The following is a 54,111-nucleotide window of genomic DNA, read 5'->3' as shown; positions in this document are numbered from 1 at the left end:
CTCTCTGCGCGGTCTGGCTTCTCCTCTTGGGCGTCGTCGGCCGGCTCGCCCTCCTCGGCCGGCTCGGTGCCGGTGTGTTGGCGGGGGTCGCCGGCCGGGTCGGCGGCGAGGGTGTCCTCCGGGGTGCCGCTGTGCCGCCCTGCAGGGCGCACGGAGAGCTGCTCGATGATGCGGGGGTCGAAGGAGTGCAGGGCGCGCAGTACGGCCACCAGGGGCTCGTATGCGGCCGTTGCGGCCATGTCCCGGCCCTCGTCCTCCGGTGCGAGGAGCACCGGTACCACCAGGCGGGCCACCTTCCCCTGGTGGGGTTTCTGTCGCAGGGCGCGGCCGACGGCTTGGACGATGTCGACGGGTGAGCGGCGTACGTCGGCGAACAGGACGCCGTCGAGGCCGCGGGGGCCGGTGATGTCGGTCCCCTCGCCCAGCAGGCGGCAGGTGGACAGGATGCGGAACTCCGTCTTGCGGCCCTCCGCGTCGACGCCATACGCGAGCTGGTCCAGGACCGTCCGCTGGTGTGAGGCCGGGTGCAGGCCGCACAGCCACTCCCCCCACACCTGCCCGGGGAACCGGCCGGCCGCCCGCAGCTCGTCGGCGGCGTCGGGCAGACCGCGGGCGAAGGAGAGGGCTTCCTGGGTGCGGGCGTGGAAGGAGAGGAGGCTGACGGTGCCGGAGGTTTCCATGTGGGCGAGGGTGGCGGCGCGGATCGCGCCCAGCCGCATCCCTCGGCGCTCCTCGAGGGCAGCGTCGTCGCCAGGGGGTGCGGGGTCGCGGATCTCCAGCACATCGATCTCAAAGGACGCGAGCACGTCCTCCTCGATCGCCTGCCCGAGCGGATAGACGAAGCAGGGGGCGCCGTAGAGGGTCTCGTCGTCCATCGACGCGACCAGCACCTCCCCGTCTTCCCCCTCTCCGTCGTCCGCTGTTGGGCCGTCTTCGGGGCTGCGGGCTTCCCAGATGCGGGGCGTGGCGGTCATGTAGAGGCGGCGGGCGGCCGGGATGCGGGCGTTGTCGTGAATGACCGCCCACGGCTTCGACGCCAGACCGGCCGTGCGGTGCGCTTCGTCCACCACCGCCAGGTCGAACCCGTCCAACTGCTGACCGAACGCACCGGACAGAGCCCGCTCCAGCACACCGGCCGCGGCTTGCTCCCCGTCCTCCTGGTCGTCGTGCCGATCGGTGTCGGTGTCGGTGTCGGTGTCGGTGCGGGAGGTGCCCGCCAGGGAGGCATAGGTCGCGAACACCGTGACAGGACCGGCGCCGGCCCACAGCGACAGGCGCAGCGGATTCGTCGTGCAGCGCACCTGAAGCTCGTCGGCCAGATGGGCGCGGATCTCGGAGTCGCGGTCCAGGGAGCAGACCGCCACCGCCGGGCCGCTCATCCCGTACGCGCGCCACTTGGCCACCGTCTGCGTCAGCAGGTTGAGCGTGGGCACCAGCACCAAGACCCGGCCGCGGGGCGCCAGACGGCGGGCCACCTCATGCGCGATCAGCGTCTTCCCCGACCCCGGAGCGGCCACCACCTGAGTCCGCAGACCCTGTTCGGGGATGCCGGCGGGCGGGATCTCCAACGCGAACACCGCCGCCTCCACCGCCTCCCTCTGCCGGCGCCGCAACTCCACCGGCCCGCTGTCGTGATGCCGTGTCGCGTGTGTGGTGCCGCTCATCGGCTCTCCTCGTGCGGCTCGTCGGGTACGGCTTCGGCCCAGGCGGTGCGGCGCTGTTCGTCCTCGCGGATGATCCGGCCGATCTGCACCTCCGAGCGGCGGAGTCGGCGGGCGGCGCGGGCCTTGCCGCCGCGGTCGGTGCCGACCAGGCCCCGGACCAGTTCGGCGTGCGTCCAGCCCCATCGGGCGTCCCGGCGTGCGAGGCGCCGGCGCTCGTGGCGGATTTCGCGGGCGGCCTCGGCCGGGTCCTCGGGGAGGGTGAGACGCAGAACGGCCGCGTATTCGTCCATGGCGTCCATGTCCTCGTCAGCCTCACTGGCGCGGGTGTAGAGGGAAGGGTCCTCCCGGCGGCCCTCGATGAAGATCACATAGGTCTCCAGCATGTCGGTGGCGGCTTCCGGCGTCAGTTGCTCGACCGTCCATCCCTCCATGTCGAGAGGGCTTCCGTCCCAGGCCCACCAGACCGTGCGGCTGTCCGGGTCCAGGGCCAGCTCGTGGTGCTCGCTGCCCATCTGCGCGGCCAGAGCAGCCAGCCGGTAGGCGCTGAGGCTGGTGTGCTGGGCCAGGAATGCCTCAGCGGCCGGCCAGTCGGCGACGGTGGTCGTGCTCAGCGGTGAACCCGGGTCTGCGGGCGCGGGCATGCGTTCCTCCCCTGAGGATGCGGTCTCTCCGACCCACGAATCTAACGGCCCCCGTAAGAAAAAGGCAACGGGGGGCGTTAGTTTCACCTCTTCCCCCCTGCAGGAGCCCCGCCCCCACTGGGCGTGCGGGGCCTGGCGGTGGCCGTCGGCACCAGGCGACGGGGCACTAGTAGACGGAGGCCGACGACCCGGCGGCGGGCACTTGAGCGGCAAAGCACGGTGGCACGCAACCAGTTGCACCTTCCACATTTGGAAGCTACCGTGGTTGTCATGAGGTCAGGGGAACAGCCCCAGACCCCGCCGGAAGGAACCGGACATGAACCGTCAGGACATCGCCCACCAGGTCTCCACCACCCTCGGCGACCACACCGAGGACTTCGACATCAACGCCATCGTGGACGACCTGGTCGCCGGCCACGACGGTGACCTGAACAGCGTCGATGACGTCGACTCGCAGTCCTACTGGGCCATCGTCGAGAGCCACGACACCAGCGCCTGACCCCCCGTCCGCAACCAGCAGCCCCCGGCACCGAGCCGGGGGCTTCGCTCTTGGAGGCACCGTGCCCGACTACACCGATCCGCCCGGCATGCCGGAGGACGAGCGTATGACCCCGGCCGAGTTGCGGGTCGTCCGCGAATGGCTCGGCCTCACCCCCGAATGGCTCGCCCAACACCTCGGCGTCAGCGCCCGCACCGTCCGCCACTGGGAAGCAGGGAAGTACGCCATCCCCGACGGAGTCCGCCTGGAGATCGGAGACCTGGAGCAGCGGACCGGCGAGTTCGTCTCCGGCCTGATCGGCAAGCTGATGGACCTGCCCGACCCCGGGGTGGTCACCTACCGGGACGACGCCGAGTACCACACCGCCCACCCCGAGATCCCGTTCCCCGCCTCCTGGCACCGCGCTGTCATCGCCCGCATCGCCCAGGAGGTGCCCGGCCTGTCCATCGCCTACGCCGACGCCGTAGACCGGCAGGAGACGGCTCGGGGCGGCGGACGTTGACGCCGGTGCCGCGCGGGACGCAGCCCGAGGACGCCGCAGGGCACTTGCAGTGCCTGGAATGCGGCCGGTGGTACCGAAGGCTCGACATGCACCTCCACCGCGGCGAGGACATGCACCCGGACGACTACCGCGAACGGCACGGCCTGGCCGCCACCCACCCGCTCGTGAGCCCGGAGTTGAGTGACAGGTGGCGGGAGCAGGCCCGCGCCCGCCAAGCTCGCGGTGAACTCGCCTCCATCGCCCAGCGGCAGAGCCCCGAGGAGCGCCGCGCTGCCGGGCGCTCCGGGAACACCCGCCACGTAGCCACCGCGCCCCGGCCCGAGGTTCGGGCCATTCACCGGGCCACCATCGTCAAGGGCCGCAGCCAGGCCCACGCGAACAAACGGGCAGCCCTCGACGCCATGGCCCGCGGCCTCGGCCATTCCGGGTGGGAGACCTTCATCCGTGACACCGCTCATCTCAGCCTCCACGAGGTCGGACGCAGGGCGGAGCGGGACCCAAGAACGATCGCGTACTGGCGCAGGAAGATCCTCGGCGACGGGTGGGCCACGGCCGGTGCGCGGCTCCAGCCCCGGCGAGCCGCCGCCTACGCCCGGCTCGACGCCGAATTCGCCGCCCGCGGCTGGGGCGACCTGACCGAGGCCCGCAGCGCAGTAGGCAGCCGCGGGCTGAAGGGCATCGCCGCGGAAGTGGGCAGCACACCCAGCACACTCCTCGCCTGGGAGGAGCACCGCCGGCCAAGCCAGGGGCGGCGTTGACCCGAGATGCGCCGGAACCCGGCGTGCAGCACGGTGGGGTTATGGCTGTCCCGGTGACGGTGTATCCGCCGGATGAGGAGGGCGGCCGTCGTGTCCGGCTGCACGACGGCATCCTGGGCCGCGCCCACGGGCCGCAAGACGTCCTGGCCCTGCTGGCACAGGCCGGCTGGGAACCCGGCGAGGTCGACCTGGAAGGGCCGCTCATCCAATGGCGCGGCGGCGGGCCCACCGTCTGGGAACCGTCCGGAGGCGGCCGGTAGTGGCCGCGGTGGTCGTGCATGCTCCCGACAGTGAGGGCGGCCGGCAGGTGGTGGCCCGCGGCCACATCCTCGGCACCGCCCACAACGTCATGGACCTGCTGGACATACTGGAGGGCGTCGGCCTGGAACGGGAACACGTCCGCCTCGACGACGCGAACCTCATCGAATGGCGCGGCGGCGGAGCCTGGGAATGGACACCCAACCGCGGATAGTGCCACGCCACCGGGCCCCGGTGATACTCCCCTCTTCTTGGTCAGTCTGAGGGCCGGGTGGCCGGCCGTTCAGGCGGAGAAGCCGACGGAGGTGGCGTACTCGTACTGGCCCCACTGCGACCCCAGATCGGTCAGCTCGACCTCCCAGGCATCCGCGAGAGCCGCATCGTCTGCGGCTGCCCAGGCGTCCACGATCCGGTCCCAGCGGCGGATCCGCAGACGCCGGAACCCGGCCCGGTCGGTGGCAATCACCCGCCTGCGCGGATCGGGCACGCCGGACTGGTCAAGCGGCTGGATCTCCACCCGGGTACCGCCCCGGGCGTTGAGGCGCTGCAGCAGGTGCCGCGCCACGTTCCGGCGCCGGTAGGCACGGTAAGCGGCATCGAGACGGGCCAGGTTGGCGCGCGAGGGGGTCTGCTTGTGCTGGACCCAGCGGCGCAGCGTCGCACGCGAAACCTGGATCCCGGCCTCGGCCATCGCCTGACGGCCGGCCGCCGAGTTGGTCAGATAGTTCAGGCGGGCGCCCAGGCCGCGGCGGGTGGTGACCGGGGAACGGATCCCGCCCTCCAGCGCCAGACGGTCCAGGACCTCGGCGGCGAGCTGGGCGCTCTTACGGCCCTGGGCACCGTAGAGACCGAAATTGAGACTGCGCTCGGGCATGCTCCTATCTTTCCTTCCTGATCAGCCCCTCCCACCCCCAGGGGACAGGGACAGGACAGAGATAGGGCCCCGCCGCTCCCCGTGAGAGGAGCAGCGGGGCCCGCGGTCGTGGGGCGGCTGTGTGTGCGGGGGTGGCATCCGGTCAAATAGGGACCGTTCAGCGCCAACCCCTCTCATACGCCCGGCACCCGGGGAGACGTGTGCCCTACAAGAGACCGGGGCGCACACGAGACAGCGCGGGAGAGGGGGGCGGGTGCTGACCATCAACGTGGCGGTACTGCTGGCATTCGTAGTCGTGATGCGTCTGCGGCGGCGTACAGAGGCGCGGAGCCGCAACGACGAGAAGCTCACGGTGTTCATCGTCCTGGTGCTGGGTCTCCTGCTGGCCCCCACCGAGCTGGGCCAGGGCATCCTGCGGGTGACCGGCCAGGTGGTCGAGCAGATGGCCCAGCTCGAACTGTAGAAGGCTGGCAGCGCGCGACCGTCCGGGCCTCCCGGCCGCGATGAGGCGGTGTTGCGGCGCGCCGCGTGCTGGGTCGACTCTCCCCCGCGTCTTGGTGGGATGCCATGATGTCGAGGATCCGAGTACCTACGGGGAAGCCACGGAGGCTCTCTTGACCCCTGCTCAGAATACGGCCGCGGATGCAGGCCCGAAGTTCGTCATCGTCATCCAGCAGAAGGGCGGCGCGGGGAAGTCGACCATAACGGTCAATCTCGCGGCCGTGTCAGGGCGCAGCAGCCTGATGCAGAACGACGTCGAGGACGCGGCGGTCATCGCTGCGGGGATTGACCCGCAGGGCAGCCTGGAGACGTGGGCCGACCAGGTTCCTGAAGAGACGCTGCCCTTCGACTACCTCGTCACCCGGGGCGAGGTCGGGGTGCTGTCCGCGCTGCAGAAGGACCCGAACCGGAAGCGCGTCGTTGTCGACACTCCTGGCTTCATGGAGATCGATCCGGATGCTGCGTGGGGTGCTGATCCGCTCGGTGAGAGCAGGGTCGCTGACGCGCTGCGTGAGGTTCTCGACCTTGCGGACCTGGCGATCGTGCCGATCACTCCGGAGTGGCTGTCGTGGGCGCCGGCGGAGTTCACCATCGAGCGGATCCTGAAGCCGCGGGGTATCCCTTTCATGGTCGTGATCAACCTGCACGATCCTCGTGACGGCGACACGGCGCTGGACAAGGTGAAGAAGTGGATCGATGAGCACGACTATCCGCGCGTGCCTGATCCGATCCGGAAGTACAAGATCCATGCTCATGCGGCTGAGGACGGGCTGACGGTGGTGGAGTACAAGGAGAGCGGCACCGCTTTGCGGGCCCGGGAGGACTTCATGAACTTGGCTCTCAGCGTTGAGCAGGCCCTCTGATGGGGCGGCGCTTGGGTGGGGGTGGGCGTCGGCTGGAGACGACCACGGACTTGGCCTTGAGGCTTCCTGCCCCTACTGGCAAGCCGGCGGCCACCGCGCCGGTGCTGATCGCGGAGGAGCAAGAGGTCTTCGCGCAGTGCGAGGTGGCGATCGAGAGCCTGAAGGTGGCTTTCTGGGCTGCGGGCAAGGCGTTGGAGCTCATCAGGGACGGGCGCCTGTACCGGGTCGAGTACTCGTCGTTTGACGAGTACACCGACAAGCGGTGGTCCATGAGCCGTGGGCAGGCCGACAAGCTGATCCGTATGTGGCGGATCGCGCAAGCCCTGTTCGATTCCACGCCCCAGGAATCGAACGATCTGACTCGAATTCGAGTGAGTCGGCTGAGTCAGAGCGTCGTGTGGGAGCTGGTGCCGGTCGCCGAGGGGTATGACCTTGAGTCGGCCACCGCTCTCTACGAGACCACGGTGGAGGAAGACGGCGGCCCGGTGACGGCTGAGGTCGTGAGAGGTGTGGTCAAGGACGTCGTCAAGGCTCTCCCTAAGGGGCAGGCGATGGACCGCGAGGCGTTGGCCGCAGCGGTTCGCACCGCGCTCTCCCGGGCAGGCAAGAAGACTTCGGCGTCTGACGCTTCAAAGCGGAAGACCACCAAGGATGAGAACACGTTGCCCTGGGACTCCCCGGACACCTTGAACCGGCTCCTGCGACAACACATGTCTGAAGAGAACCGCCTCACACTGGCGAAGATGCTTCAGAGCTGAACTGAGCCGAACGACGTCGGCCCCCGGCCCCGCTCTTGGGGTGAGTCCGGGTCGGTGTTGTCCGCGGACAACACCGACCCGGATGGAAAGTTGACCCCGTCGAAGCGCCGTGCCACCCCGGCTGGGGAGGAGCCTCAGTTGTTGTCCGCGGACAACACACCCTCCTTGCTCCCGGATAAGTGCCAGGGAGCCGGCCACGGTGCCCGGCAGTGATTCGCGGACAGGCGCCCCGTGGCAGCGGGCCACGGGGTCACCGTCTCCGTCACGACACTCATCGACCGAAGCCGAAGGCACTGCACGCGGAGCTGTGCCCCCCACCCACCACCTGGGCGTGGTGAAGTCTGGACTCAGGCAGTCCCGCGGTGGGCGTAGACCGACACGGGCTCGCCGCTTCCGCTTTCGGGCACAACGATGCCGTAGCCCTCAACGACATCGACCAAGGAGATGTCGGGCAGATCGGTGTCCAGGTCCTCACCGGTGCGGGCCTCCAACGTCACCGGCCCGTCAGACGTATTGACGTAGACCACTCCCGGACGGGCAGCGACGAGTTCGGGCACCTCGCGCTGGGCGTCGTCTCCGGACAGCTCCCAGAGCCGCTCCATGGAATCGGCGTCGTAGCCGACGAGCAGTTCAGCCTCGGCTGCTCCACAGATCACCGTGCTCTTCTGATCGAAGTGGCACTCCGCCATCGCGTCTAGTTCCGCTTTCGTCTTACCGGTGCCGGTGTCCATCAGGTACGTGCCGGCCGAGTCGGCCAGAGCAGCCAGCCCGCCGTCGAGCACTGTGCCTCCGGGGTACCTCTCAGTCTCCCGCCCGCTCCACAGCTCGCGCTGATCCTTCGCGGAGAGGCCCACCATGTGTGGATAGTACGAGGAGTACTGGTAGCCAATGACCGTGTCCTCGTCGAGTCCCACCGCGGAAAAGGACTGCCGCGTCCAGCGCAAGTCCCCGTCATCAGTGTCCAGGGCGAATGTGACCTCTTCGTCGAAGTTCGGCTTCGGCTCGGCGGACAGCAGGATGGTTTTGGCGTTCGCGTCGACGAAGGAGACCGAGCCGTCGTCGAGGGGAGGCAGTTCCCTCTCGGCTGTCTCCTTGATGGCAGTCGTCCACTCCTTCTTACCGGTCATCGCGTCTCGGGCCGTTACTACGAGGGAGTCCCGGTCCTTTTCCGTACCTGTGCCCTCGATGCGCTCGGACACCGCTGTCAGGACGAGCTGCTCGTCCTTGGTCGCCACGCCATAGGGATATGCGATGTGGGACAGCGAGTCGATGGTGAACGCGGCTCGTCGTTGCCCGTCGAGGCCCCGGACGCGGACTGCTTGATCGTCTTTCGAGTCGGTGGACATCGACACCACGGCGTCGCCGAACACGTGGTATGCGTGCTCCTTCTTCATGAACGCATGCCCCGCCGTGCCCACCTGCTTCCCCTTCTTCCGGAAGCCGTGGGGCGGGTCGACCGGAGGCGGCACCTCGGGCGAGGCGGAGGCTTCGGGACCTCTTTGAGCGTTGTCTCCGGTGGCGTCGTCGCCGCCACTGCCACCGCCACAGGCGGTGCAGAGAACGAATACCGAGACCAGTGCGGCCAGCTGCCGCTTGCGCAGGTGCATCACGAGCTCCAGGGAGAGTTCCGGGGCTCCGAGCGTCGACGGGCGAACCAGCGACGACTACGGGCAGGTGCAAAGCGGAGATCATTGACTCAGTGACGCGGCGTCAGCGCAAACCCGCTGGTGAGATCAGGGCCGCGATCAGCCCCACCATCCGACATGATCGCGGGGATGATTGCGCAGTCCGGGCGCCGGTCCTGGTGCCTACGGAACGCCGGACCTGCCCCCGTCGGGGGCAGGTCCGGGTAGCTCGGCTGGGGGCGGCCGACAGGCAGCCTGCTACAGGTTCTCGGGCTGCCATCCGTCACGGAGACCGGCGGCCTCCTCGCGATACTCGGCGGCGCGGCGGCGGGAGATCGGTGCCTGAGCAGCGGCCTCACGCCGGGTGGCGGGGCTCAGAGCCGGATCGGCCGCATCCCGCTCGGCGGATGCGGCAGCGCGGGCGCTGCGTGCGGCGGACTTCTCACAGTCGGCGGCCAGCTCGTTGAGCTTGCTGCGGGACAAACGCATGAAGGTCTCCTACTGGGCGGTGGGGTCCGCGCTCATCGGCGCGGCCCGGGGCGGCATGGTGCGGCGTCAGGTCTGGTCGGCTTCGGCGTTCACGGGGCCGTCGGCGTCGGCCCACACCTGGCGGCGGACGATGTGCGTGTCGGTGCGCCGGGGACGGGTGCCGCCGTGGCTGGTGCACAACTGGCCCGCGGTGGCGCCGCAGTGCGGACAGTCGACGGCCAGCTGGGGCAGGTCGTAGGCGAGCGGACGGTCAGGGGTCCGCATGACAGGTCTCCTTGAGGGTCGGGGTGTCGGTGCTGTCGTCTGCTGAGCTGGGCGCGGGCAGCGCTGGCTGAGTGACGAGGACGACCGTCTGGGGGTGCTTCGGGTCGGGCGCGCTCGGTTGACGGGGTCACACGGCGTGGTCCAGCGCGGATTTCGTCAGCAGTCGAGGAAGGAGAGCTGCCGGGGAGCGGTCTTGCTCTCCTCAATGGCGGCGATGACCTTCTGCCGCCATGCGAGGGCGAAGCGAAGACAGTTCGCCTCGTTGAGGTGGGGGCCGCGGCTGCCGGGGAATCGGAAGTCGCAGTTGGGGGCGGGGGTGCGGCGTCCTGCCGCGGCCCAGGCCATGGAGTCGGCGGACGGCATGTGGTGGGAGACCCGCCGCAGTCCGTCGATTTTGAAGCCGAAGCCGTGCAGGCGGATGCCGTGCCCGGCGATGCGCTCCACCAGGCTGGCAGCGTCTTCGGTGCCCTGGCGGCGGCACACCGACCCGATGCCGACCAGGGGCAGGGTCCGCAGATCGATTCCGGCCCGGTCGTAGGCGTCGATGTGCTGCTCGTACTGGCCGGGTGTCCAGCCTTGGAGAACGGGGATGATCGGCAGGGTGTCGTCGAGGGCTTTGAGGTCGAGGTAGGAGCCGATGGTGCGGGCCTGGTGCTCGGCGACGGTGAGCCCGGTTTTGGCAGTGATCCACGGCTCGCACATCCAGTCCTGGGGGGCCGCCCATTCGATGCCGATCTCCTCGGCATAGCGGCGCACCTGGCTCGCGTACTGGCGGGGTGTGGGGCCGTGGTCCCAGGAGCCGTGTTCGTCGAGTTCACTGAAGCCGCCGGAGTCGACGGCGACGGGGCCGTGAGCCTGGTGGAGAGTCTTGAGCTTGACCAGGGGGCGGTTGGAGATGAACAGCGGAACGTCGGTGTACTTCATGAACGTGGGTGGGGCGCCGAGGTAGAACCGGGTCATGCGGTGACCGCCGTCGGTTGCCGCGGATGACGCTGGGGTGTTGGTCGATGAGTGCCGTGGCGGGGTCGGCCGCGGGTGCGGGTGAGCGGGCCCGGGACCACCAGAATGTGATCGTGCACGGCTGGTCTCCAATCAGGCAGGGCACAGCAGTGGGGCGGCGCCGTGGTCGGCGCCGCCCCACTGCTGTGGTGGGTGTTGGGTCAGTCGTTGGGGCGGACGGGCATGAGTGGGAAGTCCGAGCAGGTCTGCCGCTGGTGGCTGGTTCAGTTGGTCGCCGCCGCCGTGTCCGGCGTGCGGGTCTTCTCGGCTCGTGCCTGAGCTCGCTCGTCGGCCCACTGCTGCGGGTCGTGTCCGGCTTCCATGGCGGCGTCCCAGGCCCATTCGCCGATCTCGCCGGAGTCGAGCTGCTCGGCGAGGTCTGCGGCGGTGTCGGCGGCCAGGTCCGGGTCGGCCTTCATCAGGGCCTTGAGGAACCGGTACGCGGACCATGCGTGTACCCCGGACAGTGCGTAGGCGGCGAGTGCTCCAGGGTCGTTGCTGGGAGCGTTGAACAGGCCCTCTGTGGCGGTCAGGGTCTGCCTCAGGAGTTCCTCGCTCATCTCCGGCGCCGTGTTGGCGGCGTTGTGCGAGCGGGGCTCGGTCACGGCCCCGCCAAGGTCGAGGCGCTCTCCGGTGTCCGTGCCGAGGCTGGTCTTCCAAGCGTGCAGGGCGTCGGCGGGCGTGTCTGCCTGGTCGAGTGCGGGGGCGCGCAGGCGGTGGGGTGCCTGCAGGCCGATGGTGTCGGTGCCGAGCACGATCAGGGGCTTCTCTCCGCCGGTGTGCCAGGTGCGGACCTCGCGGTTGGCGTGCTGCCAGCGCTCCCAGAACGTCGATGTCCACCCCGTGCACGGGGCGTCGGCGGGAACGTCGGCGAGTGCGGTGTGCAGCAGCTGCCGCCAGTCGGGGAACTTCTCGCCGTCCGTGACGGGGATACGCAGGGCGCCGCGCGGGCCGTCGAAGACGAGATGGCCGGTCTCGGTGGTGAGGGTGATGGCGGCCTCGCCGTGGTGCGCGTCGACCCAGGCGCGCAGCGCGGCGATGTCCTGGCCGTGCACGGTGTGAGCGAACGCCTCACCACCGGTGGTGAGGCGGGCCCGGGCGACGGCCACGGTGTAGCGGTCGCTGGCGACGGCGTGCAGATGGGTGCCGTCGCTGTCGAAGCGGATGCCGTCGATCACATCGAGACCGACGCCGTCCGGCGCCGCGTGTGGCGCAGTCGCACGGATCAGGCGGGCGAGGTTGTGGGCGTTGAGCGTGGATGCAGATGCCATAGCTGGAGCTCCTCTGGGTTGGGAGGTGTTGAGTGGCCTCACGGCGGCGGGGGTTGCCAGCCCCTCACCGCAAGTCCCCGCGGCCGAGTGCCGGCCCGGGTACAGGAGGGAGTGCGAAGAGCGGCCGTGTGGCGGTGCGCTCACCCCTCGGTGGGGCTTGCTTGCCGGGCCCAGTGCCACGTGTCGAGCACGTAGCCGTCCAGGACGCTGACGGGCCGCCATGCACGCTGCGCCCACTCGTCCTCGACAAGGACCGTGGCGCCGTGGCGCTGGGCCACGTACAGCTCGGCAGCGAGCAGGTCGTTGGGGTCCTGGCCGTCGTCGCGGGGGATCCAGGTCTGGCCCGGGTCGGCCAGCACCCACGGATCGCCGGCGAGGACGGCCGTGCACACCATGTCCGCGGCGCGGGCCTGGGGGATGCAGTCGCCGGTGACCAGCTGCTGTACGCGCTCACGGATGAACTGCCGGGCCCGCTCGGGCCCGATGATGAGGTCGAGTCGTACGGCGGTCATGAAGCTGCTCCAGGGGTCAGGTCCGGCGGGAGCGCCGGGCCGTGGCCTCGGTCGGGCCGGGGCGGCTGCGCGGGCCAGCCGGGGCCGGTCGCCGGTTCGGGCCTGCCTGCGAGTGCGGCCGGGGTGTGCTGGGGGCAACGCAGGCCGGTGGCGTAAAGGCGGACGTCGTCGACGGTCCGGCACGTCTGGCGTGCGCTGCCGTCCCAGTGGCTGCACGCGGGGGTGGTCTGCTCGGTCATGCCGCCACCGCCAGTTCAGGGCCGCAGTCCTGGGGGGTGTGGAGGATGGCGCGCAGTCGGGACCCGATCCAGGTGCCGACCTGCTGGGAGACTGCGTTACCGAAGCCGTCGACCTGATCGCGGGCGGAGCCCCAGACGGTGAAGGTGCCGCGGTAGTCGTTGAAGTCGACGTCGAAGCCGCAGCCCCTGCCGATCTCGTGCGCCGCCATCATCCGGTAGAAGCAGTCCTCCAGCGGCACCTCGCCGAGCGACGCCTGCCACTGGGCCATGAGCAGCGCGGTCGTGTCCCGCGAGGTGAGCGTGCCGAGCGGGTCCGTGACCGGGTGAGGCGCCGTCTCGGTACCGCTGGAGCCGTTCTGCTTGTACCAGCCGGCGGCCGTCAGCACCGCAGGGATCTGCTCCGACGTGAACGTGGGCATCGGCTCGCTGTGCACCGTGGGCACCGTGTTCTGCCGGTACGGGATGACACCGGACGACACCACCGCGAGGGTCTCCGAACCGACCTGGGTTGGCAGCGGCTCGTGCGCGCTGCGCGGTGCTCCCTGGTAGTTGGCCACCGCGAGCGCGGCCAAGCCATCAGCGGCGGCCTGCTCCCACAGCGGCTGGACAGCCGGGCCGGTCGACAGGATCGCGGTCTCCTGCTGGCTGGTCTGCGTAGCCATCGGCTGCAGCAGAATCCGCTCCGAGCCGCGTACGCTCTTCGCCGGCATAAGGACCGCGGGGAAGCTGCCGAAGCGCTGACGACAGCGCTCCGCTCGCGCCATCGACGCCCGCGCGAGCGGCCCGACGAAGCCGTCTTTGAAGACCTTGATGGGCTTGTCGCCGATGCGGGTACCGAGGTCGGTGAGGTCGAGCGCGGCCAGCGACGGCGTCATCGGCGGGACGACTTCGCGGTGGCAGCTTGGGCACCGGTAGTTGTACTGCTTGCCGTACATCACCGTGCCGGAGTCCGGGATGCCGGTCTTCCACGTCCACACCGCCTCGACGTCCGTATCGCAGCGTCCGCAGTGCGAGACCGGCCGGTGCTCCAGGTCGGGCATCGGCAGGGACTTGTCGACGAAAATCCAGTAGCCGCGGTCCCTCGACTGCGGAACCCCGAAGAACTGGCTGTTCAGATAGAGAACCTTCGCGGGGTGGTAGCCGAGCAGTTCGAACTGCTTGAGCCACCACCTGTACGTGCTGCCGTCCCCGACCTTCGAGCGGCCCGGCAGCGCGGGCCCCCACGAGGTGAGCTGGGTGGTGCACTCGACCAGGATCAGCCGCGGGTGGTGCTTGGCCGCGTACTGCAGGACGCAGGTCGCGGTGGCCCGGTCCCGCTCGGACCTGGTCACCCGCGCCTCGTAGTCGGGGTCCTCCAGCTCGAACAGCGCCAGACCCTGCTCGTAGGCCCTGACCGTGTTGGCGAGCGAGTGGTTCACGCAGCTCACGCCCGCGCACAGAAGGTCGGCGGCCGGGAGGTCCCGGGCGGAGTGGTAGTCCGCGGCCTCGGGATCGACCAAGTCCGCGATCCAGTGCTCGGCCTCGGGGTGATTCGCCTCGTGGACCTGCACTTTGTACTCGTTGTGGTTCGCGGCCATGATCGTGGTGAATCCGGCCCGCTTGACTCCCTCGGTGAGTCCGCCGAAGCCGGAGAACAGGTCGACGGCGACGTAGTCGTCGTGGCGGAACCGACGGTGCTTGATGGCAGGCCGGTGCGTGGCGGTGCGGGTCTTCTTCTTGGATGCGGCGGCCATCAGTCACTCTCCGCCGGGTTCTTGTGGTGCCGGCGTGTGTGCACGGCCTGTGCCAGCTCCTGCCGGTTGCGGTCCTGCTCGGCAGAGCTGAGCGAGTGGCAGGCGGTGGGCTGCGGGCTCTTGCCCCACGCGGAGCAGGCCGGGGGTTCGGGGTAGGCGTTGGCCTGGGCCGGGTCGTTGGTGCGGGGCCGGGTGGAGGTCATACTGGTCCTCCCTCTCGTCTCGTACGGGATGGGTGGACCCCGGGGCGGGCGAACTGGACTGGACACCCTTGGGTGCCCGCCCCGGGGGCGCGTTCCGTCGGCGTGGGGCCGGTTCAGACGCCGATGTAGGTGGCGGGGACGGCCTGCGGGTCATCGGCGGTGGTGGTGTGCCACAGGTAGTCGGGGTCCTCGGACTCGGCGCGCAGCCACGTGGTGTGCACCATGAGTTCCTCGACGGGGCACTGGAAGTCGGCCCAGTAATCGCGTGTGTTGGCGCGGCATGCTTCGCGGTGGAAGCGGTTGAGTGCTGCCCAGGCCCGGCGGAGGTCGTGTGTGAGGAGCCACTCGCCGTCCTCGCCGAGGACGAGAGGGACTCCGTAGTAGCTGTCGGCGTACAGGTCCCGGCTGACGGTCGGGGCCGGCATCACGCGGATTCCCGGATGCGCAGGTCGGCGGGGATCAGTTCGAGGTCGGTGCCCTTGCCGGGAACGCCGAGTTCACGTGCGGCGACGGTGCCGAGCTGCTTGAAGAAGAACGGGATGTGCTCCTGGACGCACTGGTCGCGTAGCTCGCGCGCCCATGCGGGGTGCATCAGGCGGGCGCCGGTCCCGGATTCGCCCCCGGCGATGACCCAGTGCAGCATCCGGATGTGCCCGTCCTCGCACCGGTTCACGTCGCAGTCGCCGCACGCCGGGTCGTGGCCCTCGCCCATGCAGCAGGGGCACGGCTGCGACACGTGGTCGGTGATCTCGACGGGCCCGAGGAGGGGTTCGCAGGACAGGAAGCGGACGGCGGCCGGGGTCTCCAGCAGTGCGGGGATGCGGAGGTCGGCGCGCTGCTGGTCCTCGACGGACACGCCCAGCCACACGTTCGGCAGGGGCGTGGCGAAGTGGCTCCACCACTGCCGCAGGTACGCGCGGCGCTTGTAGCCGGGCATCGGTGTTGCCTCGTCGCCGACGAGGTCGGCCTCGGCCGACTCGCACAGCTGGCGGAAGTGGCCGCTGCGGAGCAGGGACCGCATGCGGCCGTGCCGCTTGGTGAGGACCTGGTAGGTGTGGTGCGGGGTCAGCGCCATCACCGCCCACACGCGGGCGATGTACTCGTCGGGCACGTCCTGGTGGAACAGGTCCGACATGGAGTTCACGAAGATCCGCCGCGGCTTGCGCCAGCGCAGCGGCGTCGTCAGCGCGCCCGGACGCAGCGTCAGGTCGAAGCCGACCTCGAAGTGGTGGCCGGGAGTGCCGCGCCACCGCTCGGCGAACGTCTCCGCGTAGCAGCGGTCGCAGCCGGGCGACACCTTCGTGCAGCCCGTCACGGGATTCCACGTCGCGTCACACCATTCGATGCTGGACTGCTGCGCCATCACGCCACCCCCGCCTTCGCGTCGGGGTCGACGTCGGGGTGGGTGAACCGCAGCGGCTTGCCCAACTCACGGGCGTAGTCGATCTCGGCGCGGGTGGAGTCACCGATGTAGTCGCCGACGACGAGAATCTCGTCCGCGAGGCGGATCTTCGCACGGTGGAGACGGTCGAGCCGGGCCTTGCTCTCCTCCGCCCGGCCCTCTTCGGGCCAGAGCGGGTGTGACTGCTTCATGTCGCAGCCAGGCTTGACGACGATACGGCCAGCGAAGGTAAGGGCCAGGTCCGCCTCGCCCATCTCCGGCATGAAGCGCGTGGAGCCGCAGATGCACACGATCGTCGGGATGCCGAGCCGTTCCTTGGCGTCGGTCAGCTCCTCCTCCGGCGTCGGGGATTCGCGGTAGGTCATGTCGCTGCTGGTGGTGCTGCTCATCAGGGGCCTCCGGGTGAGGACGGATCGGGGTGAGGGTGTGCTGGCCGTTCTCCGCCCGGTCCGCGCGGGGGCGCGGGCCGGACAGGCAGCGGTCAGTTCGGGGAGGGTGGCTGCTGGGTGGTGTAGGGCTGGTAGGCGGTCGGGGCGGCGGTCTTGGGCAGGTGGATCTCGGCGCGGACCTCGGGCGGGGCGGGCGCCTGGTTGTGGACCTGGATGAAGGCGGTGGGGGAGAGGCTCAGGCCGCGCAGGGCGAGGAGGGAGAGAGCGGCCCAGGCCAGAACGGTGATGCCGGCGGCGACGGGGCGGCCGGGGGCGGGGGTGCCTGCCCACACCATGGCGACGGTTGCCGCGCCCCACACGGTCCAGGTCAGGCGGGCTCCGCCGAAGCGGACGGTGCCCAGGGCGAAGGAGACGGTGCCGAGGGCCTGCCAGGTGCTGTAGGCGGTGGCGGCGGTGATGGGCAGGGTCGTGGTGTGGGCGGCCAGGTAGGCGTGTACGGGCTGGTCGATGGTGGCGAGCAGCCCGGTGTGGTCCTTCGCGGTGGGGAGGGTCCAGGGCAGGTCGTGGGCCCAGCCCAGGAGGGTGGAGGCGAGCCAGCGCAGAGCGAGGAAGGCGAGGGCCAGTCCGGCGGCGGCGGTGAGGGTTTTGATCCAGGTGGCTGCGGGGCGCCAGCCGTGGGTGAGGGCGATGTCGAGGTCGTGGAGGCGCCGGCCGAACCAACCCGGCCCGGTGGTGGGTGCGGGGTGGGTCTGGTCGTCGTCCTGCTGGCCGGTGCGGGGCCGGGGGAACGGGGTGGTCATACTCGCTCCTGATCGAGACTGGAAGAAGAGGGCGGGCAGGTGCGGGCTTACTGCTTGTTGCGGTTGCGGTCGCCGAACTGGATGTTCACGTCGCCGCTGCGCCCGAGGAAGCGAGTGCCTCCGGAATCGATCTGCGGGGCGAAGACGACCTGTTGCGGCACGTCGTGGGCAGCGCGGGTGTGGTCTTCAGGAAGGCTGCGGCCGAACAGGGCGCGGGCGACGAAGGGGGCCCCGAAGAGCAGCACGAGCAATACGAGGCCGACCTTCCAGGCGATTTCCAAGACGTCCACGAGTCCTCCCAGGGCGGGGGCGGCGATGCGCAGGGCGAGGGCGCTGCCCAGGGCGAGGGCGGTGAGGCTGGCGGCGACCATGCCGACGGCTTTGGCCCAGGTGGGCATCGGCTCACGGGGGCGGGTGTCGAGGGGTGCGGGGTCCAGGCGGTGCTCGACGGGGCGGGCCCAGGCGGTGCGGCCGTCGGGGAGCTGGACCGGGACGGCGTCGGGGACGGGTACCTGGTAGAGCGTCATCGCCGGGGCGGTGACCGGTTCGAGGGTGTGGTGCTGGGGTGGTGCGGGCTGCCAGACGGCGGCGCGCAGGGCCGGGGGGTGAGGGCCGACGCCGGGGCCGACCGTGTGCGTGGTGTCCATCGGGAGGCTCCAAGGGGCCGGTCCGGACACAGCCGGGACCAGCCCCTTCCTTTTTGAGGGGGGCTGGTCCCGGCTGCGGTGTGTGGGCGGGGCGGTGCTACGGGCGGGCGATGCCGTGGGAGAGGAGGCCGGGGCCGGTGTCAGGCGCTGTCTCCGAGGCTGGCTTCCAGGCCGTCGATGGTCCGCTGTGTGTTGATCTTTTCGATCAGGCCGGACAGGTCCATGGAGACGGTCAAGGTGAGGGGTGTCGACGCCTTGGCCTGGTGGCGCTGCAGGCGGTCTCCCGGCACGAGCGTCGCGAGGTGGGCGTCGATCAGATCGGCGGCGGCCCGCAGGGTGGTCTTCGCCTCCTCGGCCGTCGAAGCGCTCCAGGTGTAGTGGGGCGGCTCGAATTCCTGTCGCATGACGGTCCTCTCAGGTGCTGGAGCGGGATAGGGCGCACGCACCGCGGGGGCTGCCCTCGGGCGCGCGGGGTGTGGGTTATGCGGCGGTCTGGTAGTCGGGGGCGTGGTCGTGGTGGGTCCAGGCGCCGTGGCCGAGGTTGGTGACGGGCACGGTGGGGTCGTCCTTCATCCGGCTCAGGGCGGTGCGCACGCGGGGGCCGGGGATGCCGAGGGATTTGGAGATGACGGCCGGCGCGACGGGCTTGCCGTGCTGGTGGAGGAAGGCCACGATCTGGCGGGCCGTCTCGGAGAGGCCGGGGCCGGTCGGCTCGACGGCGTCCGGCACCGGGCGGTCGGCGGCTGCCTTCTCCATGGAGGGGGCGGGCGCCGTGCTGGGCTTCTGGGGCCGGGCGGGGGTGTCGGTGAAGCGGTCGGGGTCGTAGGTGTACTGCTGGCCGGCGTTGCGCAGGCGCAGCATCAGGGCGTGTTCCTCGAGGAGGTGGCGGACGAGGGGGAGGGCGTCGATGGATTCCTGCTCGATGCCGGTGGTCTCGCCTTCGTGGGCGAGGCCGTAGGCGTCCTCGACGTTGGGGGCGCGCCACATGGCGGAGCGGTTGTCGGGTCCGGCGAGGTAGCCGAGGCCGCCGGTGTTGGTGCCGTCGTTGAATTCCTTGGGGATGGCGCCGGGGTCGATGTCGCCGAGGGCGGTGCCGGCGGCGCGTTTGCCGGTCGCGCGGCTGCCGGAGCGCAGGACGGCGTTGTTGCCTCCTTGGAGGAGGTCGCGGATGAGGGTCTCGCCGCCCAGCTCACTCGCGTTGGGGGACTGGTTGGCGATGCGGATTTTGATGCCGACCTTGCGGGCTTCTTTGGCGAGGTCGCCGATGATTGCGACGGCTTCCTCGCCGTGGTCGGGGTCGTTGAGCAGGTCGTGGGCCTCGTCCAGGGTCAGGGAGATGAGCGGGTCGGGGGCGCCGGGGACGAAGAAGGCGCGGCCCACGCGGGTGCGGCCCTTCTCGTCGGTCCACTTCATGCGGTTGTAGCGCTGTGAGCGCTCCTTCATGAGGGCCTTGACGGCGCGGAGGGTGACGATGCCCAGCTCGTTGCCGGGGGCGAAGCAGGCGACGCCGTCGGGCCAGTCGGGCAGGGAGAGCCCGGCCTGGGGGTCGATGACGATCGAGCAGACCAGCGGGCTGCGGCGCTCGATGCCCAGCAGGGCGTCCAGCAGGCGGGACTTGCCCGAGCCGGTGGTGCCGGTGACGAAGGAGTGGACGGCGCCGGACCCGGGCTGGAAGAAGCGGTAGTGGGCCGGGTCGCCGTCGTAGTAGACGCCGATGGGGGCCAGTCCGGTCTCGGCATCGAGGACGTGGCTGTCGCCGAAGAGGGTGCCCTTCTTCAGCGGGTTCTCGGTGAAGACGGTGATGCGGCCCTTGCGGGGACCGGTCTTCTCCAGCGCGATCAGGTCGGGGTCGTCGATGCCGAGGGCGGAGAGCACATCGTCCAGCGCCTGGATCTTGAAGCTCTTGCCGCGCGGCATGTGGACCTCGGCTGTCCAGCCGCCGTCGCGGGTGGCGAGGGGGGAGACGAGCTTGCTCTTGGGGTAGGGGCCCTCGGCTGTGGCGGCGTACTCGATCCAGTCGAGCATCTGCTGGGCCAGCGCCGGGCCGCTGGTGGGGCGCTGGCCCCAACGCTTCCAGGCCCAGGTCCCGTACCCGAGGGACCAGGCCAGGGAGAAGCCCCACCAGGGGTTGTCGCCCCATTCGGGGCCGCCGGTCGCGGCCATGGTGGTCAGCAGGCCGGAGCCGGTGACGGGCATGGACAGGCCGACGTACCGGTCGCGGAGAGCGGGCAGGGTGCGGGCGGGACGCCAGATGCCCTGGTACTTGAACAGGCCGGGCACCCAGCCCCAGCCACCGGCGGCCGCAGCCGAGGCCGCGCCCAGGGTCAGGGCCGTCTTCCATCCGTCGCCGGTGGCCGACAGCAGCTCACCGGCGGGGCCCATGCTCGCGGCGGTGGTGGCGAGGGTGAGCTTGCCGCGGTGGTCCCACGCCCACTGCTTGAGCGTGCGCGAGCCCTTCTTCCCGGCCGCGGCGGGGTTGGTCTGGGCGGCGACGAACGCGGCCAGGTCGGTGTACTGCGGAGAGGGGTTCTTCGGGGCGCGCACGGCGGTGTCCCTTTCATGCTCGGGGCCGGGGGGAGGGTTCGGGCGGGTGGGCCCGGTGCTCCCCACCACCCCCGGGGCCGGTACTCGGGCCTCGGGGGTGTCTGGGCAACAACGGGCCGGGCCCCGCCGGATCGGCGGGGCCCGGAGGGGCTGTGTTGGGGTGGGCTATTCGGCGTCGTAGAAGCGGTTGTTGGCCATGGGCACGCCGGAGTCCTCGACGGCCTCCTGGATGCGGCCGTGGTTGCGGTGCGCGGTACGCGCGGCGGCCGCGGCCTGGGTGACGGAGGTGTCGGTGGCGTTCTTGTACCGGCCGGCCGCGGCCTTCTGCCCGTCGATGAGGTCGCCGAGCATGGTCATGTTGCCGACGGTGTAGCTGTCGACGTTGAGGGCCTGGAGCTCCTCGGCGATGCTCTTCATGCGGTCGGCCATCTCGCCGGACCAGGCGGCGAGGTTGTCGACGTCCTCCTGGCGGGACTCGACCTCGGCTCGGATGGAGTTGAGGGCGTCGAGCAGGGCCCGGTGGTTGATCACGTCGGGGATCTTGGTGATGGTCATCGTCGCTGCTGTCCTCTCGTCGGGTGTTCCTGCCTGGCGGCGCGCGGCCGCGTCCAGGAGGCGGATCGGGGGTGTGGCGCCGTCGGGCAGGCGGCAGAAGGTACGGCCGGTGCCGCCGTCGGCGGTGTGGAAGTGGACGACGCGCGCGCCGGGGCTGCCGCCGTGCTCGGTGTGGGATGCCTGGTAGTGGTAGCCGCCGATGGTGATCTCGACAGCGTCCTGCGGCCAGGTGTGGGGGAGCGGGGTGATGCTGGCGGCTCTCACGTGGGCCAGGCCCTGGCCGCTGTCGGGGTCCTCCAGCCGGAAGTGGCGGCCGGGTGGCTCCTCGTCCGGGTCCTGAGTCTGGCAGCCGGGGCAGTCTCCGTGGCAGGCCAGGAGTGTGAACTCTCTCCCGTGGAGCTGGTGGTGGGAGCCGTGGTAGCGCACCCGGCTGCCGATGGTGAGCGGGCCGGTCACTGGTTGTAGTAGCCCGCCTGGGCGGCCGAGTCGATCGGGGAGGACTGGACGGCCTCGGCGATGCCGCCGTGGGACTTGTAGGCGGCCGCCGCGGTGGCGGCGGCGAAGTCGCCGGCGTCCTTGGCAACAGCGCCGTACTGGGCGGCGGACTGGGACTGGGCGTGGATGGACTCGCGCAGGGCGTCGATCTCCCCCCGGGTGCCGTCATCGACCTCCAGCTCGTTCAGCTCGGCCTCGATCTGGTCGAGCCGGTTGGACAACGTGAGGTCGTCGGCGGCGATGGCTTCGGCCTCCTCGGCGCGCATCGCGCACATCGCCTGGGTGAGGGTCAGGGCGTTCATCAGCCCGTCCAGGGTGCGGATCTCGGGGATGACCGTGGAGGGTGAGGACATGGGGTCTCCGTTCTGTGCGGGGGCGGGCACCACGCTCAGGTGGCGGCGCCCGTCATCGGGGGTGGTGCCGGCGGTGGTGCTGTCCGCCTCGCGGGCGTGCTCCTCGGCCGCGGCCTGGCGGGCCGTCTCCTGGGCGGCCTGGGGGGCCGCTTCGGATTTCTTCTCGGCCTCGGCGGCGCGGGCCTGGGCCGCCTCGTCCCGCTTCTCACTGCCGGACGGCGCCGAAGAGACGTCATCCTCCTGGCGGCCGTCGTCCTGCTGGCCCTCCTCGGGGCCGGGGCTCTTCTGCCCGCCGGTGCCGCTGGTGTGTGCGGCGGCCTGGGGCGGGTCGGTGGGCGGGGGCGGGTAGGGCGGCGGAGGCCCGGCCTTGGCCTCGGCCTCGACGGCCTTCCTCTTCGCGGCGGCCGTTTCCTTGTCGGCCTTCCGCCTGGCCGCGCGGTCGGCCATCGCCTTGCGCCGCTCCTCGCGGATCTCGGGCCACCGCTGGCGGTAGCCCTCCAGCGTGGCCTTCCACATGGTGGCGCCGGTCTCGGTCAGGACAGCGAGCGGCACCGCCGCCTTCCCGCCCAGCTGCGCGGAGCGGGGGGAGGCGGCGCTGAAGGTGCCGCCCGGCTCGGTGGGGCCGGGCGGCTTCCTCCCCGCGCCGCCGCGGCCGCCGCCCGGGCCGCTGTCGGCGACCTTCGCGACGGTCTTCTCGGCGTCCTTGCTGGCGTGGCGCCGGTCGGTGGTGCCCGCCAGCGACTCCACGCCGCGGGCCCCGGCATACGCGATGGCCATCAGGACCACGAGCTCGATCACGACGTGCTCCCTTCTCAGGCCATGCCGAAGGCGCCGGCGACCAGCCTGCCGACGGTGGAGACCACCCAGCCCAGGACGCTTTGGATACCGGAGCCGACCGGGCCGGGAATGGTGGAGGCCAGCACCGGCAGGACCGCGCCCAGGACGCGGGTGCGCATCTCGACCTTCCTGGTGACAAGGTCGTTGACGAACATCAGCGTCACGAACAGCGCCGGAACGCCGGTGATGATCAGGCCGGTCCACTCGCCGACCAGGCCGGTGGCCCAGGAGTTGAGGCTGTTGATCTGCTGGTTCCACCAGGCGCCCGCGGGGGTGGCGACCATCGCGGCCGCAGCGGTGGCGATCAGCAGGGCCTGGGCCCGGTCGGTGTGCAGTTTGTTGGTGGCCTTCTTCAGACCGGGCAGCTTCTCCGCGTAGTAGAGGAGCGCGGCCGACCCGGCGCAGGCGCCGCCGGCGGCGGCGCTGACCGTTGCTTCGATCATGGAAATTGGTGTCCTTCCCCAACAGGATTGTGTTGACGGAGAGTTATCGGGCGGCGTAGCCTCACGCGCGCATGTACGCGCCTGCGCATGCGGGCACGGGTCGGGCCGGTTTCGCCGGTCACAGCGGTTGTCACAGGGCCTGTCACAGCTCCCGTCACAACCCGCCCGGTCACTCCGCGTGCGCCTCACGGACCGCGTTCAGGGCCTGCGCGAGCGCCAGATAGGCGCGCTCGCGACGCTCGCCGTCCAGCCGGTCGAAGTCGCCGCGGACCCGGTCGAACGTGAGCGAGGCGACCGCTTCCGGCCCGATCTGGCGGGCCGCCTCGAGGCGCTTGCCCCAGTACTCGGCCCGCCGCGCCAGCCGCTCGGCCCGCTTGTGCGCCAGCTTCTTGCGCCGCTCGGGCGCCTGCTCCCACGGGCTGGGCCTGTCCTCGGCCACCTGCCGTGCTCCCTTCCAAGAGGTGCGGATTCCGGGTGGGAAGCAGCGCTCGCCGGGTCTGCTCACCGGGTCTGCGGCAGTGCCGCTCGCCGGGTCACGCACCGGGTCTGCGCTGCAGTTTCTCGACTGCGGTTGCTTCCGGCAGTCGTCACTGACGGCCGGCCCGCAGGTTGCGGGCCGGCCGTCACTGGCGTGTGCCGGACGCGGAGCACTCAGGGCCTGTGGGGCTCCTGGGCGTCGTCGTCCTGCTCGCTGTCCTCGTCCTCCTGGCCGTCGTGCCGGGCCTCGGTGGTGGCTTCCTCCTCCTCGGACATCAGCGCGCCCCAGGTCTTGCGCAGCCGCTTCTCGCTGCCCACGAAGCCCTCCTCGCGGAAGCAGGCGACGGCCTGCCGGTAGGAGCGGGGCGGGTCCTCCCCGTGACGCATGTGCCGCAAAACGACGGCCAGTTGCGTGTCGCCCAGCTGCGCACCCGTCACGGGTGTGGGCACACCCGCCACGGCGGCGAGCCCGGCGAGCGTCTCGGCACGCGCCCCGTGTGACGCCTCCCCGCTCGGGTCGGTGTCCGTGACGCCGCCGGGGGTGTGACCCGTCACGGGCGGTGTGCCGCCGGGCGTGACGGCCACCGTGCCGGAAGGCCCCTCGGTCTGCGTGACTCCCCGTGCCGCACCCGTGCCGCCTCCCGTGCCGGGGGTGTGCCGGTGTGCCGGGGCCGTCACGGTCGCCGTGTCGGCCCCGCGCTCCAGGGCGGCGGGCGTGACGCCTGCCGTGCCGTGGCCGTCACGCTCGGCGCCGGAGGGAAGGGCGGGTGTGCCGGAGCCTGTGGCGGCGGAGGCGAACATGTCGGCCAGTGCCGTGTCGGCGCCGTCGGTCATCCGCTCCCGCTGGACGGAGATCAGGTTCCCCCCCAGCCCGTCATCGCCCTGGCCGACCTTCTTCGCCAGCTTCCACGACTTGAGCTCAGCGTCCTTGCGGGCCTCCTCCTCGGGGTGATTGGTGGCCAGCGCACGCTGCACGGCAATCTGCTGGACCACCTTCGCGTTGCGGCGCTGGGCCTCCATGTCCACCCCGGTGCGGTAGATGACCAGGCGCCGGGCCAGCAGCCCGATGCCCTCGGCGGCCACACACATCGCCATCGGCGTCACCGCGAAGACGACCCGCTCGGTCAGCGTCGGTGCGACCGCGGCACCGACAGCGGACGCGATGGCCGGGAGGGTCCACAGTCCGATGCGCACCGGGGCGGGCGCGGACTGGCCGAACATCGTCAAGACGACCATCACCAGCGCCAGCACGAGCGTGGCGCCCTCTCCGGCCGCCACGACACCGATCGCGGTCGCGCCGCGGTGGAAGACGGAGGTGATGTTGGTGTAGGTGCCCCAGCCGCCCAGGGCACCGAAGGCGACCATGGGCAGCGTGGCGCACACCAGCAGCGCGGACTGCCCGCGAGTGAGCGTGCGTTCCACAGGCGCAGGGCCAGTGGTATCGGTCATGATGGTGTTTCCCTTCGCAGGGTAGGGCGCCCCGGCCGGGTTGAAGACGTTGGCCGGGGCGCTCGTGTGTCAGTGGTAGTAGGGGTGCGCGGCGGCGTTCTCCTGCTCCCTGCGGTGCTCGTCCGCAAGGCAGTTGATGAGAGTCACGCGATGGGCGCAGGCCGGATCGGGGCAGCGGTAGGTGCGGGTGTGCACCGCATCGGTGATCCGCTGCCCCGCCTCCATCAGCCCCACGCTGCTGGCCAGAGCCGTGAGCACCAGCAGCCACGACGGCAGCGGATAGAAGGTCAGCTGCCAGACGACCACTAACGCCAGGGCGGCGGCCGCGAACTGGCCGGCCAGGCGCCAGCTGCGCTGCGTCGGGGTCATCACGCCTCCCGGGGGCCGGTGCGGCGGGCGGCCTCGGCCGCCACGGCGGCCAGCTCCCGCAGATCCTCCAGCGTCCGACCGCGCCGCTGCGCCCAGGACGCCGGGTTCGCGTAGCGCGCGCCGGTGCGGGCCTTGAGCGCCGTCTCCAGCACGGTGGTGGTGGCGCTCCAGGTGTCGGTGTCGCCCGCCCGGTGCAGGGCGTAGGCGAACGTCATCGGCCCGTCCTGGTCGCCTGATCCGGCGAAGTCCTTGAGTGCCCAGACGGCCGCGCGCAGGATCTGCCGGACCGAGGAGGTCTCCGAAAGCTCGTCCACCGGACTCGGGCCGCTGTGGTGCGGGGTCTCGCTCCAGCCGACCCGCTCCAGCAGGGCCAGGGTGTCGGCCAGGTGCGTGACCACCTGCTCTGCGGTGACCAGCTCACCCGACAGACCACGCCAGGGCTGTCGCTGGGAGGCGAGCAGCTCCGCCGTCGCGGCGGCCTCGGCCTCCAGGCGGGCCGGGAGCGGCAGCAGGCCGGCCTGCGCCGGGGCAGCTGCTTGAGCTTGAGGGGACATGTGTGTCTCCGATTCGACGAAGTGCACCGACCGGCACGGTCGGTGGGAGTGGGTTCTGTCCAGCTCCCCTCACCGCCCGCAACGGGGCAGGCGGATCGGGCAGCAGTCAGCGGCGGCGTCCGGGGATCCAGCCGGGGTAGTCGGCCGCCCTGGCGAGACGCTCCGGGTGCTCCAGCAGCGCCTGGTCCAGGGCGAAGGCGAGCCGGTCGGAGGGGGAGTGGGTGCGGGCACCCGCAGACTTAAGGACCGCCTGCGCCTCCCGCAGCTGGTCGCGCGGCTGCCGAGCCGTGTGGGGAGTGGTGGTCTGGTGCGTCATCAGGCCGCCACCCCCAGCCGGGTCGTGGACAGCAGCGGCGCAGGGGCCGTAGGGGTGGCCGGCTGGGAGCGGGTGCGTGCCGCCAGGTAGTGGGAGGCGATGGTCTCCCGGGCCGTCTGCGCGAGCCGGTTGAACACCTCCGCGTCACCGGTGGGGAGCTTGGGCGGGCTGGAGCGCAGCCGCTCCCAGACCTGTTCGGTCAGCTGTGTGGTGAGGCGGTAGTCGGTGCCCAGGCGGGCGGCGACGAACGCCTTCATGCGGGTGGCGTAGCGCATCTGCAGGTCGGCTGCGCTGTGCATGGGGTGGGGTCCTTCCGGTCGGCGGGTGGTGGGTGGAGGGCGGTGACGGGGTGGCCCGCGGCCCACACGGCGCGCGCCAGCAGTGCGGCGCGATGCAGCAGGCGGTGGGTGTGGGTGGTGAGTCCGTGTGTGCGCAGGGCCCGCGCCGCGTGGTGCTGTGCGGTGCGGGCCCTGCGTATGAGGTCGTCGGTCACGTGCGGGCTACAGCTCCCAGTCGGGGGCCGGGTCCTCCATCTCGCGGTTGAGGCGGCGCGTGTCCTCGTCCTCACCGCCATCGGCGCGGAGGAGCGCGAAGGGGATGCTCATCTGCTCCTCCTCAGTGCTGGATCGGGCAGCGGGTGAGGTAGTCGTCGACCTCGATCCGGCAGACGGCGCACTGCCACTGCGTGCGGCCCAGACGGCGGGCCAGGAAGCGGATGCGGCTTCGCATCAGATCGCCCCCTGACTCGCGAGGCGGGCGCGCATCTCCGCGACGGTGCGTGGGACGCGCCGCTCGGCGGGGATGCGCTCGTCCTGAGCGCGCACGGCGTCCAGGAGGTGCCGGCCGAGGCGCCGCTCGGCGGCGGTCCCCGTCTGCGGGAGGCGACGGGGCAGCTCCGGCATCGAGTCCGGGTTGCTGGTGTCGCGTTCGTGCTGGGGTTCGGGCTCGGTCTCGTCCCCGGCCGCGACAGGGGCGGGCGGGTGTGCCAACATCATGGACAGCACAGGTTTCCTCCGCGGTTTCCTGGTGTGATGCGGCGCTTCGGAGGTGCATCTCCGGGGCGCCGCGCTTGTTCTTCCGGCCTGGCGGGCCGGAACTCGGCTGCTGTACCTCGTACGAACAGCCCACGGCCCCGGCCACCCCTCTGCGGGGTGGCCGGGGCCGTGGTCGCTCGTCCAGGGTCAGCGGCGAGGCGCGGCGGGGCGCTTGAAGAGCACCACCAGCGTCAGGAACAGGAGCGGTGACAAGAGCGCAAGAGTCAGCAGGAACGGCATGTCTCCTCCAGAGAGCCGGGCTGGTTGATTGCTGGTCAGGCTGTGATGCGGACAGGTTCGATGGGAAGCTGCGGGCCTTCCGTCGGCGCCTCACCGTCGGGCAGCTGCGCGCGCCGGGTGTCGGTGTCGCGGACCGCCGCTGCGGTCGATGCCCAGCCCATCTCGCGGACCAGCCACGTCGGGCGGCCGTCGCCGGGCTCGCTGCTCGTCTTCCGGGCGGCGATCTGAGCGACAGCGGGCGCCGGCGCCGTTCGCGGCTTGCGTGTGACGCGGCTCGGGCGCTGGTGGCTGGTCTCCGCGTGGCCGTCCGCCAGGCGCTCCTGCCACATCCGGGCCGTGACGTCGACCGTGACCAGGCGGTTGCTGCCCAGGCGGCAGCGGGCGGCGGCGTCCTTGCCCGCACGGCCGGTGTCGTGCGGCACAACCTTGGGCTTCTTGGTCTGGAGGCCGGTGATCGGTACCCACGTTTTGCAGTCGGGGCAGACCAGCGAAGCGCAGGCGGGATGCAGGTCGTACTGGTGGGGCTTGAGAGTGGAGAGGGCCAGCGCCGGGCGGGCGTTGACGGTGCGGGAGCGGGTCCGGCTGCGGCGGGGGCGGGCGGTGCGCTCGAGGGGCGAAGCAGACATCTGAACTCCTACGGAGTGGCGGGGGCGCGGATCGCGATGCTCTCTCCGCCCTCCAGGCCAGGCAGGGCCTGGAGGACAGACAGCTCACAGCGCTGCGACGTGCATGCATTCGTCGCGGCCGTCAGGCTCCGGGGGAGTTCGATGGTGCTCTCGCGTCCTCAGCTCGCCTGATGACGTGCCCTCAGCGAGCTGAGGGCTACCCCGGCCGCCCCGAAGGGCGGACGACTACTGCGGTCTTGCGGTGGTGCCGAGGGGCGTAACCCCTGCTCAACGGAACGTTAGGGCTATCGCTATCGCCCAGTAGAGACCATGTCGGGCCACCGCGTCAATAGCGATAGCCCTATTCGTGTCGATCGGTTGTGCTTGCCCATCGCCGCCTGATAGAGCTAGCCCTAGAATCAGATCCCCGTAGCACTCTGAAAGGTGGCTCCGATGCCCGTCTCGTATCGCGACATCGCCGCTGACCTGCGACAGCAGATCGGCGAGGGGCGATTCGCGCCGGGCGACAAGCTGCCGATGCTCACCGAGCTCCAAGCCCAGTACGGCGCTGGCTACCAGACCGTGCGAAGCGCCATCTCGCTCCTGGAGCAAGAGGGTCTGGTCGTCGCGGTGCGCCGCAGAGGAACCATCGTGCGAGAACGCCATGAGAAGCGGCGCATCACGCGCTCCCGCCAGGTCTTCCGCGATGAGATCGGCTACTACTTCGACCCGACTGCCCAACCGTGGGTGGCCTTGGAGCCTCCCACCCTGCGTTGGGGCATCGTGCCGGTCGATCTCGCTGTCCTCATGTCCATCCCCACCGGATCCGAAGTCCTCGTTCGTGACCGCGTGATGGGCGACCCCGAGAGCAGGAAGCCGAAGCAGTTGGCCACCAGCTACCTGCCGGCTGAACTCGCTCGAGGAACTCGACTCGCAGAGGCCGACACAGGCCCCGGAGGAATCTACGACCGCCTGGAGGAGATGGGCCATCGTCCCCTCCGCTGGAGCGAAGGTGTCTCCGCCCGCATGCCCTCGCCCGAAGAGGCGGAGGCATTGGACCTCCCAGCCGACGTTGGCGTTCCGCTGCTGCGCGTCGTGCGAGTCACGACCAGCTCCAACGGCGAGGTTGTCGAGCTGAACGACACCAGGATGAGCGCCGAGGAATTCGAGATCGGCTACTCCATCCGACGCCATGCGAGTGCTCGACTCGGCGAAGGCTACGGGAGTGGTGACGACGACCACTGACAACACCTCACGTGCCATGACCTTCCTCCCGTCGGCTGATCTCGTGAGGGCCATCACACTCGGGCCAGGCGGGACGAACCATCACGGGGACATGTCCAAGCTCGTACGCACCGCCATTCACGCGTTTTCAACATCCGCGTATACATGCGATTTGCAGCCCGAGCCCTAAGCTCGCGGCCATGACGATGACGGAGGGGCAGAGGGTGGGGAAGCAGCGCGCTGGGTGGAGGCCAGACCGGCTGCGGGAGCAGCGCGAGGCCCACGGCCTGACCCTGGAGAAGGCCGGCGAGCGGCTCCGAGAAGTCGCTGAGCGGGCCAAGCTCAAGGGCATTCCCGCTGCGAATCCGCAGACCTTGTGGCAGCACGAGCAGGGGGAGGTCTACCCCGGTCCGCACTACCGGCGCGCCTACTGCCTGCTGTACCGAGCGACCGAACCGGACCTCGGTTTCCGTGCCGCACTGCCGGGGGAGGAGACGTCCTTCAAGCTCACGCCGATGGATGACCGCTTCAACGGCTCGCACGTCTTGGCTGTTGAGCGCGCCATTCACCGCATCGCGCCGGGCTCCGACGAATCCGACCACTTCGATTTGCAGCAGCGGATCATTGACGCGTGGAAGCGCCGTCACACAGGGGGCGACCCTCACCGTCCCGTGCTCATCCTGGTCGGCGGCTTCGCGGGCAGCGGTAAGACCGAGCTCGCCCGCTTCTTCGTTCAGCTCACAGGCTGGCCGCTGCTCGACAAGGACCCGCTCACCCGCCCGCTCGTGGAACGTCTCCTGGTCGCGCTGGGCGGCGACGCGAACGACCGGCACACCAAGCTCTACCGCGAGAAGGTCCGGCCCGTGGAGTACGACTGCCTGATGCAGTCGGCAATGGCCAACATCAAGTGCGGCATCTCCACGGTGTTGACCGCGCCGTTCATTTCCGAGATGACCGACTCGGACTGGATGCAGCGCCTCGCCAACCGCGCGGGCTCGATGGGGGTCGACGTCTTCCCGGTGTGGGTTCGCTGCGACGAAGAGTCGATGCGCGAGTACATCGGATTCCGCTCAGCGGCCCGGGACGCGTGGAAGCTCCAGCGGTGGGACGAGTACATGGCCACGATCGACCTCGACCTGCGCCCGGCGATGCCCCACCTTGTCGTCGACAACCGGCTGGGGACCGCAGTGACGCTCGCGGACCAGGCCCGGCATGCAACGGGGATGATGTACACGTGAACCCGAAGCAGGGTGTGCTCCTGTACGGCCCGCCGGCCTCGGGCAAGGACACCGTCACCACCGCGCTCAGCGTGCTGCATCCCAGGTACGCGCAATTCGCGCGGCTCAAGGTCGGGACGGGCAAGTCGGCCGGCTACCGGATGGGCACGACGGAGCAACTGCGCGAGCTGGAGGCTGCGGGCGACGTCGTCTACGCGAACCACAGGTACGGCAACACGTACGCCATCGACCGGCCCGGCCTGGACGCCGCGTTCGCAGCCGGGGTACCGGTGGTGCACCTCGGGCAGGTCGAGGGCATCCGAGCGCTGGTCGGCGGCTATCCGGCCGACTGGTCGGTGGTGCTGCTGTGGTGCCCGCGCGAGGTGACCGAGCAGCGGTCTGCGGGGCGCGGCGACAGCGACACCGCGGCGCGGCTGGCGGCGTGGGATGCGACCCGCGAGGACCTGGACGCGCACCAGGGCATGGTCTGGGACCTGAGCGTGGACACCACGGTGTCGGCTCCGCAGGAAGCGGCGCGGCTCATCGACCAGCTGCTGGCGCAGCGGGCAGGGGCGGCGACAGCATGAGGGCGGGCTACGGCTGGGCGAGTCGGTCCAGGGCATCGGTGAGCGTGAGCTCGCTGTCCTTGGCGTCGTTCCAGCAGGCCAGTGTGGACGCGGCCGCACGCAGCATCTCCGGCGGAAGACCGGCGGCCGCGAGCGCGTCGGCAGCCTCTTCGAGCTCGGGGCCCCAGCGCCAGGCGCGGGCCGCGGTCTTGGCGACGTACTGCGGCTCGGACAGGTATGAGTCGGTGCGCCGGGAGGCGACCTCGATGAGTTCCTGGTCGACGCCGTGCTCGCGGGCCATGCCGACGGCGAGCGCCACCAGCACCCGCGAGGTCTTCTGGAAGCTGGCGTACGACAGCTTCAGCGCAGAAGCCTTCCCCACCTCCGTGCCCAGCACCGCGGCCAAGACCGCGGTGTCCGCGAACAGCGCCTCGATGCGCTCGGTCGCGGCAGCGGGCCCGGACAGGTACAAGGTCGGCGACTTGCCGCCTACCGGCGGGGAGCCGACGACACCGCCGTCAACGACGATCGCGTCCGGGAGCAGCAGGGCGACCCGCTGCGTCCGCTCGGGGGAGATGGCGTTCGCCTCCACGTACACCCTGGCGAAGCCGTGCCCGGCGACGTCGCGGGCCAGGTTCTCCGCCGCGGCCGGCGGGCAGAGGCTGATGAGGATGTCGCTGCGGTCCAGCAGCTCGGTCAGCGTGGCCACTGGTGTCAGCCCGTGGCGGGTGGCGCGCTCCACCGAAGCGGTGCTGCGCCCGGTCTCGCACCACAGGACGTCGGCCGCGTTGGTCGCGGCGCAGGCGGCAACGGCGGCACCCATGCTGCCGGGGTGGAGGATCCCGACGGTCGGCTGGTCCACGGTGCTACTCCGTCTCTGCGAGCAGGATGGTGATGGCGTCGGTGACGTCGTCGACGACGTGGTGCGCGGCGGGGAGTCCGTCGGGCCAAGGGCTGCCGCGCAGCCAGATGGTGCGCAGCCCAGCCCGGTGGCCACCGCCGATGTCTCCGGTCGGGTTGTCGCCGACCATCCAGCCACCGTCCGCGAGGCTGACGCCGCACCGGGTGGCCCCGAGTTTGAAAAGGCGCAGGTCGGGCTTGCGGATCTCCAGGTCGCCCGAGGCGGCGACGCCGTCGACCAGGTCGGCGAGGCCGGTCCCGGCGAGCTTGGCGCGCTGGATGTCGCCGGCCCCGTTGGTGATGACGCCGATCGTCCATGCGGCCGCCCGCAGGCGGGCCAGGCCCTTGAGGACCTCGGGGCGACAGGTGACGGCGGCCGCCATGAGCTCGACGTACTCCTGCCACAGCTGCACGCCGGGCACTGTCAGATCAAAGGTGGCGCGCAGCCGTACGAAGTCGTCGGCGTTCGCGCGATCGGCAAGCTCGGTGAGCAGCCAGTTCTCGGTGTCCGGTGGGAAGGAGTGCGCGCGGCACAGGCCGGCCACGGCGTCGCTGAAGGCCGACTGCCGGTCAGCCAGCGTGCCATCCAGATCGAAGAGCGCGAGGCGGGACACGGAAACGGACCCTACCGGGCTTCGAATGAGAGATCACTTCGTGTATCTTTTCCAGTACTGTTTCCTGGGATGGAGGCTCCGATGTCGGATCCGCTGCGTCGCGTCGATGCCCTGGTGGATGCCGACACTCTTCCTTCACCGCGCGTTCGGCAGCAGCTGCGAGTCGCCGCCGGACTGACCCAGACCGAAGTCGCCAACGCCATAGGCGTCCGGCGCGTCGCAGTCGCTCGGTGGGAGGCGGGACTCACCAAGCCCCACCGCGGCAACCGTCTGAAGTACGCGCACCTCCTCCGTCGGCTGGCCGAGAAGTACCCGGCCGCCACCCAGGAGGCACCGAGTGAGGACTGACCTCGTACCTGTTTTCAGGCCCGCCAACTTGATCTTCGGAGAGGGGGCGGCCGTGGCTTAGAAAGAAAATCGGCCGCCCCCGGGCCAACGGGGACGGCCGATCAAGCAACGACTCCCGCTACCAGGCAACGAGTCGTGTCAGCGAGGTGACCTCGCCAGGTGCTCCCATACGGGGCCACCTGCCGCAAGGATAAACGGCAAGTCAGGGGAGTGCTAGCACACCCCTCCCGGTCTCACAATCCGTGGTCACACCGTCGCTGTCGCGGCTCCCCAATCGAGGGGACCTCGCACCATGCGCACCACCGTTCAACGCCCAGTTCGCAAAGCGCCACCCCCGCCTGTGTGCCACGTCCGGCTCGGCGCCATGGGCGTGCCAGCCCTCACCCCCGAGCCCGTCCCTGCTTCGGCTGTGGGCACCCGCACGCCGCGCGAGAGGGCGGGGGTGGCCCGGTGATCCAGCACATGAGCATGGTCTTCAAGGCTGGCGGGTTGAAGACGGGTGAGGGTGCGTTCCTGATGGCGTGCGCGAATCACACCGACGCCAAGGGATACGTGGTCGCGCACATGCAGCAGGTGGCGGACGAGGCGCACATGTCACTGCGGACCGCCCAGTCCATCCGGGCGAGGCTGGAGAGGCGGAAGCTCGTCAAGGCGGCGCCCCGGTACAGCCCGAAGAACGGGGCGCAGATCGCCAACCTGTTCCGGATCAACCTCGACCTGCTCAAGAGCATGGAGCGCAAGCGCAAGGACTACGGCGCGACGCTCATCGAGGAGCTGACCTTCGACGAGGCCCCGGACGAGGATCCCGAGGAAAAGCCCAGCTCAGACCCCCCCGCAGATTCTGCACCCCCCCATGCAGATTCTGCACCCCCCCATGCAGATTCTGCGGGGAGAAGGGGTGCAGAATCTGCACCCCTTCTCCCTCCCTCTTCTGCTCCCTCCTCTCTCTCCGAGGCCCCGGATGACGCTGATGCCTCAGATGGACCGCCTGGAGACGAGGAGAGAGAAGCGGCTGCGCCGGAGCCTTCGGCGGCTGACGTGGTCGTCGATGCGTACGCACAGGCCCTGGGGCGCCCGTTGCTCAACGGCAGCCGTAGTGCTTTGCGAGCCCAGTCGGTGGAGCTGCTGGCAGCGGGCTATCCGATGGAGTGGGTGGCGGACCGGGCTCGGGAGATGGCCGCACATCCGGCATGGAAGGACTTGATCAAGCACTGTGACCGGTCGCGGGTACCGCTGCCGGGACAGGCCGGCCGCGGCCGGGGCGCTGGCGGACGCGAGCGGTGCCCGGATCATCCAGCCCGCTATCGCAGGAGCTGCGTGGAGTGCGCGATGGCCGTGCCGGACTGACAAGGCCGGTGCGGGCCGCTCCCGTGCCGGGGAGCGGCCCGCGAGTTTCCCCTGAACGCGTAACCGAACAGGAGATCACCAGTGTCCACCATTCCAAGCCAGCAGGCCGGGGCCCCAGCCGACGACCGTGACCTGCAAGAGGAGCGGCCCGCCGCATTCACCCGGGTGCCGCCGCAGGACCTTGAAGCGGAGCGGGCCTCGCTCGGCACGCTGCTGCTCTCGGGCAGCCCCAGCACTGCTGGCCACCGCTATTTCGCCGAAACTCTGGAAACCGGGCTGGTCGCCGAGGACTACTACCGGCCTGCGCACAGCACCATCCACCGTGCGATCTGCGCGCTGCACGAGGCGGGCGAGCCGGTCGATGCGCTGACCGTCGCCGAGGAGCTGCGGCAGCAGGGAGAGCTTGCCCGCGTGGGCGGCCCCGGCTACGTCCAGTCCCTCGTCCAAGCCGTACCCACCACCGCCAACGGCCCGCAGTACGCCGAAATCGTGCGGGCCAAGGCGTACCTGCGGGCGATCGTGGAGTCGGCGCACCGCATCCTGGAGTACGCCTACAGCCAGGAGGGCGACGGGGACGAGGCCCGCGACCTGGTGGAGCAGCAGCTCACCGAGATTCTCGCGGGTGCCCCTGGGCTGCATGAGGTACCGCCGACGGTCGGTGACCTCTATCTCGACTTCGTCGCGGAGCTGGAGAGCATCCAGGACGGCAAGCGGGTCGGGCTCACGTACGGGTTCGCCGACCTCGATGTGCTCACCTCAGGAATGCACCCGGGCAACGTGACGGTGATGGCCGCGCAGTCCGGTGTCGGCAAATCCACGCTGGCGCTCAACGCTGCCGTTGCTGCGGCCCGGACGGGCGCGACGGTGATGTTCTCCTCGCTGGAGATGAGTGAGACCGAGCTGATGCAGAAGATCCTCGCAGCCGAGGGCCAGATCGCTCTGCACCATCTGACGCATCAGGGCGGCCTCACCCCTGCAGGGTGGGAGACCGTGAACCGCCTGGGCGTGGAGCTGTTCCGAAAGCTGCCGCTGCGGGTCTACCGGCCCGAGGGCGCATCCCTGGCGGACATCGCCTCGGCGGCACGGGCCTGCGCCCGCGCCAAGGGCGGTCTCGGTCTCCTCGTCGTGGACTACCTCCAGCTGGTGGAGGTAGCGCAGTCTCGTCACGTGACCCGCGAGCAGGCCGTCGCCTCGGTCTCCCGCGGCCTGAAGAACCTGTCCGTCCAGCTCGACTGCCACGTCATCGCCCTGTCGCAGCTCAATGACGACGGCTTCGTACGCGAGTCGCGAGCGATCAAGAACGACGCGTCGGTGATGATCCGGGTCGAACGGCCGGACGCGCACGACCCAGAATCGCCCCGCGCTGGCGAAGTCGATCTCGTCATCGAGAAAAACAGGTTCGGGCCGACGGCGTCCGTTACCGTCGCCGCACAACTCCACTACTCCCGCTTCGTGGACATGGCCCACCTCTGAGAGATCACTTGAGCTTGGAGCCACCGTGACCTACCGAATGACACCTGACAACCTCGAAGCCCTCAAACGGGAAGCGGAAGCGATCAACCGCGCGCTCGTGCTCCGCGGTCAACCAGACGGGCCGCGCACCGATGTAGGGGTCGTCTTCGAGCTCATTGGTTCTGCCCAAGCCCACTTGGAGGAGATCCGCGTCGGCTACTACCCGGACGAACTGGAGCGTACCCACCTCGACCTGGCAGCCGCCTACGCATCCCTGGCCAAAGCAGGCGCACGCGCCATCGCCGTCAGGATGGACATCGCAGATCCGCCCGAGTAGCTGGTCTCCGGGCCTGGAAGGCCACTCAGCGGCGACCTCATGCGCGGATCATCCCGGGCCAGCCGAGTCGGAGGGAACCGGACACGCCACGAACTTCAAAGTCCGTCATAAACCAAGTCAGATGGTTCAGGGGTCCCGCGGGTAGGTGCTCTTGGAGCTGTCAGAGAGAGTCACGGCGGGCCGGCCGGACTCTCAAGGCCACCACGGTCACCACAGCGGGCCTGACCTGCCCGTGGTGAGTGACGGGCTGCGCCCCTGCCCGGGCCACGAGTCACGCGCTCAGCCGCTCGATGTGCCCAGGACTCAGGGTCCACTGCCCCGGCTCGGCCTGGGGCGGCCGGCCTCGGGGTGGCCCGTTCCCGCGACCGGCTCTCCGGCACCGTGTCTGGCACGGGTTCCTGGCTTACGTGGCTCGCCGGGCGGCCCGGTGCCTGACACGCGCACGACTGGACACACCGCGAAGGTCCACACCTCCTGCCCTCGTGCTTGTTCGCCGGGGGTACGCGCCCTTCTGTGTTCAGCCGGTAGCTGCCTTCGGCGCCGTGGCGCAGCCGTATCGAACGAACCAGCAGCTACGCCTCTGCGTGGGTGTCGGCCTTCTCTTCCGTGTTGAAGTCGATCAGGAGTCTTGTCAGCTCCACTCGGTCTGGTCGGGACATACGGGACGCCACCACTTTGAGGAGCGCCCTTGGGTCCTCCCACGGCATCACGCCGGGCGCATCAGCCGCGCCATGGTGTGGCTGATGCCCTCCGCCTCCTGCTGCCGGGTCAGCTGCTGCGGCCGCAGCCACGGGGGTATTAACGGCGTTAACAGTCGGCTCCTCCGTCCCGGCTTCCACGCGTCCGGGGCGGCGCTGACGCGGAGGCTTAACGGCGTTAATAACCTTCTCGGCCTCGTCAGCCTGCTGCGCTTTGGGCAACCGGCCGATACGGCGAGCCGGCTCCACCTTCAACTCGCCGCTCTCCACCTTCTCCTGGAGTTCCGGCATGAGCTCCAGGAGCGCCAGACGCTGGGACACCCAGGCAGCCGTCTTCCCCAGACGGTTAGCCACCTGCCCCTGCGAGCCGTGGACCCCCACGAGCTCCTGGATCGCCTTCGCCTGGTCCACGGGGGGCACATCCACCCGGTGGATGTTGGCGATGAGGGCCGCCTCAAGCATGTCCGCAGCGCTCCCAGCCAGCTCGTCGTTGACGTCGATCCGCAGCTCTGAGAGGCCAGCGAGCGGGGCCGCTGCCAGACGCCTGTTCCCGTCGATGACGACGTACTCGGCGTCTTGGCCGATCTCGTCTTCGTGCCCAGGGTGGGCATTCAGGAAGGCATCGCGTCGCGCCACGGTGACCGGTTGGATCTGCCCCCTTGCTCGAAGAGATTCCGCCGTCTCCTCGACATCGGTCAGTTCGTCCCGCGGGTTGAACGGGTTATGAGCCAGCAGCTTGAGCTCAGCCTTGGCCGGCGGTCGCTTCCCCTCGCCGTTGATGATCTGCTGACGTGTACGGATACGACGCTGAGGCTTCTTCCCGTTGTCCTCCTCTCCCATGCTGAAGCCGCGGGTGACACGGTGCTGCGGGGGTGTCATACGGCAAGCTCCTTCGCCAAGTCGCGCATCACCTGTGCATGCTCGCTGTCGGGCGCGTACTCCAGTAGCGGGATCTCCCCGTCCGAAGCCTCCCGGCCTTCCTTCAGGTCACCGATCACAGCCAGGACAGGCGGGGAGCTGCTCTTCTCCCATTGGTCCTTGTTCTCCTTCACGAGCTTGCCCCGTCGGCTGTCGTAAGCGTTGATGACCAGGCCGAGGTAATCGACCTGAATCCGGCCCTTGATGCACAGGTCGTCCTTCTGCGACTTCAGAAGCCGGAACGCTCGGTGGGAGGCTTTGTTCGCCCAGACCGGCGTGATCACACCAGAGCGATCGGCGCGTTCACCCTCTCGGCGGCGCACGTAGTACAGGGCCGTGTCCATGTTCAGGCCCAGGCTTGGGGGGCCGTCGATGATCACGACGTCGTACTCGTCCTCCAGCGGCTCCAAAGCGCGTTCCAAGGCGGCTTCGCTGAAGCTCACCTTGGACAGGGCAACGTCTCGGAGGAACGCGTCGTCAGAGGCGGGCAGCAAGTGGAGCCGCTCACCGAAGCGTTCCTGGTCCAAGGCGACCAGGAGATCGTGGATGTCCCCCTTGGCCGAGCCGTCCATGTGCATCAGCAGCGTCTCGGTGTCGTCCTCGTACATGAGGTCCTCGAAGCCCAGCTCAGCAGTGAGGTGGCCCTGGGGGTCGTAGTCGACCAGCAGTACACGGTGGCCGGCCTCCGCCAGAGCCTGAGCGACCCCGGAGGAGATGAAGGTCTTCCCGACCCCGCCCTTCTGGTTGGCCACTATGACGCGTTCCACGGGCTGCGATACCAACGGAGTAGACGGTGAGGGGTGGGCATCGAGCCACAAGGTCAGGGCCTGCGCGAGTCCCTGCACGTACGTGACACCGCGCTCCACGCACACGGCCTTGAACTTGTCGGGCTCACCGACCGGAAGGAAAGTCCCCCAGGTCTTGGCCCCTTCGGTGTCGACCTCGGCATGGCCGTCGGCTCCGTACCAGGCTTTGATGGCGTGCTCGGCAGCGTCTTGAATGTCCAAGCCATGCTCAAAAGCGCGGATTTTCAAGTGCCTTCGCAGCTTGGGAGTGAGAGCTGTAATTAGCTTCTCTCGCTCCCCTCTGGGGCTAAGGATGCTCATGCGACCGAACATTACTAGGCTCCTGACGCTTGGAAGCGATAACGCACCGAGCTCCACACCCGTACACGTGTGCACGTTGGGCCGGGCTCGGGCGCGGCTGCTTGGTCATCCGCGGCTGATCGGTCCCCGACCGGTCGGACCGGTGCCGATCGGGGCCGATGTCGAACCGCTGCTGTCGCTGTGCTCTGGGCACTTGAGGGCCTTCCAGGTGGCCACCGCGAGGGCTGCTGTGGTTACCAGCGGTTGAGTGCTCTGGTGAGCTGGTGATGCCATGAGATGCGGCGGGGTTCGTGCTGGTCGGGTTCCGGTCCGAGTGCCAGGACGTGGTCGGTGATTGTGTAGGTGACGCGGTAGGCGAGGACCTGGGTGGCGAGGTCCATCCATTCCTGAGTCTTCTGTGCTGGCGGTACAGGGCCGAGGAAGCACTCGCGCAACGGGCAGAGCGGAAGAAGGCCAAGCACGAACCGGGTGCTTACTCAGTAAGCACCCGCCCGGCGCAAGCTTCACAGGCAGCCTCCAAGCCCGCGGACCCCTCCGGTGAAGCTGAGGGCGAAGACCTGCCCGCCTTGGCCGCAGACCTGAAGAAGCGACTTACCCCGGCCCAGGTGGATGACTTGGTCAGGCTCCTTACCGGCTGACGTGCTGCCTTTCCGCATTCCGGTGTGGGAGGCCGATGTCGGCGGAGAAGGCGCGGAAGCTCGCCAAAGCCATCAAGGGCAACAACCTCGACGTCGAGCAGCAGGCTCAATGGCGGGGGGATGTAGGAGGCTGTGGCATCCCCGGCGGCTCTGGTCTCGGTGGCCGGAGCGTTCGAGGGCCTGTGTGCGGGCGGGATGTTGGTCCCGCGGGCGCGACCTCTCGTGATGAAAGTGGCGTTTGAGGCGGTTGGTGTGTCTGATGCCAGAGTCAGTGGTCTATACCGCATCATCACGTAAACCTTTTCATGATGTGACCCTGATCACAAGTAGCGACCAACGGTGCAGGTGGAGACACTGCTGGTGCCCAAGTGGTCACACTCGGCTGCAGTTTCTTTCGAGACGGTTCCACGTTTGCCCTGTTCCGAACGATTAGCTGGTCATCGAGGGCACCGAAGTCCTCGGGCACACAACGAGGTTGGCCGACGGGGAGCCGACTGTGCCTCCGGAAGAAGGGAACACACGTGTTGCTTCTGCTGATCGGCTCACTGGCTCTGGCCACCGCCGCGCGGGTTTTCGTCCCGGATGCCGCCCGGCTGCTCCGCCGCGGTCTCGCCGCGGGGGTCCTGATGGGAGCCGCATCTCTCGCCGAGCGGGGCCGAAGTCCGCAGGAGCCACCGCACGGGGCCCTGCATACCGGCGGGGAGGGGCAGGCATGAGCGCGCAGCAGGGCGACCCCGGGGCCGTACGGGTGGCCGTGGCCGAGCAGCAGCGCCTCGTGGCCTTCTATGCCTTCCACAGCCGCTACCGGCGGGCCTACCTCCACTACGCCGAACTCCAGCTCGGCGATCGGCGGGTCGCCGCCCGCGTCGTCCATCTGGTCTTCCTCAGTCTCCTCAAGGGCTGGAACCGGCTGATGGAGGAGGCCAACCCCGCCGCCAACGCCTGGGCCCACCTGAAGGAGGCCGTGGACGAGGTCCTCATCCTCGAGGACCGGCCCTCCGCCCTCCCGGAGACCGCGGCTTTCGCCAAGGTCAAGCGAGCCATCATCGAAGATGCCCGCGACGAGTTCGCCGCCATGGAGAGCAGCATCGGCCTCTACCCGGCGATCGCACGGCTGCCCGCCCGCCAGCTCGATGTGGTGGTACTGCACTACGTCCTCGACTACAGCACCACCAGAACCGCCCAGGTCATGGGAGTGGACGAGGCCACCGTGCGCTCCCATCGGCTCCACGCCAGACAGCGACTTGCCCAGGATCTGGGCATCGAGCTGAGTGCCGATCGTAACGAGACCTGCTGAGGAGTACTCCACCCCATGTCACGCACACTGGATGATCTCCTGAACGAAGCCCGTCTCTTCTTCCCCGAAGACACCGACGAAGACGACCAGGCCGCCTACCGCAGAGTCGTCGCCGACTACGTGGACGCCACCGAACGCGACGTCGGCGGCGGCTACCCGAACCCCGCGCTCGACCTCGCCTCCCTGGCCGCGTCCGGACCGCCGGTCTCTCCCCGGCGGGAGGAGGCCGCGCGGGAACTGCGCGCCCTCTCCTCCCTGACCGTCCGCGCACCCCAGGCCGCCGAACGCATCGCGGACATGGCCACCAGTCACCAGATCGATCCCGACTCCGCGTTCACCTTCGCCTGCCTGCTGCACCTGGCGGACCGGGACGAGCAGGCGGAGTTCCTGTGGCAGTTCTCCGCCGGCGCGGGCAAGCCCGCCTCCGCCGAATGCCTGCACCTGCTGCACACCATCCGGGGCGAACTGCGGGAGGCCCGGCACTGGGCCGCTCAAGCGGCCGAACTGGACACCATCGGCGGCCACAAGGACCCCGCCGACCTCTTCCCCGCCATCCCCTTGACCGGAGCCCGGCCCCTGCCCTCTCTCATGCTGCTGCGCATCTGGCACGCCCTGCGCCACCAGGAGCCCGGTACCGGGACCAGGCTCACAATGGCAGCCTTCCATGCCTGCGCCGGCACCCTCTCCCGGGCCATGACCCTCACGATCCAGGACCTGAAGCCGGAGCCCGGGGAGGACGACGACGGTCTGCTGCCCTGGCCCGACGGCCGCCTCGCGGCGCAGATGCACAGCTGCCTGGCCTGACAGGAGGCGCACAACAATCACCACACGAACCAGCGAAAGCACCAGCCCCGGGCCAGGGCTCACCCTCCACGCCCCCGCGCCGGACAGCGGCGGTGTCGGCGGCATCTCGCACCGGGACCAGGTGCCTGCCACGCCGCCGCTGGAGTAGCTGCGCCGGCAGACCACCGCTCGCACCGAGCCGGCCGTGGCCGGGGCCGTGGACAGACCGGCTGCCGCAGCTCGCCGCCCGCCCGCTGGAGGACGATGCCACCGGGACGGTGTCCGCATGACCGGGGTCGCCATATGGGGAGCGGACCGCGGCGTGGGGCGTGACTCGAAACTCGAATCCGTGCGGTCCCGTTCTTCGCTGCATGGAACCCAACACCCAGCAACAGGAACCGAACACCTCCCTCCCGGCGCCGGTTGCTCTCACCCGCAGGCCCCCGCAGGACCTGGAGGCCGAGCAGGCCGTCCTCGGCGCGCTCATGCACTCCTGCACCCCGGCCGCCGCCGGGCACCGTTTCTTCGCCGAGACGCTGAAGACCGGCCTGCGAGCCGAGGACTACTACCGGCCCGCGCACGCCACCATCCACCGCGCCATCTGCGCACTGCACGAGGCACAGCAGCCCGTCGACCCGATCACCGTCACCGACGAACTCACCCGGCGCGGACAGCTCGCCGGCGTCGGCGGGCCCGGATACGTTCACGCCTGCGCCCAGGCCGCGCCCGCCGCCGACGGCCCGCACTACGCCGAGATCGTCCGGGACAAGTCCTTCCGCCGGTCCGCCATCGAGACCGCCCAGCGCATCACGGAATGCGCCTACAGCGGGGAAGGCGATGAGAGCGAGGTACGCCAGCAGATCACCGAACTCGTCGCGGGCGCCCCGGGCCTGCGCCAGGCCCCGCCAACCGTCAATGACCTCTTTCCCGACTACATGCGAAAGCTCGAAAAAATCCAGAACGGCACCTGAACCAGCACCTCTGGCCCTATCCGGCCAGGAGTACCTGGGAGATTCAGAAAGGGGCGAGAGGGTCGCTATGCCGTGCCCGGGCCGCGCGCGAAGAGCGTGCACACAGAAGGGGCGGCGATGCTCCGGAGACGAACGGCTGGCGAGCGGCGGCCGATTGCCGCTAATCGGTCCGGCCGGCGCCGATCGGGCACCGATGCTGACCTGCGCGGGTCAATCGATCCGATCAGCCTGACTACCACCCCGGGCGGGCCGGTTGCCCCGCTTGCCCCGGGGCTGCCCCGCGTCGCCCGGCGCTCGGGGTTGCCCTACAACTGGCCCTACAAGTTGCTCCACAACTGGCCGTACAACTGGCCCTACAAGTTGCTCTACAACTTGCCCCAGGCGGGCGGGAAGTGCGGCCCGGGCAAGGGGTCTGACCTGGGGGTCAAGGGGTGCGGGCAGCCCGGCCCGCTGCCCGACTACTTCTGTACGGCACCCCTTCCCCGGGCCTGGCACCGTGCGAAGCCCCATCCCGGGCCGCGCCCTGGGCCGCACCCTGTCGCGCCCCGGGTCGCGCAGGGCGTCGGTACCCTGGTACCAGCTGGCCCCTGGGTGAAGGTGCTCCTCAGCAACCCATTCGGCGCGCCGGCTTCTTCCCCTGGGAAGTCTGGGGAAGCCGGACCCGTCCCCGTAGTCCGCTGCGGTTGCCCTACCGGTTGCGCGGGTGGTTGTGCCGCAGGTTGCACGGCTGGTTGCGGCCTGCCCTGCGGCCGGGCTGCATCGCCGCTGGCCACGCCGGGTGGGCAATGCTTCCGGCCGCGCTGACACCTCCCCTTCGAGCAAGGGGAGGTGTTGACCGCTGTCGGCCGGGCCTGGGAGAGCAGGGGGATTTGGAATCGCGCTCCTGTCCGGGCCTGAGCCACGCGCGCAGGGATCTCTCTCTGGAGAGCATGCATCAGCAGGCCCGCCGCCCAGCGACCGGCAGCGTGGTTCGGGGTGCCACCGGGTGTCTGGCTCGGCGCGTGTGCGGCGATGTCAGCGGACGCGTCCGAGGTGGATCACGTTGACGCGGATCTGCCGGTCGTTGATCTCGTACATCACGCGGTAGGCGCCGACGTGGATGCGCAGCAGGTCGGCACTGCCGAATGCGCCGTCGGGGCGCGGGTTGCCCGCGAGGAGGTCCACGGCGGTGAACACCTGCCGGACCCCCTCGGGGTCGTCCTCGGCGAGACGCTGCGCCTGGGCGAGGGCCTCGGGCTCCCAGATGACCTCGTAGCTCACGCCCCGCCCTCGCCGAAGAGACGCCGGTACGCCTCCTCATGCGGGACGCCGGCGTCCTCGCCCCTCTCCTGGCGCGCGCGGTAGGCGGCCAGCGCCCGCAGCTCCTGCAGCTCCAGGGCGTCGGCGGGGCTGACCAGTATGGCGACGGTCTGCCCGTGGTCGGTGATGGCGGCCGGCTCCCGGGTGGCGCTGACCTCGCGCGCGATGGCACCCAGCCGGGAACGGGCTTCCACGATCGAGTAGGTCGTCTCCGTCATGCACACCAGATTACACAAGTGCGCACCTCTGCCTCGGATGGAGCGGCGGCCCCGGCACCGGTCAGGGAGCCGGAGCGTGCTGGGTGATGTTCTGCTCATGGCCGGGGCCCGCACCACGAAAGTGCGGGCCCCGGCCGATGCGGGTGGGTGGTTACAGGGTGGCCAGCAGGAGTGCGGCGGTGGCGAGTGCGATGACGTGGGCGGTCTGGTCGACGTGGGCGGCTCCGCCGTGCTGGGCGAATCCGGGCTGCCGGGCCCAGGCCATCCAGCGCTGTACGGGCCAGCGGCGGTCGATGACCGCGTGGGTGGCACCGATCCACACCAGCGCGAGGGCGGCCGGGCCGGCCGCGAGGTCGAGGCCCAGGACGAGTACGGCGACGGCGAGTGCGAGGGCGCACAGCAGCACGTGCGTGGCGGCGTGGGCCAGGTTGGCCCGCCAGCCGGCGGCCCCCGGCTCGGCCTTGTGCCGGGCCTGGTGGTCGGTCTGGCCGGGATAGTCGGCAGCAAGATGCGCGACGTACAGCAGGACGAACAGCGATGCGAACATGGGAGTCTCCTGGACTCGTGAGCGGGTCGGGGAGCGAGGGGCGGCCGTGCGCCTGGCAGTGGACGGCCGCCCCCCCCTTGGCGGGGTCAGGAGCCGAGGTGGCGGCGGCCGGACTCATACATCCGCCGCACGCTCGACTGCCTCTCGGCGTTCTCGAACATGACCGTGGCGATGCGCCGCCACGAGAGACCGTGGTGGTCGCGCAGCCGCACCACCACGGCTGCGGCGCGGCGCTCCAGGAGCCGGGCGAGGTCGGCGGTCTGGCGTGCGGCCGCCAGGTCCTCCTCCGGCCCGCCCGCCGCGGGCGAGGGCTGGCCGAGAGCCTCCAGCGCGTAGGCGAGCTGGTCGCCCTCCACGGCGCGGGCCAGGTAGCCGACGGGATCGTCCCCCGGCTCCCAGACGATCTCCGCACGGCACCCGCCGGTCCTGGTGACGGCGACGGACACGCTCAGTCCTCCTCGTCGCTGGAGCCCAGGACCACCGACCCGGTCACCGTGCCGCCGGTCACACCGGTCACCGTCCCCCCGCCGACCGTCCCGCCGAACGTGACACCGCCGGCCGCGAGCTGCTCTCGTGCGTCGTCGGCGCTGGGGTCGATCTCCCGGCCGTTGACGTTGATGCGGATGCCCATCAGGTCTCCTCCCAGAGTTGGTGTGCGCTTTGTGCACACCAAGGAGACTGGCATAGGTGTGCACAATGCGCAAGGGGTCTGTCGTTCAGGGCCGCTCCCGCACCCGGGGCGGCTGCGCGGAGGGTCGCGGCCTGCCCTGCGGCGGGCCTGGGCACTGCAGAGCAGGGGGATTTGGAATCGCGCTCCTGGCCCTGTCCTGGCAGCTCAGCCCCTGGATTTGTCCCTGTCTGCGCCCTGTCTCCCAGACAAGGGCGGGACAGGGCGGTGGCGGGTCGTGGGACAGGTCTGGACAGGGGGCGCACCAGGCGTCACGTCACTGCCTGTGAGGCAGCGTCATCGGCCCAGCTCGGCCCGCGTGGTAAGCGGCGGCGCGGAGCCCGACATCTCTCCGTGAGCGCACCAGTGGGACTGTGAGGCGGTGCGTGAGGCGCGCTCGTCGAGCCGGAGGAGTGGCGCCCCGGGCGCGCCATCCCGAGCCGGGATGGCGCGGTGACGCGGCGGAGGGGCCGGACCCCGGGGGGTCGAAAGCGACGTGGCTGACGTGTCATCCCAGCTCGGACGCGGCCAGCCACGTGGCAGCCCGCCCCGCGCTGCCACGTCACCGACCGCCCGCGACCCGTGCTGCACCACATCACAGACACGTCGTCGCCACGCTGCACCATGGCGCGGCAGGACCGTGCCACGTCGCGGCATCGGCAGATGGGCCCCACCCCCGGGGGATCGAATCTGCGCGTCGTGCTCGTCCGCCCAGCTCACATCGCGTCCGGTTACGCGTCGGCCTGCGCCGCCCTGACGCGTAACCGGACGTTGCCCTCGCCCTGTATGACGCGCAGGTGACGGGCACCGGCCAGCCGATGACGTGCAGATGACGCGTACGCCCCTGCCTTCAAGGCACATGGCAGGGCACACATCAGGGGCTGTAACAGGGCACACGGCGTCTCCCCGTCCCGCTGTGCGAAGGCGGAATCGGCGCAGGCCGCCCAGGGCCGGGCACGACGCGGCACTGTGGGCAGCAGCCCCCGGACTGGCGAGTGTGGCGGCCAGTGGCTCAGCGCCAGTTCTCGTAGTTCTCGTCGGCCTGCCAGCCCTCCGGCGGCGGCGAGTAGGGGGAACAGGCCCCGCACGCCTTGCACGTCCACCGGCCGTGGAGCCCGTGGACATCGCTCTTACAGGAGGTGCACACGTGCGTCGTGTAGTAGTTCTCGACCGCTTCGCTCTCACTCATCCCGGCTCATCCCGTTGTTCCGCAGTTGTTGCAGCTCCAGCCCCCGTCCGACCCCTGGATCACTGGCGCCCCGCAGTGCGTGCAGTTCATGCCGCGCCCCCACCCTGCTCGACGTTGTTCACAGCGTCCTCCCGACCGTCGGGCAGTGCCAGACATACAACGAGCCAGACGGGCGATTCTGCGACGGAGCCACCCTCGGACCGCACCAGTGTCAGCGGGGTCCGCGCGGCGGTGTCAGTGGTGGGTGGGAGGCTGCCGCACATGTGTCAGTCGCGCCGGCGGGTCTACGGCAGTGACCACGATGACCCGCATCCCTACGCCCGTCCCGGCCGCGACTACCGGGAGTTGGTGGGTGGTCCGCTGGACGGGCTGCTGTTGGATGTCACCGGTTGCAGCGAGTCCGAGCTGGCCGACTGATGGGCGCTGTCTGGTTTTCGTTGAGGGTGCGTCATCTGTTTTTCACTGCTGTGTGTGCCGCTGTGCTGGGGGGACATGGTGTGAGGGTGTCGTCGGGGTGGTGAAGTTGAGTGTCGTTTCCCGGTGCAGGTCGGATGACGCCTTTGTAAGGTCATGAGCTGGTTGCGACCCACGCAGGGTGGGGATGCCTGCTTGGTAGTCCTCCTCCGCGCACCACCGGATCATCGGCGAGTACCTTGAAGATGCGAAGGAGTGACCCACTTGCGTCGATCGCCTGTGCTGTGTGATGCCTGCGAGTATCTGCAGCGCCGCCCGAATCCCGAGTCCCGGACCACGGCCGACAGATATCTCATGCATTGCGCAGCTTTCCCGGAAGGTCTTCCGCGCGACATCTTTCCCGGCGGGTTCGACCATCGGCGCCCTTATCCCGGGGACAACGGGATCACGTTCGAACTGAAGGATGGCAAGGAAGAGATCGTGGCCCTGTACGAGGCCAGGGTGCCGGAGGACCGCAGGACGCGAGTATCCGACGGCAAAACGAAGAAATGAGCACGAAAGAGCTGGGGCCTGTCACTCACCGTGAGCCTCTCCCAGCGCACGGGCCCATGTCCGCCTGGGCTGGAGGAGCTTCGGGCGCATGGGGACGCCTGCTGGACTATGGCCTGAGCTGGCTGGAGGTCATGCGCCCTCACTCCACCAAGCCCATGCACCAATTCTCATCCAGCCGGTCCCGCACTGACAGCCGCTGAGTCGCCACCACGCCGCACCGGCGGTGGGGCAATGCCTACCCGGGAGTTACCCCTCGATCGTGTGCCGGAGCCCGGTGTGTCGGCCTGAGTGAGGCCTGGCCTGGACATCACCCCGCACGACGGGATCTTGATGTGTTGAGGGGTGAGGGTGGTGCCCAGGCGGGCGCGTGTCTTTGACGAAGAGCCTTCCGATGAACGGCCGCGTCCGGGCCGTGAGGGTGCGGTAGCACGGCTGATGGAACTGGATGCCAAGGGTGAGCTGACCACCGCCCACGCCCGGCTGGTCGCTTCGGGGATGGGCGTCTCGCTGCGGACGGTATGGAACTGGATCGCCGCTGCCCGCAGAGGCGAGGGCCTGGGACCCGGCACCCTCACAAGCCTAAGGGTTTCAGTAACCCCTGAGCTGCGTGCTCGTCTGGCGGTGTGGGGCGGGAATGTGGCCGCGGTTCACCGGGAGCTGCTTGCTGAGGCGACCGCTGCCGGTGATCCGACTACGGTGCCGTCTCTGCGTACCTTGCAGCGCGCGGTGCGCCAGGATCTGACACCGGGGGAGCGGGCCGGTCTGCAATCCGGTGAGGCGGGCCGGCGTCGGTTCGATGTGTACGGGAAACGCCCGCCGGTGCATCGGAACGCGTGCTGGGAGGGTGATCACAAGCGGATTCCGGTACGGGTCACGGTCGAGGGGGAGGTGGCCTGTCCGTGGGTGACGTGGTTCGTCGATGTCGCGACGAAGGTGATCACCGGTGTGGCCGTCACTCCGCATGCCCCGGCCCGTGACGCAGTACTGGCAGCTTTGCGCACGGGTATCAGCCGTACCGGCCCGTATGGGCCGGCCGGTGGTCTTCCCGCGAGGGTGCGGGTGGACAGGGGTAAGGAGTTCTTGTGCCAGGCGGTCACCCAGGCGCTGGGCGGCTTCGCGGTCCCGGTCGAGGACCTGCCGGCCTACACGCCCTACCGCAAGGGCACGGTCGAGGCTTTGAACAGCGCGGTGGAGGAGATGTTCCTCGTCTCCCTGCCCGGCTACACCCACCGCGCCCGTCCCGCAGGCGCTCACCGCCCCGACCAGACGGAAGACCTGCTGCCTTTCCCAGACTTCGTCCAGGCCCTGCTGGGCTGGGTGCGCTGGTGGAACACCGAGCACCACCCCTCCGGCCTGTCTGCGGGACAGACCCCGATAGCGGCATGGGAAGCGGACCCGACACCCATCGAGGACGTCGATGAGGAGCAACTGGCGTTCTTCGCCCTGGAGGATGACGGCCGCGTACGCAAAATCTCAACCAGCGGGGTCAGGTGGCGCCGGCGCTTCTACATCGCGCCGTGGATGGTCGGGCATGTCGGCACCCGGGTCAGGCTGCGCTACCTGCCGCACTATGACGGGCAGATCGAGGTCTTCTCCGCCGAGCAGCCCGGCCGCCATCTGGGGACCGCCTACCTGGCCGAACAAGCCACCCTTCAGCAGCGCCGGGCGCTCAGCTCGGTCAGGGAGAAGAAGGCCCGCGCACTCAAGGCCGACTTGAAGGCCGCGGAGAGGCTGCGCCGTACCCGCTACACCGCCACCACCACTCCGGGCACTCCCCGCCCGCGGCGCACGGTCACCGGCAAGCAGGCCCAGGAGGAGATCGCCCGCGCCAAGGCCACGGATCTCGCGGCACGCGCGCTGCCGGACCTGATCCCGCCCCGGGACCCGCCCCCCGACTGGGCCCGCCCACGCCCCACACCCATCACCCGCCCGAACCCACGCAACGCCCCTGCGGCAGAGGACACCCCCGATACCGAGGCCCCTTCGGGCAGCAAGGAGCAAGGAGAAGATGGCTTCCGGTGAACGCAGGGGACGCCTGCCAAGCCAGCGCGAGGACCACTTCATGCGCCTGCCCGGCGCCCAGGTCGTCTCCACACGGGCGCTGCTCACAGCCCGGGAGAACGTCCGCGCCGCGATCGAGGCGAAAGCGATGATCTGTATCTACGGGCAGGCCGGTAACGGCAAGTCCTTCGCGGTGAACGCCTCGCTGCGGGAGCTGGCACCCACTCTGACCCGCCGTATCCAGTTCCGGGCCCGCCCCACCACACGCGACCTGCGCCACGAACTCTTCCATGCCCTGGGCCTGCACGGCCGCCCGCCCTCCCATGCGATCGAGTTCGACCGCATGCTGCGCGGCGCACTCGAAGAGCCCCGGGTACTGGTCTGCGACGAGGCCCAATGGCTCTCGAAGCTGTGTTTCGAATATCTGCGCTATTTGTGGGATGACACCGACTCCGACCTGACGATCGTCTTCACCGGCGGCAACGGCTGCTTCGAGATGCTGCAGAGCGAGCCGATGCTCGAGTCCCGGGTCTATGCCTGGCAGGAGATCGGCGGCATGCCCCTGGATGAAGTCCTGACCGTCATCCCCGCTTTCCACCCCGTGTGGTCCGACGCGGATTCCGATCTGATCGCGTTGTGCGATCAGGAAGCCGCGCATGGGAACTTCCGCGCCTGGGCGAAGATCACCCACCACCTCACCGTTGGCCTGCAGGAGACCGGCCGCGAAACGGTGGACGAGGACCTCCTGCGCTGGGCCTACAGCAAACTCCGCACCCGCCAGGCCGCCTGATGCTGACCTGCCCCCACCCACCGGCCATCACCCTCGTGATGGACCCGCACGACGACGTCACCCACACCCGGGCCGCGCTGGCCGCCCACGACCCCGCCAAGGGCCGCCTGACCATCCATCCGACTCCGGGAACCCGCTCCGCCCTCGCCCTTGCCCACGACGTCCTCGCCGCCCTCGGTAAACCCGTCCCCCTGACCGGCTACCGCCCCCTCGACCACCGCCCAGCCTGGATGCTGTGCGCCGCTTGGACCCTCGCCCTCCCCATCACGCACGTGACTCTCCTGCGTGCCCATCTCCTCGACCCCGATGCCCTGGACGACCTGCTGGCCCTGCGCGCCAGGACAGGGCTGCGCCTCGCCTTGGTGTGCCACCAACGAAAAGTCCCCGCGGCCCTGGAGAGGGCCCTGGACCGCACGGACTACTACCTCGCGGACGCGGAAGCGCTCCTGCCTGCCGAGGAAACCGCCACCCGGCCCGAGACCGGTGCTCCAGGCAAGCCGTCACGGCGTTGGATCGCTCTGCCGGCACTGACCACCCTGCGTTCCCTCGATGACACCGACCACTGCACCTGCCAGCCACCGACCGCCGACGAACGCGGCTTCACCCCGCCCTCTGTCCCCGCCGCCGACCGCAGCCTGATCGCCTACCGCCTCCAGGCCGCCACCGCCCACCCCCACCTGGCAGCCCAACTGGCCACCGCCTGCCACACCGCCGCCTCGATGCCCCAACTGCTCACCGCCCGCGTCACCGACGCCGCTTTGGACGCCCGCACCCTGACACTCCACGACCCGGCGAACGCCCGTCAGGGCTGTATGACCCACCCCGTGCCCTCGTGGGCGCGCCCCTTCCTCCGCGCCACCGTGTTCCTCCACCTGCTGACAACCGACAGCAAAGGCGTCCGCCTCTTCACTGACCCGCTTCGAGCAGCCCAGCTGCCGCGCCTGACCGACGTCGCGGAACAGTGCAAGCTCCGCCCGCCCCAGCCACCTCGTCCCAAGCGGCGCAAGAACGCCCGCCGCACGTCACCGCCACCCACCGTGTGGCCTCTCAGCACCGCCCACCACCACACCCTCTGACACGGCAGCAAAGACAACAGGAATGCCCACCGCTCCAGCCTCGGCAACCTGATGGGGCGGCGCTCCTCGTCTATTGCTTCGGCCTCGTCTTGGCGCTCCTGGAGCGCCAAGAGCTCCGCTGGGAAGCTGCGAGGGCGGCTGTGATGCCGGGGTCGCAACGTACCGTGGGGGCATCGAACAAATTTGTCCCACGGAGCAGATGAGTGCTGGTGACGTCTGGGACCGGGTGCAGTGAAAGGGAACACTGACGTGTCGAACACCGAACCGGAATGGGAGTCCTTCTCGGATGCTCTAGCGGCAGCAGGCGCCCTGAACCGCTCACTCGTCCCGCTGCGACAGGACAGGGACGCCGCCGTGCGCGCGCTCGGGGAAGCCCTGAAGTCATTCGAGACACGGGATGAGGCGCTACTGCTCCTGGCGGCCCTCGGCACCGACATCACCGAAGCGCTCGTCCCCTCTTTGCTCAAGACCGCGCTGCGGGTCCGAGACACGCTTCGGGTGCGGCAAATGCTCGGCAGGCTGCCCCATTCCGCCGCCGAGGCCGCTGTCCCGCCAGCCGTACGGAAGCTGCTGGACGAGGCGACGGAGAGCGACGACTACCGGCGCATGGCCGAACTGCTCGACCACCTCGGCCTGGACGCTGCTCTCCGCGACCTGTGCATCCGGGCGCGTGACAGCCTCGACGAGGAGATTCGTGAAGTGGCCGAGGACTTCGTTGGCGAATGACCACACGTGTGGTCACACGGCAGCCGCACAGTACAGAAGGACGGTAGCCCTGCCGAGAGCAGGGTCTTTGAGAAGGGCGGTTCGCCTGCTGGTCACTGGATGTGACGAGGTGTCGGCACCGCACGACATGCGCGCCGATCCGACCCTCGGCGCCGTTGCGACCAGGGGCTGGCCGACCGCGTCGCCGGTATGGCTGGCCAGAGCCCGGGACGGGCCTGGGATGACCCGTTCCTCGGCACCGGTTACACCGGCGGGGGTGTCCCGGGGTGGGACGCCAAGCCCACCGGCTTCCCACACCATGCCGAGATCTGGCGTATGCACGCCGACGGCACCGAAGAGGCCGTCGGCTTCTTCGACAAGAACGAAGGGTTGTGGAATTGCTATGACTGAACCTGCGGGCTACCCCTTTCCGGTGGGCGAGGTCGCCGTCTTCCAGGGCGACCTCTTCCAGGCCCGTGCCGCCGTGGGTCTGTGGCCGTACGTCGAACTGCTACCCGAGCCCGGCCGCCCCGCACCGGCAGACCTCGCGCCGCGCGAGGCCGCCGACGGGTCGGTGGGATACCCGGTTCCGCCGGAGCGCCTCGAAGCCTGGTACACCGTGCAGTGGACATTCCGCTGGCACGGCGAGCTCTTCGAGTGCACCGCCGCCACGGCCACCACCCTCTCGGGCAACTACCTCGGCTCCGACGAACACTTCGCCAAGGAGCACCTCAAGCGCAGGGGCATCCGCTACCGCGGCGTCTTCCCACGCCACGAGGTCACCGAGTTGGCGGAGCACCGCGAGGATCTGCTCCAGCCATTGCACGCCCTGGTGCGGCGTTTGGCCGAGGTTGACCATTTTCGCCCCAAGGCCTACGCGGTCCACCACGGCCGGACGTATCCGGCTGCTGCCGAGGCCGACGCCTCGGGCCTCATCGCACTGACCACCGGGCATGACCGACCTGAGGATCTTGTCGCCGATACCCGGGACCTGAGCGGCGGGCACTCCCTGGCCGCCCCGGAGCAGTTGGATGCCTGGTACCGGATCCACTGGGCCTTCCGCTGGCAGGACGGCCCCTTCCAGGCCGTCGGGACGGTGGACGGCATGGTCAAGGGGGTCTACACCGGCGGCAGCTGGGGGTTCGCGGACAACATGCAGCTGACCCCGGAGACGGGTCCCGACGGGGTCCACACCCGGTACACGGTCACGGTGGACCTCGACGGCGTCACCGACCTCGAACAGCACCGCACCGACCTACTGACCAAGCAGTAGCCGAGGCCCTGGGGTCCTTGGGGCGCGCGAGACCGACCCCAGACGGCAGGCCCGGCGTGTTGGAGCAGCCCTCCGAGCGGCAGGATGCGCTCGGTGAGTTGTCCGCGCAGCGTTCCTCCGGCGGTGTCGGCTTCGGTGAGCCAGTCGGCGGCGATCAGCAGTTGGGCGTGCTCGTCGACTTGGCCGGGGGGCAGGTTGCAGAGTGCGGCGGCCTTGTCGAGGCGGAGCCCGCCGCCCTCGACGACCCCCACCCCTACGCCCTCCCTGATGGGCGTCGTTGTTTTGTCAGTGGCTGGCCGCATGAATGTCAGTTGATGTCGTTGCTCCTCATGGGCTGTCAGTTCTGGCATTGTTGCGGTTTTGCGGGTGACGTTTCTGCGGTTTTGGCACCGCCGTTCTGGCGCGGTGCTTATGGGGTCAGGATATGGCACTGGAAACGTGGGGTGGTGTACCGCGATCCCAAATCCGGCCCCACCGTGCATACTTGAGTCCGGGTCAGGGAGTGCTTTCCGGAGGGTGCGGGGGAGTGGTTCCAAATCCCAAAACTGACCCCTGGGTGCATACTGAGGGTTGGCTGAGCGGACACCGACCCCCTCCTTGTAGCCAGCCGGTGTGCGACCCCGGAGGGGGCGCACACACCTCAGCTGTGGGACGGGCCGCAGACCGGGAAGAGAGTGAAACTACAGGCAACCAGGCTCGGTTGGCTACGCCGGAGGCGGGGGCCCCCGACCCCGGAGGGGGCGGCTGGACCCCGGAGGGGGCCAGTCTTACGCCGCGTAGCGGCGTCGCGTCGTGTCTGCGG

At 69.9% G+C, this 54,111-nt stretch carries 67 protein-coding genes (1 of these 67 only partly in view); 27 read left to right on the top strand and 40 right to left on the bottom strand.

The window, feature by feature from the left end; translation table 11 throughout:
- Both P2424_RS30555 and P2424_RS30550 read right to left on the bottom strand, forming a co-directional pair.
- Positions 1-1,664: part of a DEAD/DEAH box helicase coding region (locus tag P2424_RS30555; protein ID WP_276479296.1), annotated on the bottom strand (this coding region is incomplete at its 3' end). 163 nt of the annotated region lie to the left of the window's left edge; the window shows 1,664 of its 1,827 annotated nt.
- Positions 1,661-2,305, bottom strand: a complete 645-nt coding sequence (locus P2424_RS30550; RefSeq protein ID WP_276479295.1) for a hypothetical protein — start codon at positions 2,303-2,305, stop codon at positions 1,661-1,663. The genes P2424_RS30550 and P2424_RS30555, both read right to left, overlap by 4 nt.
- 316 nt (positions 2,306-2,621) lie before the next feature.
- On the opposite strand from P2424_RS30550, the gene P2424_RS30545 reads away from it, so the two are divergent.
- From P2424_RS30545 to P2424_RS30525, 5 genes are all read left to right on the top strand, one after another.
- On the top strand, positions 2,622-2,804 hold the full coding sequence (locus P2424_RS30545; RefSeq protein ID WP_276479294.1) for a hypothetical protein: 183 nt from the start codon (positions 2,622-2,624) through the stop codon (positions 2,802-2,804).
- Between the two features lie 61 nt (positions 2,805-2,865).
- On the top strand, positions 2,866-3,306 hold the full coding sequence (locus tag P2424_RS30540) for a DUF1870 family protein (RefSeq protein WP_276479293.1): 441 nt from the start codon (positions 2,866-2,868) through the stop codon (positions 3,304-3,306).
- 5 nt (positions 3,307-3,311) lie between these two features.
- Complete coding sequence (locus P2424_RS30535; RefSeq protein WP_276479292.1) at positions 3,312-4,064, top strand: MucR family transcriptional regulator; 753 nt, start codon at positions 3,312-3,314, stop codon at positions 4,062-4,064.
- 41 nt (positions 4,065-4,105) lie between these two features.
- On the top strand, positions 4,106-4,324 hold the full coding sequence (locus tag P2424_RS30530) for a hypothetical protein (RefSeq protein ID WP_276479291.1): 219 nt from the start codon (positions 4,106-4,108) through the stop codon (positions 4,322-4,324).
- Positions 4,324-4,536 carry a hypothetical protein gene (locus P2424_RS30525; protein ID WP_276479290.1) on the top strand — a complete coding sequence of 71 codons (213 nt, stop codon included), beginning with the start codon at positions 4,324-4,326 and terminating at the stop codon, positions 4,534-4,536. Before P2424_RS30530 ends, P2424_RS30525 begins: the two co-directional genes overlap by 1 nt.
- A 69-nt stretch (positions 4,537-4,605) precedes the next feature.
- Here P2424_RS30525 and P2424_RS30520 read toward each other — a convergent pair whose 3' ends face one another.
- On the bottom strand, positions 4,606-5,196 hold the full coding sequence (locus tag P2424_RS30520) for a transcriptional regulator (RefSeq protein WP_276479289.1): 591 nt from the start codon (positions 5,194-5,196) through the stop codon (positions 4,606-4,608).
- Positions 5,197-5,449: 253 nt separating this feature from the next.
- On the opposite strand from P2424_RS30520, the gene P2424_RS30515 reads away from it, so the two are divergent.
- The 3 genes from P2424_RS30515 to P2424_RS30505 all read left to right on the top strand — a co-directional run bounded on the left by P2424_RS30515 (position 5,450) and on the right by P2424_RS30505 (position 7,318).
- Positions 5,450-5,659 (top strand): hypothetical protein, encoded by a 210-nt coding sequence (locus tag P2424_RS30515; protein ID WP_276479288.1) that lies wholly within the window; start codon positions 5,450-5,452, stop codon positions 5,657-5,659.
- Between the two features lie 151 nt (positions 5,660-5,810).
- Complete coding sequence (locus P2424_RS30510; protein ID WP_276479287.1) at positions 5,811-6,560, top strand: ParA family protein; 750 nt, start codon at positions 5,811-5,813, stop codon at positions 6,558-6,560.
- 56 nt (positions 6,561-6,616) lie between these two features.
- Entirely contained in the window at positions 6,617-7,318 is a 702-nt protein-coding gene (locus P2424_RS30505; RefSeq protein ID WP_276479286.1) for a hypothetical protein, read from the top strand.
- Positions 7,319-7,665: 347 nt separating this feature from the next.
- On the opposite strand, the gene P2424_RS30500 is transcribed toward P2424_RS30505, so the two are convergent.
- The 26 genes from P2424_RS30500 to P2424_RS30375 all read right to left on the bottom strand — a co-directional run bounded on the left by P2424_RS30500 (position 7,666) and on the right by P2424_RS30375 (position 28,183).
- On the bottom strand, positions 7,666-8,925 hold the full coding sequence (locus P2424_RS30500; protein WP_276479285.1) for a PQQ-binding-like beta-propeller repeat protein: 1,260 nt from the start codon (positions 8,923-8,925) through the stop codon (positions 7,666-7,668).
- Positions 8,926-9,201: 276 nt separating this feature from the next.
- Positions 9,202-9,432 carry a hypothetical protein gene (locus tag P2424_RS30495; protein WP_276479284.1) on the bottom strand — a complete coding sequence of 77 codons (231 nt, stop codon included), beginning with the start codon at positions 9,430-9,432 and terminating at the stop codon, positions 9,202-9,204.
- A 66-nt stretch (positions 9,433-9,498) separates the two neighbouring features.
- Positions 9,499-9,696, bottom strand: a complete 198-nt coding sequence (locus P2424_RS30490; RefSeq protein ID WP_276479283.1) for a hypothetical protein — start codon at positions 9,694-9,696, stop codon at positions 9,499-9,501.
- A 156-nt stretch (positions 9,697-9,852) separates the two neighbouring features.
- Positions 9,853-10,656: a hypothetical protein gene (locus P2424_RS30485; RefSeq protein ID WP_276479282.1), complete on the bottom strand. Its 804-nt coding sequence runs from the start codon at positions 10,654-10,656 to the stop codon at positions 9,853-9,855.
- A 263-nt stretch (positions 10,657-10,919) separates the two neighbouring features.
- Complete coding sequence (locus tag P2424_RS30480; protein WP_276479281.1) at positions 10,920-11,966, bottom strand: hypothetical protein; 1,047 nt, start codon at positions 11,964-11,966, stop codon at positions 10,920-10,922.
- Between the two features lie 140 nt (positions 11,967-12,106).
- Complete coding sequence (locus P2424_RS30475; protein WP_276479280.1) at positions 12,107-12,478, bottom strand: hypothetical protein; 372 nt, start codon at positions 12,476-12,478, stop codon at positions 12,107-12,109.
- 235 nt (positions 12,479-12,713) lie between these two features.
- On the bottom strand, positions 12,714-14,450 hold the full coding sequence (locus P2424_RS30470; protein ID WP_276479279.1) for a DNA cytosine methyltransferase: 1,737 nt from the start codon (positions 14,448-14,450) through the stop codon (positions 12,714-12,716).
- Positions 14,450-14,653, bottom strand: coding sequence for a hypothetical protein (locus tag P2424_RS30465; protein WP_276479278.1), 204 nt, complete (start codon positions 14,651-14,653; stop codon positions 14,450-14,452). Before P2424_RS30465 ends, P2424_RS30470 begins: the two co-directional genes overlap by 1 nt.
- 113 nt (positions 14,654-14,766) lie before the next feature.
- Positions 14,767-15,078 (bottom strand): hypothetical protein, encoded by a 312-nt coding sequence (locus P2424_RS30460; protein WP_276479277.1) that lies wholly within the window; start codon positions 15,076-15,078, stop codon positions 14,767-14,769.
- Positions 15,078-16,016: a phage Gp37/Gp68 family protein gene (locus tag P2424_RS30455; protein WP_276479276.1), complete on the bottom strand. Its 939-nt coding sequence runs from the start codon at positions 16,014-16,016 to the stop codon at positions 15,078-15,080. Before P2424_RS30455 ends, P2424_RS30460 begins: the two co-directional genes overlap by 1 nt.
- Positions 16,016-16,420, bottom strand: coding sequence for a hypothetical protein (locus P2424_RS30450; protein ID WP_276479298.1), 405 nt, complete (start codon positions 16,418-16,420; stop codon positions 16,016-16,018). Before P2424_RS30450 ends, P2424_RS30455 begins: the two co-directional genes overlap by 1 nt.
- Before the next feature lie 116 nt (positions 16,421-16,536).
- Positions 16,537-17,244, bottom strand: a complete 708-nt coding sequence (locus P2424_RS30445; RefSeq protein ID WP_276479275.1) for a hypothetical protein — start codon at positions 17,242-17,244, stop codon at positions 16,537-16,539.
- 47 nt (positions 17,245-17,291) lie between these two features.
- Positions 17,292-17,891, bottom strand: a complete 600-nt coding sequence (locus tag P2424_RS30440; protein ID WP_276479274.1) for a hypothetical protein — start codon at positions 17,889-17,891, stop codon at positions 17,292-17,294.
- A 140-nt stretch (positions 17,892-18,031) separates the two neighbouring features.
- Complete coding sequence (locus P2424_RS30435; RefSeq protein WP_276479273.1) at positions 18,032-18,295, bottom strand: hypothetical protein; 264 nt, start codon at positions 18,293-18,295, stop codon at positions 18,032-18,034.
- 76 nt (positions 18,296-18,371) lie between these two features.
- Entirely contained in the window at positions 18,372-20,435 is a 2,064-nt protein-coding gene (locus P2424_RS30430) for a hypothetical protein (RefSeq protein WP_276479272.1), read from the bottom strand.
- A gap of 165 nt (positions 20,436-20,600) precedes the next feature.
- Positions 20,601-21,446, bottom strand: coding sequence for a hypothetical protein (locus tag P2424_RS30425; protein ID WP_276479271.1), 846 nt, complete (start codon positions 21,444-21,446; stop codon positions 20,601-20,603).
- Entirely contained in the window at positions 21,443-22,636 is a 1,194-nt protein-coding gene (locus tag P2424_RS30420) for a hypothetical protein (protein WP_276479270.1), read from the bottom strand. Before P2424_RS30420 ends, P2424_RS30425 begins: the two co-directional genes overlap by 4 nt.
- 14 nt (positions 22,637-22,650) lie before the next feature.
- Positions 22,651-23,118: a hypothetical protein gene (locus P2424_RS30415; protein WP_276479269.1), complete on the bottom strand. Its 468-nt coding sequence runs from the start codon at positions 23,116-23,118 to the stop codon at positions 22,651-22,653.
- 169 nt (positions 23,119-23,287) lie between these two features.
- Positions 23,288-23,557 (bottom strand): hypothetical protein, encoded by a 270-nt coding sequence (locus P2424_RS30410; protein WP_276479268.1) that lies wholly within the window; start codon positions 23,555-23,557, stop codon positions 23,288-23,290.
- A 212-nt stretch (positions 23,558-23,769) separates the two neighbouring features.
- Positions 23,770-25,044 (bottom strand): hypothetical protein, encoded by a 1,275-nt coding sequence (locus P2424_RS30405; RefSeq protein ID WP_276479267.1) that lies wholly within the window; start codon positions 25,042-25,044, stop codon positions 23,770-23,772.
- Between the two features lie 69 nt (positions 25,045-25,113).
- The gene (locus P2424_RS30400; protein ID WP_276479266.1) at positions 25,114-25,413 is read right to left on the bottom strand and encodes a hypothetical protein; all 300 of its coding nucleotides are present in this window, start codon (positions 25,411-25,413) and stop codon (positions 25,114-25,116) included.
- Positions 25,413-25,967 carry a hypothetical protein gene (locus P2424_RS30395; RefSeq protein WP_276479265.1) on the bottom strand — a complete coding sequence of 185 codons (555 nt, stop codon included), beginning with the start codon at positions 25,965-25,967 and terminating at the stop codon, positions 25,413-25,415. Before P2424_RS30395 ends, P2424_RS30400 begins: the two co-directional genes overlap by 1 nt.
- A 106-nt stretch (positions 25,968-26,073) precedes the next feature.
- Complete coding sequence (locus P2424_RS30390) at positions 26,074-26,283, bottom strand: hypothetical protein (RefSeq protein WP_276479264.1); 210 nt, start codon at positions 26,281-26,283, stop codon at positions 26,074-26,076.
- Positions 26,283-26,582 (bottom strand): hypothetical protein, encoded by a 300-nt coding sequence (locus P2424_RS30385; RefSeq protein WP_276479263.1) that lies wholly within the window; start codon positions 26,580-26,582, stop codon positions 26,283-26,285. The genes P2424_RS30390 and P2424_RS30385 overlap by 1 nt, the downstream gene beginning before the upstream one ends.
- A 429-nt stretch (positions 26,583-27,011) precedes the next feature.
- On the bottom strand, positions 27,012-27,287 hold the full coding sequence (locus P2424_RS30380; protein ID WP_276479262.1) for a hypothetical protein: 276 nt from the start codon (positions 27,285-27,287) through the stop codon (positions 27,012-27,014).
- Between the two features lie 305 nt (positions 27,288-27,592).
- Positions 27,593-28,183, bottom strand: coding sequence for a hypothetical protein (locus tag P2424_RS30375; RefSeq protein ID WP_276479261.1), 591 nt, complete (start codon positions 28,181-28,183; stop codon positions 27,593-27,595).
- Between the two features lie 432 nt (positions 28,184-28,615).
- Here P2424_RS30375 and P2424_RS30370 point away from each other — a divergent pair, with 432 nt between their 5' ends.
- From P2424_RS30370 to P2424_RS30360, 3 genes are all read left to right on the top strand, one after another.
- Positions 28,616-29,407: a GntR family transcriptional regulator gene (locus tag P2424_RS30370; protein ID WP_276479260.1), complete on the top strand. Its 792-nt coding sequence runs from the start codon at positions 28,616-28,618 to the stop codon at positions 29,405-29,407.
- A gap of 179 nt (positions 29,408-29,586) precedes the next feature.
- Positions 29,587-30,624, top strand: coding sequence for an AAA family ATPase (locus P2424_RS30365; RefSeq protein ID WP_276479259.1), 1,038 nt, complete (start codon positions 29,587-29,589; stop codon positions 30,622-30,624).
- Positions 30,621-31,190, top strand: a complete 570-nt coding sequence (locus tag P2424_RS30360; RefSeq protein WP_276479258.1) for a guanylate kinase — start codon at positions 30,621-30,623, stop codon at positions 31,188-31,190. Before P2424_RS30365 ends, P2424_RS30360 begins: the two co-directional genes overlap by 4 nt.
- A gap of 7 nt (positions 31,191-31,197) precedes the next feature.
- Here P2424_RS30360 and P2424_RS30355 read toward each other — a convergent pair whose 3' ends face one another.
- Together P2424_RS30355 and P2424_RS30350 are read right to left on the bottom strand one after the other, a co-directional pair.
- A complete protein-coding gene (locus P2424_RS30355) occupies positions 31,198-32,031 on the bottom strand; it encodes a DUF1932 domain-containing protein (protein ID WP_276479257.1) in 834 nt (277 codons plus the stop codon).
- A gap of 4 nt (positions 32,032-32,035) precedes the next feature.
- Positions 32,036-32,683 (bottom strand): HAD family hydrolase, encoded by a 648-nt coding sequence (locus P2424_RS30350; RefSeq protein WP_276479256.1) that lies wholly within the window; start codon positions 32,681-32,683, stop codon positions 32,036-32,038.
- 81 nt (positions 32,684-32,764) lie between these two features.
- Here P2424_RS30350 and P2424_RS30345 point away from each other — a divergent pair, with 81 nt between their 5' ends.
- The 4 genes from P2424_RS30345 to P2424_RS30330 all read left to right on the top strand — a co-directional run bounded on the left by P2424_RS30345 (position 32,765) and on the right by P2424_RS30330 (position 36,167).
- Positions 32,765-33,031 carry a helix-turn-helix domain-containing protein gene (locus tag P2424_RS30345; RefSeq protein WP_276479255.1) on the top strand — a complete coding sequence of 89 codons (267 nt, stop codon included), beginning with the start codon at positions 32,765-32,767 and terminating at the stop codon, positions 33,029-33,031.
- A 450-nt stretch (positions 33,032-33,481) separates the two neighbouring features.
- A complete protein-coding gene (locus P2424_RS30340; RefSeq protein WP_276479254.1) occupies positions 33,482-34,378 on the top strand; it encodes a hypothetical protein in 897 nt (298 codons plus the stop codon).
- An 81-nt stretch (positions 34,379-34,459) separates the two neighbouring features.
- The gene (locus tag P2424_RS30335) at positions 34,460-35,851 is read left to right on the top strand and encodes a DnaB-like helicase C-terminal domain-containing protein (protein ID WP_276479253.1); all 1,392 of its coding nucleotides are present in this window, start codon (positions 34,460-34,462) and stop codon (positions 35,849-35,851) included.
- A 25-nt stretch (positions 35,852-35,876) separates the two neighbouring features.
- Positions 35,877-36,167: a hypothetical protein gene (locus tag P2424_RS30330; protein WP_276479252.1), complete on the top strand. Its 291-nt coding sequence runs from the start codon at positions 35,877-35,879 to the stop codon at positions 36,165-36,167.
- A gap of 572 nt (positions 36,168-36,739) precedes the next feature.
- On the opposite strand, the gene P2424_RS30325 is transcribed toward P2424_RS30330, so the two are convergent.
- The 3 genes from P2424_RS30325 to P2424_RS30315 form a co-directional block, all read right to left on the bottom strand.
- Positions 36,740-37,744, bottom strand: coding sequence for a ParB/RepB/Spo0J family partition protein (locus tag P2424_RS30325; RefSeq protein WP_276479251.1), 1,005 nt, complete (start codon positions 37,742-37,744; stop codon positions 36,740-36,742).
- On the bottom strand, positions 37,741-38,817 hold the full coding sequence (locus P2424_RS30320) for a ParA family protein (RefSeq protein WP_276479250.1): 1,077 nt from the start codon (positions 38,815-38,817) through the stop codon (positions 37,741-37,743). The genes P2424_RS30325 and P2424_RS30320 overlap by 4 nt, the downstream gene beginning before the upstream one ends.
- A 305-nt stretch (positions 38,818-39,122) precedes the next feature.
- On the bottom strand, positions 39,123-39,269 hold the full coding sequence (locus P2424_RS30315; protein WP_276479249.1) for a hypothetical protein: 147 nt from the start codon (positions 39,267-39,269) through the stop codon (positions 39,123-39,125).
- 970 nt (positions 39,270-40,239) lie between these two features.
- Here P2424_RS30315 and P2424_RS30310 point away from each other — a divergent pair.
- The 3 genes from P2424_RS30310 (at position 40,240) to P2424_RS30300 (ending at position 42,578) form a co-directional block, all read left to right on the top strand.
- Positions 40,240-40,824, top strand: a complete 585-nt coding sequence (locus P2424_RS30310; protein WP_276479248.1) for a sigma-70 family RNA polymerase sigma factor — start codon at positions 40,240-40,242, stop codon at positions 40,822-40,824.
- Between the two features lie 15 nt (positions 40,825-40,839).
- Positions 40,840-41,628 (top strand): hypothetical protein, encoded by a 789-nt coding sequence (locus tag P2424_RS30305; protein WP_276479247.1) that lies wholly within the window; start codon positions 40,840-40,842, stop codon positions 41,626-41,628.
- A 350-nt stretch (positions 41,629-41,978) separates the two neighbouring features.
- The gene (locus tag P2424_RS30300; RefSeq protein WP_276479246.1) at positions 41,979-42,578 is read left to right on the top strand and encodes a DnaB-like helicase N-terminal domain-containing protein; all 600 of its coding nucleotides are present in this window, start codon (positions 41,979-41,981) and stop codon (positions 42,576-42,578) included.
- Between the two features lie 1,014 nt (positions 42,579-43,592).
- On the opposite strand, the gene P2424_RS30295 is transcribed toward P2424_RS30300, so the two are convergent.
- The 6 genes from P2424_RS30295 to P2424_RS30270 form a co-directional block, all read right to left on the bottom strand.
- Complete coding sequence (locus P2424_RS30295) at positions 43,593-43,838, bottom strand: type II toxin-antitoxin system RelE/ParE family toxin (protein WP_276479245.1); 246 nt, start codon at positions 43,836-43,838, stop codon at positions 43,593-43,595.
- Complete coding sequence (locus tag P2424_RS30290) at positions 43,835-44,095, bottom strand: type II toxin-antitoxin system Phd/YefM family antitoxin (RefSeq protein ID WP_276479244.1); 261 nt, start codon at positions 44,093-44,095, stop codon at positions 43,835-43,837. Before P2424_RS30290 ends, P2424_RS30295 begins: the two co-directional genes overlap by 4 nt.
- A 151-nt stretch (positions 44,096-44,246) precedes the next feature.
- On the bottom strand, positions 44,247-44,642 hold the full coding sequence (locus P2424_RS30285) for a DUF3307 domain-containing protein (protein ID WP_276479243.1): 396 nt from the start codon (positions 44,640-44,642) through the stop codon (positions 44,247-44,249).
- Positions 44,643-44,728: 86 nt separating this feature from the next.
- On the bottom strand, positions 44,729-45,088 hold the full coding sequence (locus P2424_RS30280) for a hypothetical protein (protein ID WP_276479242.1): 360 nt from the start codon (positions 45,086-45,088) through the stop codon (positions 44,729-44,731).
- Between the two features lie 2 nt (positions 45,089-45,090).
- Positions 45,091-45,273, bottom strand: a complete 183-nt coding sequence (locus P2424_RS30275; protein WP_276479241.1) for a hypothetical protein — start codon at positions 45,271-45,273, stop codon at positions 45,091-45,093.
- Positions 45,274-46,321: 1,048 nt separating this feature from the next.
- Positions 46,322-46,498, bottom strand: a complete 177-nt coding sequence (locus P2424_RS30270; RefSeq protein WP_276479240.1) for a hypothetical protein — start codon at positions 46,496-46,498, stop codon at positions 46,322-46,324.
- A 261-nt stretch (positions 46,499-46,759) separates the two neighbouring features.
- Here P2424_RS30270 and P2424_RS30265 point away from each other — a divergent pair, with 261 nt between their 5' ends.
- From P2424_RS30265 to P2424_RS30225, 9 genes are all read left to right on the top strand, one after another.
- Positions 46,760-46,915 (top strand): hypothetical protein, encoded by a 156-nt coding sequence (locus P2424_RS30265; protein WP_276479299.1) that lies wholly within the window; start codon positions 46,760-46,762, stop codon positions 46,913-46,915.
- A gap of 252 nt (positions 46,916-47,167) precedes the next feature.
- A complete protein-coding gene (locus P2424_RS30260; protein WP_276479239.1) occupies positions 47,168-47,464 on the top strand; it encodes a hypothetical protein in 297 nt (98 codons plus the stop codon).
- A gap of 435 nt (positions 47,465-47,899) precedes the next feature.
- Complete coding sequence (locus P2424_RS30255; protein WP_276479297.1) at positions 47,900-49,486, top strand: Mu transposase C-terminal domain-containing protein; 1,587 nt, start codon at positions 47,900-47,902, stop codon at positions 49,484-49,486.
- On the top strand, positions 49,473-50,255 hold the full coding sequence (locus P2424_RS30250; RefSeq protein ID WP_276479238.1) for an ATP-binding protein: 783 nt from the start codon (positions 49,473-49,475) through the stop codon (positions 50,253-50,255). The genes P2424_RS30255 and P2424_RS30250 overlap by 14 nt, the downstream gene beginning before the upstream one ends.
- Positions 50,255-51,331, top strand: a complete 1,077-nt coding sequence (locus tag P2424_RS30245) for a hypothetical protein (protein WP_276479237.1) — start codon at positions 50,255-50,257, stop codon at positions 51,329-51,331. Before P2424_RS30250 ends, P2424_RS30245 begins: the two co-directional genes overlap by 1 nt.
- A 249-nt stretch (positions 51,332-51,580) precedes the next feature.
- Complete coding sequence (locus tag P2424_RS30240) at positions 51,581-52,057, top strand: hypothetical protein (protein WP_276479236.1); 477 nt, start codon at positions 51,581-51,583, stop codon at positions 52,055-52,057.
- 189 nt (positions 52,058-52,246) lie between these two features.
- Positions 52,247-52,447: a hypothetical protein gene (locus P2424_RS30235; RefSeq protein WP_276479235.1), complete on the top strand. Its 201-nt coding sequence runs from the start codon at positions 52,247-52,249 to the stop codon at positions 52,445-52,447.
- Positions 52,440-53,309, top strand: a complete 870-nt coding sequence (locus P2424_RS30230; RefSeq protein WP_276479234.1) for a hypothetical protein — start codon at positions 52,440-52,442, stop codon at positions 53,307-53,309. The genes P2424_RS30235 and P2424_RS30230 overlap by 8 nt, the downstream gene beginning before the upstream one ends.
- A 56-nt stretch (positions 53,310-53,365) precedes the next feature.
- A complete protein-coding gene (locus tag P2424_RS30225) occupies positions 53,366-53,797 on the top strand; it encodes a hypothetical protein (protein ID WP_276479233.1) in 432 nt (143 codons plus the stop codon).
- Positions 53,798-54,111 lie beyond the last annotated feature (314 nt).

The sequence above is a fragment of the Streptomyces sp. WMMB303 genome (assembly GCF_029351045.1).
Lineage (GTDB): Bacteria > Actinomycetota > Actinomycetes > Streptomycetales > Streptomycetaceae > Streptomyces.
Note: the sequence above shows the minus strand (reverse complement) of the source record. Positions and strands in the feature narration are given on the sequence as shown.

Excerpts from the sequence above, each read along its gene's own strand:
- P2424_RS30550 (WP_276479295.1), bottom strand. The coding sequence starts at position 2,305 with ATGCCCGCGCCCGCAGACCCGGGTTCACCGCTGAGCACGACCACCGTC.
- P2424_RS30545 (WP_276479294.1), top strand. The coding sequence starts at position 2,622 with ATGAACCGTCAGGACATCGCCCACCAGGTCTCCACCACCCTCGGCGAC.
- P2424_RS30530 (WP_276479291.1), top strand. The coding sequence starts at position 4,106 with ATGGCTGTCCCGGTGACGGTGTATCCGCCGGATGAGGAGGGCGGCCGT.
- P2424_RS30520 (WP_276479289.1), bottom strand. The coding sequence starts at position 5,196 with ATGCCCGAGCGCAGTCTCAATTTCGGTCTCTACGGTGCCCAGGGCCGT.
- P2424_RS30500 (WP_276479285.1), bottom strand. The coding sequence starts at position 8,925 with ATGCACCTGCGCAAGCGGCAGCTGGCCGCACTGGTCTCGGTATTCGTT.
- P2424_RS30495 (WP_276479284.1), bottom strand. The coding sequence starts at position 9,432 with ATGCGTTTGTCCCGCAGCAAGCTCAACGAGCTGGCCGCCGACTGTGAG.
- P2424_RS30490 (WP_276479283.1), bottom strand. The coding sequence starts at position 9,696 with ATGCGGACCCCTGACCGTCCGCTCGCCTACGACCTGCCCCAGCTGGCC.
- P2424_RS30485 (WP_276479282.1), bottom strand. The coding sequence starts at position 10,656 with ATGACCCGGTTCTACCTCGGCGCCCCACCCACGTTCATGAAGTACACC.
- P2424_RS30480 (WP_276479281.1), bottom strand. The coding sequence starts at position 11,966 with ATGGCATCTGCATCCACGCTCAACGCCCACAACCTCGCCCGCCTGATC.
- P2424_RS30475 (WP_276479280.1), bottom strand. The coding sequence starts at position 12,478 with ATGACCGCCGTACGACTCGACCTCATCATCGGGCCCGAGCGGGCCCGG.
- P2424_RS30470 (WP_276479279.1), bottom strand. The coding sequence starts at position 14,450 with ATGGCCGCCGCATCCAAGAAGAAGACCCGCACCGCCACGCACCGGCCT.
- P2424_RS30465 (WP_276479278.1), bottom strand. The coding sequence starts at position 14,653 with ATGACCTCCACCCGGCCCCGCACCAACGACCCGGCCCAGGCCAACGCC.
- P2424_RS30460 (WP_276479277.1), bottom strand. The coding sequence starts at position 15,078 with ATGCCGGCCCCGACCGTCAGCCGGGACCTGTACGCCGACAGCTACTAC.
- P2424_RS30455 (WP_276479276.1), bottom strand. The coding sequence starts at position 16,016 with ATGGCGCAGCAGTCCAGCATCGAATGGTGTGACGCGACGTGGAATCCC.
- P2424_RS30450 (WP_276479298.1), bottom strand. The coding sequence starts at position 16,420 with ATGACCTACCGCGAATCCCCGACGCCGGAGGAGGAGCTGACCGACGCC.
- P2424_RS30445 (WP_276479275.1), bottom strand. The coding sequence starts at position 17,244 with ATGACCACCCCGTTCCCCCGGCCCCGCACCGGCCAGCAGGACGACGAC.
- P2424_RS30440 (WP_276479274.1), bottom strand. The coding sequence starts at position 17,891 with ATGGACACCACGCACACGGTCGGCCCCGGCGTCGGCCCTCACCCCCCG.
- P2424_RS30435 (WP_276479273.1), bottom strand. The coding sequence starts at position 18,295 with ATGCGACAGGAATTCGAGCCGCCCCACTACACCTGGAGCGCTTCGACG.
- P2424_RS30415 (WP_276479269.1), bottom strand. The coding sequence starts at position 23,118 with ATGATCGAAGCAACGGTCAGCGCCGCCGCCGGCGGCGCCTGCGCCGGG.
- P2424_RS30405 (WP_276479267.1), bottom strand. The coding sequence starts at position 25,044 with ATGACCGATACCACTGGCCCTGCGCCTGTGGAACGCACGCTCACTCGC.
- P2424_RS30400 (WP_276479266.1), bottom strand. The coding sequence starts at position 25,413 with ATGACCCCGACGCAGCGCAGCTGGCGCCTGGCCGGCCAGTTCGCGGCC.
- P2424_RS30395 (WP_276479265.1), bottom strand. The coding sequence starts at position 25,967 with ATGTCCCCTCAAGCTCAAGCAGCTGCCCCGGCGCAGGCCGGCCTGCTG.
- P2424_RS30390 (WP_276479264.1), bottom strand. The coding sequence starts at position 26,283 with ATGACGCACCAGACCACCACTCCCCACACGGCTCGGCAGCCGCGCGAC.
- P2424_RS30385 (WP_276479263.1), bottom strand. The coding sequence starts at position 26,582 with ATGCACAGCGCAGCCGACCTGCAGATGCGCTACGCCACCCGCATGAAG.
- P2424_RS30375 (WP_276479261.1), bottom strand. The coding sequence starts at position 28,183 with ATGTCTGCTTCGCCCCTCGAGCGCACCGCCCGCCCCCGCCGCAGCCGG.
- P2424_RS30370 (WP_276479260.1), top strand. The coding sequence starts at position 28,616 with ATGCCCGTCTCGTATCGCGACATCGCCGCTGACCTGCGACAGCAGATC.
- P2424_RS30365 (WP_276479259.1), top strand. The coding sequence starts at position 29,587 with ATGACGATGACGGAGGGGCAGAGGGTGGGGAAGCAGCGCGCTGGGTGG.
- P2424_RS30345 (WP_276479255.1), top strand. The coding sequence starts at position 32,765 with ATGTCGGATCCGCTGCGTCGCGTCGATGCCCTGGTGGATGCCGACACT.
- P2424_RS30325 (WP_276479251.1), bottom strand. The coding sequence starts at position 37,744 with ATGACACCCCCGCAGCACCGTGTCACCCGCGGCTTCAGCATGGGAGAG.
- P2424_RS30315 (WP_276479249.1), bottom strand. The coding sequence starts at position 39,269 with ATGGACCTCGCCACCCAGGTCCTCGCCTACCGCGTCACCTACACAATC.
- P2424_RS30310 (WP_276479248.1), top strand. The coding sequence starts at position 40,240 with ATGAGCGCGCAGCAGGGCGACCCCGGGGCCGTACGGGTGGCCGTGGCC.
- P2424_RS30305 (WP_276479247.1), top strand. The coding sequence starts at position 40,840 with ATGTCACGCACACTGGATGATCTCCTGAACGAAGCCCGTCTCTTCTTC.
- P2424_RS30300 (WP_276479246.1), top strand. The coding sequence starts at position 41,979 with ATGGAACCCAACACCCAGCAACAGGAACCGAACACCTCCCTCCCGGCG.
- P2424_RS30290 (WP_276479244.1), bottom strand. The coding sequence starts at position 44,095 with ATGACGGAGACGACCTACTCGATCGTGGAAGCCCGTTCCCGGCTGGGT.
- P2424_RS30285 (WP_276479243.1), bottom strand. The coding sequence starts at position 44,642 with ATGTTCGCATCGCTGTTCGTCCTGCTGTACGTCGCGCATCTTGCTGCC.
- P2424_RS30275 (WP_276479241.1), bottom strand. The coding sequence starts at position 45,273 with ATGGGCATCCGCATCAACGTCAACGGCCGGGAGATCGACCCCAGCGCC.
- P2424_RS30270 (WP_276479240.1), bottom strand. The coding sequence starts at position 46,498 with ATGAGTGAGAGCGAAGCGGTCGAGAACTACTACACGACGCACGTGTGC.
- P2424_RS30265 (WP_276479299.1), top strand. The coding sequence starts at position 46,760 with ATGTGTCAGTCGCGCCGGCGGGTCTACGGCAGTGACCACGATGACCCG.
- P2424_RS30255 (WP_276479297.1), top strand. The coding sequence starts at position 47,900 with ATGGAACTGGATGCCAAGGGTGAGCTGACCACCGCCCACGCCCGGCTG.
- P2424_RS30250 (WP_276479238.1), top strand. The coding sequence starts at position 49,473 with ATGGCTTCCGGTGAACGCAGGGGACGCCTGCCAAGCCAGCGCGAGGAC.
- P2424_RS30245 (WP_276479237.1), top strand. The coding sequence starts at position 50,255 with ATGCTGACCTGCCCCCACCCACCGGCCATCACCCTCGTGATGGACCCG.
- P2424_RS30235 (WP_276479235.1), top strand. The coding sequence starts at position 52,247 with ATGGCTGGCCAGAGCCCGGGACGGGCCTGGGATGACCCGTTCCTCGGC.
- P2424_RS30230 (WP_276479234.1), top strand. The coding sequence starts at position 52,440 with ATGACTGAACCTGCGGGCTACCCCTTTCCGGTGGGCGAGGTCGCCGTC.